At 65.6% G+C, this 57,671-nt stretch carries 48 protein-coding genes (1 of these 48 running past the window's edge); 36 read left to right on the forward strand and 12 right to left on the reverse strand.

Features of this window, described 5'->3' with window-relative positions; all coding sequences use genetic code 11:
- Positions 1-276: 276 nt before the first annotated feature.
- The 4 genes from tig to clpX all read left to right on the forward strand — a co-directional run bounded on the left by tig (position 277) and on the right by clpX (position 4,754).
- Positions 277-1,851, forward strand: coding sequence for a trigger factor (tig, locus tag HMPREF3088_RS00485; protein WP_070757572.1), 1,575 nt, complete (start codon positions 277-279; stop codon positions 1,849-1,851).
- 262 nt (positions 1,852-2,113) lie between these two features.
- Positions 2,114-2,686: an ATP-dependent Clp protease proteolytic subunit gene (locus HMPREF3088_RS00490; protein ID WP_210398556.1), complete on the forward strand. Its 573-nt coding sequence runs from the start codon at positions 2,114-2,116 to the stop codon at positions 2,684-2,686.
- Between the two features lie 3 nt (positions 2,687-2,689).
- Complete coding sequence (locus HMPREF3088_RS00495) at positions 2,690-3,310, forward strand: ATP-dependent Clp protease proteolytic subunit (protein WP_070757576.1); 621 nt, start codon at positions 2,690-2,692, stop codon at positions 3,308-3,310.
- Between the two features lie 169 nt (positions 3,311-3,479).
- Positions 3,480-4,754, forward strand: coding sequence for an ATP-dependent Clp protease ATP-binding subunit ClpX (clpX, locus tag HMPREF3088_RS00500; RefSeq protein WP_070757578.1), 1,275 nt, complete (start codon positions 3,480-3,482; stop codon positions 4,752-4,754).
- Between the two features lie 106 nt (positions 4,755-4,860).
- Here the strand turns inward: clpX and HMPREF3088_RS00505 are convergent, their stop codons facing one another.
- Positions 4,861-5,631 (reverse strand): hypothetical protein, encoded by a 771-nt coding sequence (locus tag HMPREF3088_RS00505; RefSeq protein ID WP_070757580.1) that lies wholly within the window; start codon positions 5,629-5,631, stop codon positions 4,861-4,863.
- 132 nt (positions 5,632-5,763) lie between these two features.
- Between HMPREF3088_RS00505 and HMPREF3088_RS00510 the strand changes: the two genes are divergently transcribed.
- The 4 genes from HMPREF3088_RS00510 to HMPREF3088_RS00525 all read left to right on the forward strand — a co-directional run bounded on the left by HMPREF3088_RS00510 (position 5,764) and on the right by HMPREF3088_RS00525 (position 11,773).
- Entirely contained in the window at positions 5,764-6,768 is a 1,005-nt protein-coding gene (locus HMPREF3088_RS00510; RefSeq protein ID WP_070757582.1) for a malate dehydrogenase, read from the forward strand.
- A 123-nt stretch (positions 6,769-6,891) separates the two neighbouring features.
- Entirely contained in the window at positions 6,892-9,678 is a 2,787-nt protein-coding gene (locus HMPREF3088_RS00515) for a valine--tRNA ligase (RefSeq protein WP_070757583.1), read from the forward strand.
- Positions 9,675-11,312, forward strand: coding sequence for a bifunctional tetrahydrofolate synthase/dihydrofolate synthase (locus tag HMPREF3088_RS00520; protein ID WP_141759408.1), 1,638 nt, complete (start codon positions 9,675-9,677; stop codon positions 11,310-11,312). The genes HMPREF3088_RS00515 and HMPREF3088_RS00520 overlap by 4 nt, the downstream gene beginning before the upstream one ends.
- 32 nt (positions 11,313-11,344) lie before the next feature.
- Positions 11,345-11,773: a DUF4233 domain-containing protein gene (locus HMPREF3088_RS00525; protein ID WP_070757584.1), complete on the forward strand. Its 429-nt coding sequence runs from the start codon at positions 11,345-11,347 to the stop codon at positions 11,771-11,773.
- Between the two features lie 111 nt (positions 11,774-11,884).
- On the opposite strand, the gene HMPREF3088_RS10590 is transcribed toward HMPREF3088_RS00525, so the two are convergent.
- Complete coding sequence (locus tag HMPREF3088_RS10590; RefSeq protein WP_246817960.1) at positions 11,885-12,535, reverse strand: AMP-binding protein; 651 nt, start codon at positions 12,533-12,535, stop codon at positions 11,885-11,887.
- Positions 12,417-13,013 (reverse strand): AMP-binding protein, encoded by a 597-nt coding sequence (locus HMPREF3088_RS10595; protein ID WP_246817961.1) that lies wholly within the window; start codon positions 13,011-13,013, stop codon positions 12,417-12,419. Before HMPREF3088_RS10595 ends, HMPREF3088_RS10590 begins: the two co-directional genes overlap by 119 nt.
- Positions 13,014-13,141: 128 nt before the next feature.
- Between HMPREF3088_RS10595 and ndk the strand changes: the two genes are divergently transcribed.
- Positions 13,142-13,552: a nucleoside-diphosphate kinase gene (gene ndk / locus HMPREF3088_RS00545; RefSeq protein WP_070757592.1), complete on the forward strand. Its 411-nt coding sequence runs from the start codon at positions 13,142-13,144 to the stop codon at positions 13,550-13,552.
- A 79-nt stretch (positions 13,553-13,631) separates the two neighbouring features.
- Here the strand turns inward: ndk and HMPREF3088_RS00550 are convergent, their stop codons facing one another.
- Positions 13,632-14,417 carry a hypothetical protein gene (locus tag HMPREF3088_RS00550; protein WP_070757593.1) on the reverse strand — a complete coding sequence of 262 codons (786 nt, stop codon included), beginning with the start codon at positions 14,415-14,417 and terminating at the stop codon, positions 13,632-13,634.
- A 328-nt stretch (positions 14,418-14,745) separates the two neighbouring features.
- On the opposite strand from HMPREF3088_RS00550, the gene HMPREF3088_RS00555 reads away from it, so the two are divergent.
- From HMPREF3088_RS00555 to holA, 13 genes are all read left to right on the forward strand, one after another.
- Entirely contained in the window at positions 14,746-18,300 is a 3,555-nt protein-coding gene (locus tag HMPREF3088_RS00555) for a translation initiation factor IF-2 N-terminal domain-containing protein (protein ID WP_070757595.1), read from the forward strand.
- Between the two features lie 372 nt (positions 18,301-18,672).
- A complete protein-coding gene (gene rplU, locus HMPREF3088_RS00560) occupies positions 18,673-18,975 on the forward strand; it encodes a 50S ribosomal protein L21 (RefSeq protein WP_012360616.1) in 303 nt (100 codons plus the stop codon).
- A gap of 63 nt (positions 18,976-19,038) precedes the next feature.
- Positions 19,039-19,305: a 50S ribosomal protein L27 gene (gene rpmA / locus HMPREF3088_RS00565; protein WP_012360615.1), complete on the forward strand. Its 267-nt coding sequence runs from the start codon at positions 19,039-19,041 to the stop codon at positions 19,303-19,305.
- Between the two features lie 125 nt (positions 19,306-19,430).
- Positions 19,431-20,945 (forward strand): GTPase ObgE, encoded by a 1,515-nt coding sequence (gene obgE, locus HMPREF3088_RS00570; protein ID WP_070757597.1) that lies wholly within the window; start codon positions 19,431-19,433, stop codon positions 20,943-20,945.
- A 110-nt stretch (positions 20,946-21,055) separates the two neighbouring features.
- On the forward strand, positions 21,056-22,234 hold the full coding sequence (gene proB, locus HMPREF3088_RS00575) for a glutamate 5-kinase (RefSeq protein ID WP_246817976.1): 1,179 nt from the start codon (positions 21,056-21,058) through the stop codon (positions 22,232-22,234).
- 63 nt (positions 22,235-22,297) lie between these two features.
- Positions 22,298-23,587 carry a glutamate-5-semialdehyde dehydrogenase gene (locus HMPREF3088_RS00580; RefSeq protein ID WP_070757806.1) on the forward strand — a complete coding sequence of 430 codons (1,290 nt, stop codon included), beginning with the start codon at positions 22,298-22,300 and terminating at the stop codon, positions 23,585-23,587.
- A gap of 51 nt (positions 23,588-23,638) precedes the next feature.
- Positions 23,639-24,289, forward strand: a complete 651-nt coding sequence (gene nadD / locus HMPREF3088_RS00585) for a nicotinate-nucleotide adenylyltransferase (RefSeq protein ID WP_070757599.1) — start codon at positions 23,639-23,641, stop codon at positions 24,287-24,289.
- Positions 24,290-24,406: 117 nt separating this feature from the next.
- Entirely contained in the window at positions 24,407-24,880 is a 474-nt protein-coding gene (gene rsfS / locus HMPREF3088_RS00590) for a ribosome silencing factor (protein WP_070757601.1), read from the forward strand.
- 39 nt (positions 24,881-24,919) lie between these two features.
- Positions 24,920-25,693 carry a histidine phosphatase family protein gene (locus HMPREF3088_RS00595; RefSeq protein ID WP_070757603.1) on the forward strand — a complete coding sequence of 258 codons (774 nt, stop codon included), beginning with the start codon at positions 24,920-24,922 and terminating at the stop codon, positions 25,691-25,693.
- Positions 25,690-26,664 carry a DegV family protein gene (locus HMPREF3088_RS00600; RefSeq protein WP_070757604.1) on the forward strand — a complete coding sequence of 325 codons (975 nt, stop codon included), beginning with the start codon at positions 25,690-25,692 and terminating at the stop codon, positions 26,662-26,664. The genes HMPREF3088_RS00595 and HMPREF3088_RS00600 overlap by 4 nt, the downstream gene beginning before the upstream one ends.
- A gap of 50 nt (positions 26,665-26,714) precedes the next feature.
- Positions 26,715-27,686, forward strand: coding sequence for a ComEA family DNA-binding protein (locus tag HMPREF3088_RS00605; protein ID WP_246817962.1), 972 nt, complete (start codon positions 26,715-26,717; stop codon positions 27,684-27,686).
- Positions 27,683-29,890 (forward strand): ComEC/Rec2 family competence protein, encoded by a 2,208-nt coding sequence (locus HMPREF3088_RS00610; RefSeq protein WP_070757608.1) that lies wholly within the window; start codon positions 27,683-27,685, stop codon positions 29,888-29,890. The genes HMPREF3088_RS00605 and HMPREF3088_RS00610 overlap by 4 nt, the downstream gene beginning before the upstream one ends.
- A 6-nt stretch (positions 29,891-29,896) precedes the next feature.
- A complete protein-coding gene (gene holA / locus HMPREF3088_RS00615; RefSeq protein ID WP_070757610.1) occupies positions 29,897-30,901 on the forward strand; it encodes a DNA polymerase III subunit delta in 1,005 nt (334 codons plus the stop codon).
- A 93-nt stretch (positions 30,902-30,994) separates the two neighbouring features.
- On the opposite strand, the gene HMPREF3088_RS00620 is transcribed toward holA, so the two are convergent.
- From HMPREF3088_RS00620 to HMPREF3088_RS00630, 3 genes are all read right to left on the reverse strand, one after another.
- A complete protein-coding gene (locus HMPREF3088_RS00620; protein WP_070757612.1) occupies positions 30,995-32,023 on the reverse strand; it encodes an ADP-ribosylglycohydrolase family protein in 1,029 nt (342 codons plus the stop codon).
- A 157-nt stretch (positions 32,024-32,180) separates the two neighbouring features.
- The gene (gene rpsT / locus HMPREF3088_RS00625) at positions 32,181-32,444 is read right to left on the reverse strand and encodes a 30S ribosomal protein S20 (protein ID WP_012360603.1); all 264 of its coding nucleotides are present in this window, start codon (positions 32,442-32,444) and stop codon (positions 32,181-32,183) included.
- A gap of 176 nt (positions 32,445-32,620) precedes the next feature.
- Positions 32,621-33,070, reverse strand: coding sequence for a type II toxin-antitoxin system PemK/MazF family toxin (locus HMPREF3088_RS00630; protein ID WP_246817963.1), 450 nt, complete (start codon positions 33,068-33,070; stop codon positions 32,621-32,623).
- A gap of 272 nt (positions 33,071-33,342) precedes the next feature.
- Between HMPREF3088_RS00630 and lepA the strand changes: the two genes are divergently transcribed.
- Entirely contained in the window at positions 33,343-35,196 is a 1,854-nt protein-coding gene (gene lepA / locus HMPREF3088_RS00635) for a translation elongation factor 4 (RefSeq protein WP_070757616.1), read from the forward strand.
- 327 nt (positions 35,197-35,523) lie between these two features.
- Here the strand turns inward: lepA and HMPREF3088_RS00640 are convergent, their stop codons facing one another.
- On the reverse strand, positions 35,524-36,453 hold the full coding sequence (locus HMPREF3088_RS00640; RefSeq protein WP_246817964.1) for an NADP-dependent oxidoreductase: 930 nt from the start codon (positions 36,451-36,453) through the stop codon (positions 35,524-35,526).
- Between the two features lie 21 nt (positions 36,454-36,474).
- Positions 36,475-37,440 carry a bile acid:sodium symporter family protein gene (locus tag HMPREF3088_RS00645; RefSeq protein WP_070757620.1) on the reverse strand — a complete coding sequence of 322 codons (966 nt, stop codon included), beginning with the start codon at positions 37,438-37,440 and terminating at the stop codon, positions 36,475-36,477.
- Positions 37,441-37,588: 148 nt separating this feature from the next.
- On the opposite strand from HMPREF3088_RS00645, the gene HMPREF3088_RS00650 reads away from it, so the two are divergent.
- The 3 genes from HMPREF3088_RS00650 (at position 37,589) to HMPREF3088_RS00660 (ending at position 40,139) form a co-directional block, all read left to right on the forward strand.
- Positions 37,589-38,218: a phosphoprotein phosphatase gene (locus HMPREF3088_RS00650; protein ID WP_070757621.1), complete on the forward strand. Its 630-nt coding sequence runs from the start codon at positions 37,589-37,591 to the stop codon at positions 38,216-38,218.
- Between the two features lie 152 nt (positions 38,219-38,370).
- Positions 38,371-39,141: a serine hydrolase gene (locus HMPREF3088_RS00655; RefSeq protein ID WP_070757623.1), complete on the forward strand. Its 771-nt coding sequence runs from the start codon at positions 38,371-38,373 to the stop codon at positions 39,139-39,141.
- A gap of 65 nt (positions 39,142-39,206) precedes the next feature.
- A complete protein-coding gene (locus tag HMPREF3088_RS00660) occupies positions 39,207-40,139 on the forward strand; it encodes a hypothetical protein (protein WP_070757625.1) in 933 nt (310 codons plus the stop codon).
- Between the two features lie 78 nt (positions 40,140-40,217).
- Here HMPREF3088_RS00660 and HMPREF3088_RS00665 read toward each other — a convergent pair whose 3' ends face one another.
- Entirely contained in the window at positions 40,218-42,809 is a 2,592-nt protein-coding gene (locus tag HMPREF3088_RS00665; RefSeq protein ID WP_070757808.1) for a DEAD/DEAH box helicase, read from the reverse strand.
- A gap of 148 nt (positions 42,810-42,957) precedes the next feature.
- On the opposite strand from HMPREF3088_RS00665, the gene HMPREF3088_RS00670 reads away from it, so the two are divergent.
- On the forward strand, positions 42,958-43,809 hold the full coding sequence (locus HMPREF3088_RS00670) for a 3-hydroxybutyryl-CoA dehydrogenase (RefSeq protein WP_070757628.1): 852 nt from the start codon (positions 42,958-42,960) through the stop codon (positions 43,807-43,809).
- Between the two features lie 77 nt (positions 43,810-43,886).
- Positions 43,887-44,060 (forward strand): CsbD family protein, encoded by a 174-nt coding sequence (locus tag HMPREF3088_RS10040; protein ID WP_083317280.1) that lies wholly within the window; start codon positions 43,887-43,889, stop codon positions 44,058-44,060.
- A 135-nt stretch (positions 44,061-44,195) separates the two neighbouring features.
- On the opposite strand, the gene HMPREF3088_RS00675 is transcribed toward HMPREF3088_RS10040, so the two are convergent.
- Positions 44,196-46,091, reverse strand: coding sequence for an ABC transporter ATP-binding protein (locus HMPREF3088_RS00675; RefSeq protein ID WP_070757630.1), 1,896 nt, complete (start codon positions 46,089-46,091; stop codon positions 44,196-44,198).
- Between the two features lie 71 nt (positions 46,092-46,162).
- Positions 46,163-47,464 (reverse strand): MalY/PatB family protein, encoded by a 1,302-nt coding sequence (locus tag HMPREF3088_RS00680; RefSeq protein WP_070757632.1) that lies wholly within the window; start codon positions 47,462-47,464, stop codon positions 46,163-46,165.
- A gap of 177 nt (positions 47,465-47,641) precedes the next feature.
- Between HMPREF3088_RS00680 and HMPREF3088_RS00685 the strand changes: the two genes are divergently transcribed.
- The 8 genes from HMPREF3088_RS00685 to dnaJ all read left to right on the forward strand — a co-directional run.
- A complete protein-coding gene (locus tag HMPREF3088_RS00685; protein ID WP_246817965.1) occupies positions 47,642-48,610 on the forward strand; it encodes an ABC transporter substrate-binding protein in 969 nt (322 codons plus the stop codon).
- A 62-nt stretch (positions 48,611-48,672) separates the two neighbouring features.
- On the forward strand, positions 48,673-50,844 hold the full coding sequence (locus tag HMPREF3088_RS00690) for a M3 family metallopeptidase (protein ID WP_070757634.1): 2,172 nt from the start codon (positions 48,673-48,675) through the stop codon (positions 50,842-50,844).
- Positions 50,845-50,879: 35 nt separating this feature from the next.
- The gene (locus HMPREF3088_RS00695; RefSeq protein ID WP_070757636.1) at positions 50,880-51,167 is read left to right on the forward strand and encodes a hypothetical protein; all 288 of its coding nucleotides are present in this window, start codon (positions 50,880-50,882) and stop codon (positions 51,165-51,167) included.
- Between the two features lie 236 nt (positions 51,168-51,403).
- A complete protein-coding gene (locus HMPREF3088_RS00700; protein ID WP_070757812.1) occupies positions 51,404-53,239 on the forward strand; it encodes an AMP-dependent synthetase/ligase in 1,836 nt (611 codons plus the stop codon).
- A gap of 211 nt (positions 53,240-53,450) precedes the next feature.
- Positions 53,451-54,158, forward strand: coding sequence for a hypothetical protein (locus HMPREF3088_RS00705; RefSeq protein ID WP_070757638.1), 708 nt, complete (start codon positions 53,451-53,453; stop codon positions 54,156-54,158).
- 6 nt (positions 54,159-54,164) lie between these two features.
- Positions 54,165-55,430 carry a radical SAM family heme chaperone HemW gene (gene hemW, locus HMPREF3088_RS00710; RefSeq protein ID WP_070757640.1) on the forward strand — a complete coding sequence of 422 codons (1,266 nt, stop codon included), beginning with the start codon at positions 54,165-54,167 and terminating at the stop codon, positions 55,428-55,430.
- Between the two features lie 70 nt (positions 55,431-55,500).
- Positions 55,501-56,553 carry a heat-inducible transcriptional repressor HrcA gene (gene hrcA / locus HMPREF3088_RS00715; protein ID WP_246817966.1) on the forward strand — a complete coding sequence of 351 codons (1,053 nt, stop codon included), beginning with the start codon at positions 55,501-55,503 and terminating at the stop codon, positions 56,551-56,553.
- Between the two features lie 46 nt (positions 56,554-56,599).
- Positions 56,600-57,671, forward strand: partial view of a molecular chaperone DnaJ gene (gene dnaJ / locus HMPREF3088_RS00720; protein ID WP_070757644.1) — the 5' portion only. 71 nt of this gene lie beyond the right edge of the window; 1,072 of the gene's 1,143 nt are visible here — the first part of the coding sequence; the start codon lies at positions 56,600-56,602; its stop codon lies off the right edge, out of view.

Genomic DNA, 57,671 nt, shown 5'->3' on the forward strand with positions numbered 1-57,671 from the left:
CTGAAAATCAGACACACTTTTTGCTACTTAACCCACGAATCTGGCACGACTTGGCGCGGAGGAGAGGGCACCTCATCGCCGCTGCATGATCGGACGGGTGAACCGAAATTGCGTGATTTCCGCTTGGCCGAAACTCGCCTGGTGGGGCGACCTTGGCCAAAACTAGGTGGGGGTGTGGTGACACGGAAAATCAAGACCCTATAAACTTGGTCGATGTCCAACGCTGACTGGCGACACAGGCCGTCAGCAACCATGAATACACAGGAGAGTGCACTCGTGAAGAGCTCTGTTGAAAAGCTCAGCGCTACCCGCACCAAGATCACCGTCGAGGTACCCTTCGACGAGCTCAAGCCGGAGTTCGACAAGGCGTATGCCTCCCTGAGCCAGCAGGTCAGCATCCCCGGCTTCCGCAAGGGCAAGGTCCCGGCGAAGATCATCGAGACCCGTCTCGGCCGCGGCGTGGTCCTCGACCAGGTGATCAACGAAATGCTGCCGTCCCGCTACAGCCAGGCTGTCGAGGAGCACGACGTCAAGGCTCTCGGCCAGCCGGAGATCGACATCACCGAGCTGAAGGACGGCGAGTCCGTCACCTTCACCGCCGAGGTTGACGTCCGTCCGGAGATCGAGGTCCCAGACTTCTCCGACATCTCCGTTGAGGTCGACGCCATCAAGGCCGACGACGAGGCCGTTGAGGGCGAGCTGAAGAACCTGCAGGCTCGCTTCGGCACCCTGAAGTCCGTCGACCGCAAGGTCAAGAAGGGCGACTTCGTCTCCATCGACCTGTCCGCCACCGTTGACGGCGAGACCGTGGACGAGGCCACCACCGAGGGCCTGTCCCACGAGGTCGGCAACGACTCCCTCATCGAGGGCCTGGACGACGCCCTGGTCGGCATGAAGGCCGGCGAGGAGTCCACCTTCACCTCCAAGCTGGTTGCCGGCGAGCACGCCGACGAAGAGGCAGAGGTTACCGTCAAGGTTGATTCCGTCAAGGAGCGCGAGCTGCCGGAGCTGGACGACGACTTCGCACAGCTGGCATCCGAGTTCGACACCCTGGATGAGCTCAAGGACTCCCTGGCGACCCAGGTCGAGGAGCAGCTGAAGAACGGCCAGGCCGGCCAGATCCGCGATAAGGTCCTCGAGGCCGCGCTGGAAAAGGTCGAGGTACCGCTGCCGCAGTCCGTGGTTGACGAGCAGGTGCAGGGCCAGATCCAGCAGCTCATCAGCCAGTTCGGTGGTGACGAGAAGGTCTTCGAGCAGATGCTCGCAGCTCAGGACATCACTCGCGAGAAGTTCGAGGAAGATGCTCGCGAGGCCGCTGAGGGCTCCGTCCGCACCCAGCTGTTCCTGGACGCCCTGGCTGACGTCGAGCAGCCGGAGGTCTCGCAGGAGGAGCTGATGGATCACATCGGCTTCACCGCTGCCCAGTACGGCATGGACCCGAACCAGTTCATCATGCAGCTGCAGCAGGCCGGCCAGATCGGCAGCCTGTTCGCTGACGTCCGCCGCGGCAAGGCTCTGGCGATCAACATCTCCAAGAGCTCCGTGAAGGACTCCGAGGGCAACGAGATTGATCCAAAGCAGTTCTTCGGCACCGAGGAGGAGTCCGAGAAGGCCGAGGAGGCCAAGAAGGACGAGAAGCCGAAGAAGGCCGCTAAGAAGTCTTCCGCGAAGAAGACCACCAAGAAGGCTGCTAAGAAGTCCACGGCGAAGAAGACGACCAAGAAGTCGACCGCCAAGAAGTCCACGGCGAAGAAGACCACCAAGAAGTCGACCGCCAAGAAGACGACCAAGAAGGCCGCAGCGAAGAAGACCCCGAAGAAGGCTGCAGCCAAGAAGAGCGAGGATAAGTAAACCTCGCGCACGCTAGCCACCCGGCCTGCCTCGCCTGACTCGGTTCGGTGAGCGCCGGTGGCGTCGTGACACTAAAGCAACGGCTTTGACCGACCGCTTTGACCCAGCACCCCTGGAGGAATACTCCGGGGGTGCTGTGCGCTTAAAGCGAACAGGGGCTTTTCATCGGGCACGACCCGAGGGTTAGTCGCTACTGTGGAAGCCACAAAGAATAAACCAATGAACGAAAAGGGGCACAATGAGCAGTCTTTCGAGCAGCCTCATGTCCGCCGACACGGCTGGGATGAACCTCAACGACTCGGTCTTCGAGCGTCTGCTGCGCGAGCGCATCATCTTCCTGGGTAGCCAGGTCGACGACGAAATCGCGAACAAGCTCTGCGCTCAGATCCTGCTGCTGGCAGCCGAGGACCCGGAGAAGGACATCTCCCTGTACATCAACTCGCCAGGTGGCTCCGTCACCGCGGGTATGGCCATCTTCGACACCATGCAGTACGCGCCCTGCGACATCGCCACCTACGGCATGGGCCTGGCCGCGTCCATGGGCCAGTTCCTGCTCTCCGCGGGCACGAAGGGCAAGCGCTACGCTCTGCCGCACGCCCGCATCATGATGCACCAGCCTTCCGCCGGCGTGGGCGGCACCGCGGCCGACATCGCCATCCAGGCGGAGCAGTTTGCACACACCAAGCGTGAAATGGCGGAGCTGATCGCTGGCTTCACCGGCCAGACCGTCGAGCAGATTACGAAGGACTCCGACCGCGACCGCTGGTTCACCGCCGAGCAGGCCAAGGACTACGGCTTCGTCGACCACGTCATCAGCTCTGCGAAGGAGAAGTAAAGAATGAAGATGCCAGAATCGCGCTACATCCTGCCATCCTTCGTTGAGCACTCCAGCTACGGGGCGAAGGAATCCAACCCGTACAACAAGCTCTTCGAAGAGCGGATCATCTTCCTGGGCACCCAGGTGGACGACGCCGCGGCCAACGACATCATGGCCCAGCTGCTCGTCCTGGAGGGGCTCGACCCGGACCGCGACATCACGATGTACATCAACTCGCCTGGTGGTTCCTTCACCAGCCTGATGGCCATCTACGACACGATGCAGTACGTCCGCCCGGACGTGCAGACCGTCTGCCTCGGCCAGGCAGCCTCTGCCGCCGCCGTGCTGCTCGCCGCGGGTACCCCGGGCAAGCGCGCCGCGCTCCCGAACGCCCGCGTGCTGATCCACCAGCCGGCCTCCGGCGGCGTGCAGGGCCAGGTCTCCGACCTGGAGATCCAGGCCAACGAGATCGAGCGCATGCGCCAGCTGATGGAGACCACCCTGGCGCGCCACACCGGTAAGTCCGCGGAGCAGATCCGCATCGACACCGACCGCGACAAGATCCTGGACGCCGAGGCCGCTAAGGAATACGGCATCATCGACCAGGTCTTCGAGTACCGGAAGCTCTCCGCTCAGGAGTAGCGGTCGATAGTTTCCGTGGGGCGTGGCCTCACGGTTCCCGCTACCGGGGCTGGTGATCCCAGCCCCTCAAGCCCCGCAGTGTTGCTCAGTCAGCGCAGCGGGGTTTTTGGGTAGTGTTGGATACCCCGCCGTAGCACCACCAATTTCTCAGAAAGACTGGTTCTCACAGATGCAAGAAAGCGCAGAGCTGCTGAAGTGCTCGTTTTGCGGCAAGAGCCAAAAACAAGTCCGCAAACTCATCGCTGGCCCCGGGGTCTACATCTGCGATGAATGCATTGAACTCTGCAATGAGATCATCGAGGAAGAGCTGGTAGCCACCAGCGCGCAGGAGCCACAGGGCAAGCTGCCGACCCCGTCCGAGATTTCCGCTTTCCTGGACAAGTACGTCATTGGCCAGGATGAAGCGAAGCGCACCCTCGCGGTGGCTGTCTACAACCACTACAAGCGCATCCAGGTTGAAGAGGCCAACGCGCTGGCCCGCCGTAATGACGATGAGGTCGAGCTCTCTAAGTCCAATATCCTCATGCTGGGGCCCACCGGCTCCGGTAAGACGTACCTGGCGCAGTCCCTGGCGCGCATGTTGGACGTCCCCTTCGCCATCGCGGACGCGACCTCGCTGACCGAGGCCGGTTACGTGGGCGAGGACGTCGAGAACATCCTGCTGAAGCTGCTGCAGAGCGCCGACTTCGACGTCGAGAAGGCACAGCGCGGCATCATCTACATCGACGAGGTGGACAAGATCGGCCGGAAGTCCGAGAACCCGTCCATCACGCGCGACGTCTCCGGCGAGGGCGTGCAGCAGGCGTTGCTGAAGATCCTGGAGGGCACGGTCGCTGCCGTCCCACCTCAGGGCGGGCGTAAGCACCCGAACCAGGAGTTCATCCAGTTCGACACGAAGAACGTGCTCTTCATCGTCGCGGGTGCGTTCGCGGGCCTGGAGAAGGTCATCGAGGATCGCCGCGGCAAGAAGGGCCTGGGCTTCGGTGCGGAGGTCACCTCCAAGAACGACCAGGTCAAGGACCCCTTCCAGTATGTGGAGCCGGAGGACTTGGTGAAGTTCGGGCTGATCCCGGAGGTCATTGGCCGCCTGCCGGTGGTTACCCACGTCGGACACCTGGACGAGGACGCGCTGGTGCAGGTGCTCACTGAGCCGAAGAACGCCCTGGTGCGCCAGTACCAGCGGCTGTTTGAGATGGATAACGTGCAGCTGGCCTTCGAGGACGGCGCGCTGCGCGAGGTTGCCCGCCAGGCGCTCGCGCGGGAGACCGGCGCGCGCGGGTTGCGCTCCATCATGGAGCGGATCCTGCTGCCGATCATGTACTCCATCCCTGAGGAGGAGGACATTGCCGAGGTGTTGATCACCGAGGCTGCCGCGAAGGGTGAATCCGAGCCGACCCGCCTGACCCACGAGGAGGTCGCCGAGCGGGATAAGCGCTCCGCTTAGGTGGGGCGCAAGGGGCAAGGCGACGAGGGGAGCGCGGTCCACTAGGGGGCAGTGAACCGCGCCCCTCCCTGTGCACCGCGTGGGGCGGGAGGTCGGTTGGCGGAGGTTACTCCTGCCAGAACTCCTCAGAGTCGTAGAGGCTCGCGGCAACCGACTCGCCCACAATCTCGGAGGGGGAGGAGTGGGTATAGGAATTATCCTGTCTGGTCCGCATCGGCGTGGTGAGGAAGGCGACGACGGCGTCGCAGGCAAGTTCGGTGACACCGGACTCGTTGTGCGGCTCGCGGACGTCCATCCCGTAGAGCGCGTAGAACGTGTTGCGGTGCAGGGTGGCGAAACCGGATAGCCCCAGGATGAGGATGTAGACATCCTCTGCGGACACCCCGGTGCGGAAGGCGCCGAGGTCGTGGCCGCGCAGGAGGGCCCGGTCGATCTGGAGAATGACGGGGGACTGTTCCAGCACGTCGATGCGGTTCGGTACGTCCGCCCGGTTGTAGAGGTTCTCCGCGGCGATCAGGCGCATGGAGTCCGGATTGCGCTGCGCCCGGGCGAGCGTTTCGCGCACGAGGCGCCGCACTGCCTGCACCGGGGTGAGGCTGGCGATGTCGTCCTCGAACTTCTTCGGTTCAGCCGGCCAGAGGGTTGCCAGTGCGTAGCGCAGGGCCTCCTCGTAGAGGTCTTGGTTATTGCTCAGCAGGGCGTGCTTGGTGGGGAGGTTACCGGCGCGTTGGATCGCCACCAGCTGGGCCTTCGGGATATCCGTCCCGTATTCCACGGCGATCGGCAGGGCGCACTCCATCGCTCGGGCGTAGTCGACCGGGTCGAGGTCGTACCGGTGCGCCGAGTGAGGAAGATGGCGAGCTGAGTCGTCGGTCATTGTTCCTCTCCAGTCAAAACTTTCTCTCCTCATCGTAATGACTGTTCGCGGGTAGGCTGGGGTCGGAAAGATCAATTGGGGGATATCGCCCCCGGTTGGTGCCCCCGATCCTGATTAAAGGCGGTTTCACTCATGGTTGATAACACTTCGCAGAACACCTCCGATGCCTTGAACGTGGCGGTTACCGGCGCAGCGGGGCAGATCGCGTACTCCCTGCTGTTCCGTCTGGCAGCAGGCGAGATCTGCCCGGGGCGGAAGGTGAACCTCCGCCTCATCGAGATCGAGCCCGCCAAGCGCGCTGCGGAGGGCGTGACCATGGAGCTGAAGGATGCCGCGTTCCCGCTGCTCGGGGACGTCACCGTCCACACCGACGCCCGGGAGGGCTTCCAGGACGCCGACGTCGTCTTCCTGGTCGGTGCGAAGCCGCGCCAGAAGGGGCAGGAGCGCGCGGATCTGCTCGCTGCAAACGGTGCGATCTTCGGCCCGCAGGGTGAGGCGCTGGGTGAGGTCGCCCCGAACGCCCGCGTGCTGGTGGTCGGCAACCCGGCGAACACCAACGCCGCTATCCTCGCCGCCCACGCTAAGGGCATCGCGCCGAACCGTATTACCGCGATGATGCGCCTGGACCACAACCGCGCGCTGTCCCAGGCTGCCGACCGCCTGGACGTCCCGGTCTCCGAGCTCTCGGGCATGGTCGTGTGGGGCAACCACTCGGCATCCCAGTTCCCGGACGCTACCGCCCTGCGTGCGGGCGGCGAGCCGGTCTTCGAGAAGCTGGGCGCAGAGTGGGTCAGCGAGGAGTTCATCCCGCGCGTGGCCAAGCGAGGCGCTGAGATCATCGAGGTCCGTGGCCACTCCTCTGCAGCTTCCGCGGCGTCCGCTGCCATCGACCACATGCGGGATTGGCTGCTCGGCACCGAGGGCGATGAGTGGGTCTCCGTCGCGCTGCCTTCCGATGGCTCCTACGGTGTTCCGGAGGGGCTGGTCTTCGGCTTCCCGTGCCGCAGCGTGAACGGCGAGTGGGAGATCGTCCAGGGCTTGGATCTGGGGGAGGAGCAGAAGCAGCGCATCGCGCGCACCCAGCAGGAGCTGGAGGAGGAGCTGGCTGCGGTGCGCGAAGCCGGCTTCATCGACTAGCCCCACACCGCTGTTCCGGCTGGTGGCTCGGGTTAGCCGACGAGCTGCCAGCCGTGTCCGCCCCGTCTACTACACTGGGATGAGTTCAACAGAATTTGTCCCCGAGTAAGTGATCAGGGTGCGATGACCAGCAATACTCCTGCAACGTCCCAGGGTGTCCAGCGCGGCGAGGATCGTTCGCAGCTGCTGCCCAATCAGTGGAACCCATCCGATGTGGAATCGGAGCTCTACGAAGGCTGGGTTTCGGCCGGCTACTTCAAGGCCGACGCGAAGAGCGATAAGCCGCCGTTCTCCATCGTCCTGCCACCGCCGAACGTCACCGGGCGGCTGCACATGGGCCACGCGCTGGATCACACCCTGATCGACGCGATGTCCCGCCGCCGTCGCATGCAGGGCTACGAGGTCCTGTGGCTGCCGGGCTCCGACCACGCAGGCATCGCCACCCAGACTCGCGTGGAATCCGACCTGAAGAAGCGCGAGTCCAAGGATCGCTTCGATTACGGACGCGAGGAGTTCATCGAGCGCGTCTGGGAATGGAAGGATGAATACGGTGGCCTGATCCAGCAGCAGATGCGCGCCATCGGCGACTCCGTGGACTGGTCCCGCGAGCGCTTCACCCTGGACGAGGGGCTGTCCCGCGCCGTCCAGACGATCTTCAAGGCCCTGTTCGACCAGGGCATGATCTACCAGGCCAACCGGATGGTCAACTGGTCGCCGGTGCTGCAGACCGCTATCTCCGACATCGAGGTCAACTACGAGGACGTCGAGGGCGAGCTGGTCAGCCTCCGTTACGGTTCCCTCAACGACGACGAGCCCCACGTCATCGTCGCGACCACCCGTGTGGAAACGATGCTGGGTGACGTGGCTGTCGCGGTGCACCCGGAGGACGAGCGCTACGCCGACCTCGTCGGCACCACGCTGCCGCACCCGTTCCTGCCGGACCGCGAGATGGTCATCATCGCGGATGACTACGTGGACCCGGAGTTCGGCACCGGTGCGGTGAAGATCACCCCGGCGCACGATCCCAACGACTTCGCGATGGGGCAGCGCCACGACCTGCCGATGCCGGTGGTGCTCGACGAGACCGGCCACGTGTCCGGCACCGGTACGCAGTTCGACGGCATGGATCGCTTCGAGGCCCGCGAGAAGATCCGCCTGGCCCTCGAGGAGCAGGGCCGTGTTGTGGCCCGCAAGCACCCCTACGTGCACTCCGTTGGTCACTCCGAGCGCTCCGGCGAGCCGATCGAGCCGCGGCTGTCCCTGCAGTGGTGGGTGGACGTGAAGAAGCTGGCGAAGATGTCCGGCGACGCCGTCCGCGAGGGGGATACGACCATCTACCCGGCCTCCCAGGAGCCGCGCTGGTTCGACTGGGTGGACAACATGCACGATTGGACCATCTCCCGCCAGCTGTGGTGGGGCCACCGCATCCCGATCTGGTACGGGCCTAACGGCGAGGTCGTGTGCTGCGGCCCGGACGATGAGCCGCCGACGGGTGAGGGCTGGCGCCAGGACGAGGACGTGCTGGACACCTGGTTCAGCTCCGCCCTCTGGCCGTTCTCCACGATGGGCTGGCCGGAGAACACCCCGGACCTGCAGAAGTTCTACCCAACCTCCGTGCTGGTCACCGGTTACGACATTTTGTTCTTCTGGGTCGCCCGCATGATGATGTTCGCCACCTTCGCGGACACGCTCGAGGGCTCCCCGCTGCACGGCAAGGCCAATGGCGAGGACCCGGCTGCCCGCGATGGGCGCCCGCAGGTGCCGTTCAAGGACGTCTTCCTCCACGGTCTCGTTCGCGACGAGCACGGCCGCAAGATGTCCAAGTCCCTGGGCAACGGCATTGATCCGATGGACTGGGTGCGCGACTACGGCGCTGACGCGCTGCGCTTCACCCTGGCTCGTGGTGCCAACCCTGGTGCGGACTTGCCGGTTGGTGAGCACTCCGCGCAGTCCTCCCGTAACTTCGCGACGAAGCTGTACAACGCCACCAAGTTCGCGCTCATGAACGGCGCGCAGATCGGCGAGCTGCCGCCGCGCGAGGAGCTGACCGACTCGGACCGCTGGATCCTCGACCGCCTCGAGGCCACCCGCGCCCTCGTCGACGATGCCCTGGAGCGCTACGAGTTCTCCCTGGCTAACGAGAACCTCTACAAGTTCGCCTGGGGCGAGTTCTGCGACTGGTACCTGGAGATCGCGAAGGTGCAGATCCCGCGCGATTGGGACTCCGCCACCGAGGAGGAATACGCCCGCGGCGTGAATACCCAGGTGGTGCTCGGCCGCGTCCTCGACGCGGTGCTGCGACTGCTGCACCCGGCGATGCCTTTCGTCACGGAGACGCTGTGGACCGCCCTAACCAAGGACGTCGAGGGATACCCGGAGTCCCTGGTCATCGCCGAGTGGCCGGACCAGTCCATGACCAACAACGGTGCCGAGCCGGACGAGCTGGCCGCCCGCCGCATGGCGGACCTGGAGAAGCTCGTCACCGAGCTGCGCCGCTTCCGCGCCGACCAGGGCGTCAAGCCAAAGCAGCGCGTCCCGGGGCGCCTGGACTTCGCCGCCGTGGACCTCGAGGAGGAAGAGGCAGCCATCCGCTCCCTGGCACGCCTCGAGGAGCCGGGAGATGACTGGGAGACCACCGCCTCCATTGAGCTGCGCCTCAGCCAGGCCACGATCACCGTGGAGCTGGACACCTCCGACGCGGTGGATATTGAGGCCGAGCGCAAGCGCCTGGAGAAGGATCTCGCCAACGCCCAGAAGGAGCTGGATAACGCGGCGAAGAAGCTCAGCAATGAGAACTTCCTGAACAAGGCGCCGGAGCACGTCGTGGCGGATATCAAGGAACGCCAGGTCGTGGCCCAGGAGGAGTTCGACCGCATCACCCGCCGTCTGGAGGGCCTGCCAAAGAAATGACCGATTCGACGGATCGTGACTTCAACACCACGTCGGCCGAGGATCGCGGCCACGGCGGGGCAGGGGATGCCGGTGCGGCCGAGCTGACCGGCCAGGAGGCAGCCGCTGCCGCGTCCGACGTCGGTGGCGTGCGCCTCGACGAGCACGGCCTAGCGCTGCCGATCGACGCGGCCGGCGCGAAGCCGGGCGAGGAGGACGGCCAGCTGAGCGGCGACGACGCCCTGCCGCCGCGGCCCATCACCGAGGAGAATCTGGCGGACCTCGCCGCGGTCGAGGCCGAGCTGAATCAGCGCTGGCCGGAGACGAAGATCGACCCCTCCCTGGAACGCATCGAGATGCTCATGGACCTCTTGGGCAACCCGGAGCGCTCCTTTGCCACCATCCAAGTCGCTGGCACTAACGGCAAGACCTCCGTGGTGCGGATGATCGAGTCCCTGCTGCGGGCGTTCCACCGCCGCACTGGTCGCACGACCTCCCCGCACCTGCAGCTGGTCACCGAGCGCATCGCCATCGACGGTGAGCCGATCCACCCGGAGGACTACATCCGCATGTGGCGGGAGATCCAGCCGATGGTGGAGATGGTGGACGCGAAGTCCACGGCCGAGGGTGGCCCGCAGATGAGCAAGTTCGAGGTGCTGGTCGCCCTCGCCTACAGCGCCTTCGCGGACGCCCCGGTGGACGTCGCCGTCATCGAAACCGGCATGGGTGGGACCTGGGATGCGACGAACGTCGTGAACTCCGATGTCTCGGTGATCACGCCCATCGGTATGGACCACACGGACTTCCTCGGCGACACCCTCACCGAGATCGCCGGTGAAAAGGCAGGCATCATCAAGCCCCGCTGGGACCGTGAGGATCTGCTCACGCCACCAGAGAACATCGCGATCATCTCGGAGCAGGAGCCCGAGGCGATGCGCGTGCTGCTAGAGCGGTCCGTCGAGGTCGACGCCGCGGTGGCTCGCGCAGGTGCTGAGTTCGGTGTCGTGGAATCCACCGTCGCGGTGGGTGGTCAGCGCCTGACGATCAAGGGCCTTGCCGGGACCTACGACGACATCTTCCTGCCGCTGTCCGGGGAGCACCAGGCCCGCAATGCCGCGACCGCCTTGGCCGCGGTGGAGGCCTTCTTCGGGGCGGGCGGGGACCGTCAGCTGGACGTCGACAAGGTGCGCGAGGGTTTCGCCACCGTGGCTTCCCCCGGTCGGCTGGAGCGCGTGCGCGCCACCCCGAGCGTGTTCATCGACGCCTCCCACAACCCACACGGCGCGGCCGCTTTGGCTAAGGCCGTGGACCGGGACTTCGATTTCCGCCGCCTCATCGGCGTGGTCGGGGTGCTGGGGGACAAGGATGCCCGTGGCATCCTCGCCGCGCTCGAGCCGGTCCTCGACGACGTCGTCGTCACGGAGGTGCAGTCCCCGCGCGCCCTGCCGGTGGATGTGCTCGCCGAGTACGCCCGGGATGCCTTCGGGGAGGAGCGGGTCCACGTCGCCGAACAGCTGCCGACCGCGGTGGAGACTGCGATCCAGTTGGCTGAGGACGATAGCGATGGCATGCTGGCCGGGGCCGGGGTGCTGATCACCGGCTCTGTGGTGACCGCAGGTGAGGCGCGAACGCTGTTCGCCAAGAAGCCCGAGTAAAACGCTCGAGTACACAGGAGGATTGGAAGCAGATGGCGCGCAAGCCGGCTGAAGAACTGGAGATGGGGCCACTCGGCCCAGGACACGCCCCAGCCAATGACCCGATGAAGGGCATCCGCGGGGTCATGGCGGGCACCCTGATCCTGGAGGGGATCGTCATGCTGCTGGGGCTGACCGTGGTCGGCCGCGTGGATTCGGGGCTGGGCCCGGTCTGGCTGCAGTTCGGCTACGTCCTGGCCGTGGCGGTGCTGATGTTCGCGGCGGCCTTCATGCAGAAGGCTGACTCTGCGGACAAGATCAACTGGGGCCTGCAGATCCTGGCCCTGATCGGGGTATTCGCCAACCTGGTGATCGGCGTGATGGCCCTGATCTTCATCGGCGTGTGGTGGTACATCTACCACCTGCGCAAGGTGGTCCAGGAGCGCATGAAGCGCGGCCTGCTGCCGAGCCAGCACGTCTAGCGAACCACGCCTCCTCTACAGCGCTAGCGAGCGAAAAGCCTCCCCACCAGCCCAACTTGAGGGCGGGTCGGGGAGGCTGAGGCTTTTAGGGCTTCTCGCGGTGCGGGGCTGCTAGCCCTCGAAGGGCACCTTCGCCAGCTCGCGGCGCAGGATCTTGCCGGTGGCGTTCTTTGGGATGGCATCAACGAACTCCACCGCGCGAACCTTCTTGTACGGCGTCACGCGGTCGGCGACCCAGCCCATGAGCTCCTGTGCCCCCAGCTCCGAGCCCTCACGCTTGACGACGAACGCGCGCGGGATCTCCAGGCCGTCGCGCTCCGCGCCGACGACGCCGACGTCTGCGATGTCTGGGTGGGAGAGCAGCAGGCTCTCCAATTCGGCCGGTGCGACTTGATAGCCCTTGTACTTAATGACTTCCTTGGCGCGGTCCACGATGCGCAGCCCGCCATCCTCACCGAAGTGGGCGATGTCGCCGGTACGCAGCCAACCGCCCTCGATGAGCGTTTCGGCGTTGGCCTCGTCGTTGTTCAGGTAGCCCCTCATGACCTGCGGGCCACGCACGAGAACTTCACCGGCCTCGCCCTCGGGAACATCTTCCAGGGTGTCGATATCAACGAGGCGGATTTCCGTGTCTGCCACCGGCTTACCGACGCTGGAATGATCGGCGTCGCCATGGAGGTTCAGGGCGACCAGCGGTGAGGCCTCCGTCATGCCCCATCCCTGCACGACCTTTGTGTCGAGGCGTTCTTCGACCGCGCGCATAATTGGAGCGTCGATCGGTGCTGCGGAGGAAACCATGAGCTTCGAAGCCGGAGCGCTCAATCATCTCCCGTACCTGCATCAAGTTGCTGGTGAGATTGCGGTGAGTCAGCTGCACGCCCTTCGGCAATCCGGTGGTGCCGGAAGAGAAGGGGACAGCGGCAACCGAGTCAGGGTCGATATCGACCTCTGGAGCGGGTTTCGGATTGCCCTGTAGGGAAGCCAGTTCCATGGAGAAAATCTGTGGGAGTTGCTCCATATTGGTCGGGCCGATGAACAACTTGGCTCCGGCAGCTTCTACGATGTGCTCCACGTCTGCCTGGTTCATGAGCATGCCGATCGGGTTGACGATGGCCCCGGCTCGCAGGATACCGAGCAGGCTGGCGGCGAAGTTAATGGAATTGGGTACCTGGAGGGTGACCACGTCGCCCTCGCCGATGCCTCGAGATGCCAGTTCAGTGTTGTGTGATCTATGTCTCATAAATAATAGTGTCTGTTATAAAAATTATTTCGCTATTTCCATTACGTCAGCGAAGAGACCAGAACACATGGGGGCAAAGGGGAAGCCCAAGGGGCGAGGGCTTTAAGAATTCGCTATCCTTAGGAACCATGACTGAACGCACTCTCATCCTCATTAAGCCGGACGGTGTCGCTAATGGCCACGTCGGCGAGATCATCTCCCGCATCGAGCGCAAGGGCCTGAAGCTCGTCGAGATGGATCTGCGCACCGCAGACCGCGCAACCGCAGAGAAGCACTACGAGGAGCACAAGGATAAGCCGTTCTTCGGCGAGCTCGTGGACTTCATCACCTCCGCACCGCTGGTCGCGGGCATCGTCGAGGGCGAGTCCGCCATCGCTGCCTGGCGTCAGCTGGCCGGTGGCACCCACCCGGTCGAGGCAGCCACCCCGGGCACCATCCGCGGCGACTTCGCACTGACCGTCGGCGAGAACGTCGTTCACGGCTCCGACTCCCCGGAGTCCGCTGAGCGCGAGATCGCTATCTGGTTCCCGAACCTCTAAAACACTTTCACAGCATAACGTCCCGGCAAGCCCACATGGGCTCGCCGGGACGTTTTCTTATGCTGCGGGGGCGGTGCCGTTACTTGCTTGCTAGACCACGGGTAGCGCGGAGGCTGTCCTGATATTCCTTGCTGGCTTCCTCGGTCAGCGTCAGCCATTGCTCGGTGCTACCGCGGTGTCGCATTTCGCGGATCCGCACCACCTTCCCGTGCGCATCGGCTTCGTTGAGCGCCGCTTTGACCTCGTGCTCGACAGCCCCGTCCGAGACCAGCTCCGCCACGAGCTCGCTTTCCAAGCGCTGATAAATTCCGGGCACGAGCTCATCAGCATGCATGAAGGCCACGATGGCATCCGGGCCCTCGAACACCTGGCCAGTCCCACGTGGCGCGGAATCATTGCCCGCGTCGCCGAAGAGCTGTGGTGGCGCCGCATAATGCGTTGGGTGGTGCGCCCCGGAGGTGAAGTACCACGCCATCCCCAGGCCGGTGGCGATCGCTGCCGGAATGACGACCAGCCACGGCGCCGCGGACTGCGCGAGGTTCAGCGCCACATAGGCCGCGGAGTAGGGGACAACGAAGCGCAGCACCTCGCGCCAGTTGAACTCGGTCCGCTGCAGCTTCACATCCGGCTTGAGCGGATCGTAGTCGTTCATGCGGTAGCCATGCCGGTTGAAGAACTTCATATAGCCGAAGACCATCAGCCCCAGCAGAAAAGCAATCGCCACGAAACCCATCCACACTTCTGGCAGGGCCGAACAGGCGATGACGACGAGCGTCCACGCAACGCCGAGGCTCCAACCGAGCACCGTGGAAGGTTGATGCTTCGCGTAGTGGCCTTGAAGCTGCTTTTCGCTGATCTGGAACATTCCATCAGGTTAGCAACCGGTGCAGACACGATCTCTCGGGACGCTGGCTACCTCCCGGCGGGGGAAGTTATGACAAGATGGGGGACAGGATTTTCCTTATACCCGTACCCACAACGACGATGCGGTTCGGCAGGGGTAATCCAGCACACTTAAACATCGTTTGCGAACACACCTCCATCGCCAGGCCTCCTTTTAAGGCGCCCGGCCCCGGTGTCGCTCTGGCGCCTGGCTGGCGCGGCGGCCGTCGTTTCTGCAGGTCCGCTGCTGTTCTCGATCTTTTTCTTTAGGACGCCGCCAGCTAGCGCGAGAAAATCTTTCAAGGAGAAACGTGGCTTTTACGCCGGAACCAGCGCTGATTGAATCGGCCGGAAGAATTAATACTGAAAGCTTCGGTCGCAGGGTGCGCGTGCACTCGGTGGCCAAGGAACTGGGGATCACCAGCAAGGAGTTCATCGCCGTGCTGGGGGAGTTCGGGATCACCGGCAAGGTGCCTTCCTCGACGCTGTCGAACGAGGAGGCCACCGACGTGGTCTCTCGTCTGGCTGGTGGGGGAGGGCTAACCCAGTCTGGGCAGCCAGCGGCGAAGGACGAGGCGGACACCGCCGAGCCCGCTGCCGACAAGGCCGGGGCAAGGGAGACCGCGGCCAAGAAGGCGGGAGCCAGGAAGACCGCTGCCAAGAAGAGCGTGAAGAAGTCCACGGCCAAGAAGGCTGCGGCTAAGAAGAGCGCCAAGAAGGCCACGGCCAAGGAGGCGCCGTCCGAGCAGGAATCCCTGGAGCAGGACGTCGCACCAGAAGCGACTGAGCAGCAGGAACAGCAGAAGCAGGCTGAGCCCAAGAAGTCTTCCCGCAAGAGTGCTCAAAAGAGTGCCCAAAAGAGTGCGCAGAAGGCTACCAAGAAGGCCGCCGCGAAGAAGACAACCAAGCGCACCGCCAGCAAGAAGGCGGAAGCCAAGAACACCGAGGCGGAGAACGCACAGCAGCATCAGTCCGCCGAGGCGTCGCAGGCTCAGGCTGAGGAAGCGGGGTCCACGACCCCGGAGCAGCGGGCTGCGAACAATGAGGAGGCTCCGCAGCCCGCTCGCCGCCGCGTGCGCCGAATCGTGCGCCGCGTGGGCAGCCGCGCCATCCAGCAAGACACGGCAGCGGCGACAGCCGAATCGGCGGAGGAAGGGTCCACGCAGCAGACAGTCTCGAAGAAGTCCGAGACTAAGAAACCGGAGCCCAAGAAGAAGGAACAGAAGGCCGAGCAGCGCCCCGCCGAGCCGCAGCCCGCGGCCGAGGAGGAGACCCCGGCCGATCAGCTGCACCCGGGCGAGCGCGAGGAAGCGGACATCGTCGACGAGCCGGTGCGCCTGAAGGGCTCCACCCGCCTGGAATCCAAGCGCCGCTGGCGTGAGGAAAACCGTGAGCGCGGCCGCCACAAGGCCATCAGCCGTTCCGAGTTCCTCGCGCGCCGGGAGTCCGTGCACCGCCAGATGATGGTGCGCGACGCCGAGCGCCACGACCACACCGGTCTGACGACCCAGGTGGGCGTCGTTGAGGATGGCCAGCTGGTGGAGCACTTCGTCACCAGCGACACCCAGCAGTCGATGATCGGCAATATCTACCTGGGCCGGGTGCAGAACGTCCTGGCCTCCATGGAGGCGGCTTTCATTGACATCGGCACCGGCCGCAATGCCGTGCTCTACGCCAGCGAGGTCAACTGGCACTCCCCGCACCTGCACTCCAAGTCCCGCCGCATCGACCAGGCGCTGCGCTCGGGCGACCAGGTGATGGTCCAGGTCATCAAGGACCCGGTCGGGCACAAGGGCGCCCGTCTGACCAACCGCATCAGCTTCGCGGGTCGCTACCTCGTGTACTTCCCGGGCGGCACCACTGCGGGGATTTCCCGCAAGCTGCCGGAGGCCGAGCGCAAGCGCCTGAAGGAGATCTTGCAGCGCGTCGTGCCGGGCCAGGGTGGGGCGATCATCCGCACCGCCGCGGAAAACGTCGCCGAGGAGCTCATCGAGGAGGACGTCAATCGCCTCCACAAGCAGTGGCTGAACATCGAGAAGACCGAGGCTAAGGAGCGCAAGTCCAAGGGCGCGAAGCCGGTGACGCTCTACGAAGAGCCGAACATGCTGATCACGGTCATCCGCGACCTGTTCAACGAGGACTTCTCCGAGCTGCTCGTCGAGGGCGATAAGTCCTGGCGCATGGTCCGCGACTACATGGGCCGCATGGCCCCGGAGCTGATGGACCGGGTGCACAAGTGGCACCCCGAGCAGCACGCCGACGAGGACGTCTTCGCCGCGCACCGCCTCGACGACCAGCTCGCCAAGGCGCTGAGCAGGAAGGTCTGGCTGCCCTCCGGCGGTCACCTGGTCATCGACCACACCGAGGCGATGACCGTCATCGACGTCAACACCGGCTCCTTCGTGGGCTCCGGTGGCAACCTCGAGGAGACGGTCACCGAGAACAACCTCGAGGCGGCCGAGGAAATTGTGCGCCAGATGCGGCTGCGCGACATCGGCGGCATGATCGTCGTCGACTTCATCGACATGGTGCTGGAGGAGAACCAGGACCTGGTGCTGCGCCGCCTCATCGAGTACTTGGGCCGCGACCGCACCCACCACAAGGTCAGCGAGGTCACCTCGCTGGGCCTGGTTCAGATCACCCGCAAGCGCCTGGGCGCCGGCCTGCTGGAGACCTTCTCCACCACCTGTGAGTGCTGCGACGGCCGTGGCGTGATCGTGCACCCGGACCCAGTCGAGCAGGACTTCAACGAGGAGCCGGAGCGCCGCCGCCGTTCCTCCCGCGGCAATGGTCGCGGCCGTGACGAACAAGGCTCGAAGGAGCAGCGCAACAGCCAGGGCGCGCAGCAGCGTCAGGACGGACGCGGAGGCCAGGGGTCCAAGAACCACGGCCGTGACGAGCAGGGCGACCAGCGCCGTGAGAATGTGAAGCGCCACGCGGACAAGGGCTCCAAGTCCAAGGCCTCCCACGGCAAGGGGCGCGGGGACTCCCAGGACCACCGTAACTCCGAGGGGCAGGAACGCCGCTCCGGTTCTGAGTCCGCTGCAGAGCGTGGCGGGGAGCAGAAGCAGGAGACGAGGACGTCGCGCCGGGGCGGTCGCCGTTCCGTTCAGCGTCGCTCCAATTCTTCCGTCAAGGACGCCACCGCCCGCACCGAGCAGGGGTCCGCGGAGAAGGAACGGTCTGCCGAACGATCGGGCGAGGCCTCCCAGGTCGACCAGAAGCGCGCTCCGCGTCGGGTGGTTCGTCGCCGCATCGTGCGGCGCACGGCACCTAGCCAGCAGCGTGATGGCTCTGGCCAGCGCAAGTCTGCGGCGAATGCGGATGCCCCGGAGCTGAAGATCTCCTCCCGCGAGGACCGTGGCTCTGAGCAGCGGGATGATCAGAAGAAGTCCGAGCGGGGCTCCCAGGGGGCGCGACGCCGGGGCCGCCGGGTGGTGCGCTCGACGCCGCGTGCTCGCCAGTCGGGTGCGGGTCAGGCTGGTTCGCCCAAGTCCCACGGGGAGCAGGGCGAGCAGCAGCGTTCCGGGCAGAAGCGAGGCTCCGAAGGCGATCGCCGCAACGCCGGGGCGCGACGCTCTGGGACCCGGGGTGCTGGGAAATACGGTGCCAACACCTACGAGGAGGCGGTAACAGAGTTCGAGAACTCGCCACGCCGTCGCCGCCGCACCCGCGGCAATTCCGTGTCGGATCGCCGTCCGCAGCCGGAGGACTTCGGCCAGAAAGCCGAGGCCGGCCAGGCCAAGGACGAACCCAAGCGGGAGGGCCGGGACGCCGGGAGGTCCGAGCAGTCGGCGAAGGGTGGATCCCAGGGCAGGGCGCGGGGCCGTCGCCGCCGGGTGGTGCGCAGCAACCCGCGGCGCTAGCCCCAGGGCAGCGCTCTCCCTTCACGGGTGGGCGCTCAGCCCGCGGTCATGCCTGAGCCACCGTTGCGTGTTCGGCCGCGGGCAGGGAAGGGAGGGGAGCGATCCTGTTTCGCCACATCAGCCCCACCCTTCACGGCCTGGCGGTTTCGCCGGGCGCTACCTGCGATGGGCTGGAAAAAGATTTTGGTTTTCCAGCCCCTGCTGGGTAGTATTGAGCAGTCGCTGTTCATTGCCCCTAACCGGGCCCGGCTTGTTATGCCGAAATGAACACACTTAATTTTGCATATTGTCCAGTCAGGATGCTCGCGTCGCACGTGGGATCGTCGTCGAGAGCTGCCTGAGTCGAAGAGATTTATAAGGGGTAGCCCTACCATGTACGCGATCGTCAAGACCGGCGGCAAGCAGTACAAGGTTGCCGAAGGTGACCTCGTCAAGGTCGAGAAGATCGAGGGTGAGCCAGGTTCCGCCGTGGCTCTCACCCCGGTTCTCGTCGTCGATGGCGCGGATCTGACCTCCGGCGACAAGCTGGAAAACGTCGCCGTGAACGCAGAGATCGTCGAGCACGTTCGTGGCCCGAAGATCCGCGGAATGCACTACAAGAACAAGACCGGTTACAAGCGCCGCTGGGGCCACCGTCAGGCCCTGACCGTGCTGAAGATCACCGGCATCAAGTAATAACCGAGACGCGTCCGTGCTGAGTGCGCGGGTGCTCTTACTTCTTCCCGAGGAGGGAGACTCATGGCAACTAAGAAGGGTGCTTCTAGCTCCAGTAACGGTCGCGACTCCGAGGCAAAGCGTCTCGGTGTTAAGCGCTTCGGCGGCCAGCAGGTCAAGGCGGGCGAGATCCTCATCCGTCAGCGCGGTACCAAGTTCCACCCAGGTGTGAACGTTGGTCGCGGCGGCGATGACACGCTGTTCGCACTGAAGGCTGGCGCCGTCCAGTTCTCCACCAAGCGCAACCGCCGCCTGGTGAACATCGTGGAGGACGAAGCCGTCGAGGCTTAAGGCCCGCGGTTTTCAAACCCACGAGCACGAAGCTCCCGCACGTTTCGCCCCACCGGGGCGAGGGCGGGAGCTTCTTTGCATTATTCGCTAAAATTTGAATCCGATCGAAGGAAGGACTTACATCCATGTCGCAATTCGTTGACCGGGTCGTTCTGCACCTCAAAGCCGGCGATGGCGGCAATGGCTGTAACTCCGTGCGCCGCGAGAAGTTCATGCCCCTGGGAGGGCCGGACGGCGGCAACGGCGGTCACGGCGGGGACATCATCCTCGAGGTCGACCCCCAGGTACACACCCTGCTGGACTTCCGCTTCTCCCCGCACGTGCGTGCCGAGCGCGGCAACAACGGCGCCGGTGACGACCGTCACGGCGCTCGTGGCAAGGACCTGACCCTCCACGTCCCGCAGGGAACCGTCGTCATCGACGAAGATGGCGAGGTCCTCGCCGACCTCGTCAGCCCCGGGCAGAAGGTCATCGTCGCCCAGGGCGGTTTCGGTGGGTTGGGCAACGCCTCCCTGGCCTCCAAGACGCGCAAGGCTCCGGGCTTCGCGCTGCTCGGTGAGCCCGGCGAGCAGAAGGACGTCACCCTCGAGCTGAAGTCCATGGCCGACGTCGGCCTCGTAGGCTTCCCCTCGGCGGGTAAGTCCTCCCTGATTTCCGTGCTTTCCGCGGCCAAGCCCAAGATCGCGGACTACCCCTTCACCACGCTCGCACCGAACCTCGGCGTGGTCAGCGTGGATCACGATACCTTCACTATCGCCGACGTCCCGGGCCTCATCCCCGGCGCCAGCGAGGGCCGCGGCCTCGGCCTGGACTTCCTCCGCCACATCGAGCGCACCGCCGTCCTAGCGCATGTCGTGGACGCAGCCGCGCTGGAATCCGAGCGCAACCCGCTGGACGATATCCGCGCCCTCGAGCACGAGCTGGACAGCTACCAGAGTGAGCTCAGCGCCGATGCGGGCCTGGGCGACCTCCGGGAACGTCCCCGCGTCATCATCCTGAACAAGATGGACGTCCCGGACGCCGAAGACATGGCGGACCTGCAGGAAGAGGAGCTGAAGAAGTTCGGCTGGCCGATCTTCCGCATCTCCACGGTCGCGCGCACCGGGCTCAACGAGCTGCGGTTTGCCCTGATGGACATCGTCCGGGAGCACCGCAAGAAGGTCGAGGACACCCCAGCGCCACAGCAGGTCATCCGCCCGCAGTCGGTGGGGCCGAAGCGCAAGGGCCGCTTCGCGGACTTCGAGGTCCACGAGGATAAGCAGAACCCGGGCGCGTTCATCGTCACCGGGCACAAGATCGACCGCTGGATCCTGCAGACCGACTTCGAGAACGACGAGGCCATCGGCTTCCTCGCCGATCGCCTGGCCAAGGCCGGTGTCGAGGAAGCCCTGTGGCAGGCCGGTGCTGTGGACGGTTCCGAGGTCACCATCGGTGGGATCACCTTCGAGTGGGATCCGCAGACCGTGGCGGGCGTGGACCAGACCCCAGCGTACGGCCGCGGCAAGGACCGCCGACTGGAGCAGACGGACCGCGTGACCGCAGAGCAGCGTAAGCGTGCCTCCCAGGCACGACGCGGCCTGATCGACGAATATGATTACGGCGACGGCGAGGTCGCGGACACCGAGCGCTGGCAGGGTTAGCGCGACGTTGAGTAGCGAATTAGATAACGTTTAGATAACTCAAAAGCCTCAGAATTCATAAGTAATTTGGCATACTGGTGGGCATGTCTGCAGCGAGCAACGAAAATTCAATGCCCACACAGCAGCTAGATGCCACCACGATGCCGGAACCCGGCACCGTGCGTCACCGCATCGCCAATGCCAAGCGGCTGGTGGTGAAAATCGGATCCTCGTCCCTCACCGACGAGTCCGGCCGCGTGGACCCCGCCCGCATCGACACCATCGCCGATGCTCTGGAAGCCCGCATGTCGGATGACACGGACCTCATCGTCGTCTCCTCCGGTGCAGTGGCCTCGGGCATGGACCCGCTGGGCCTGCGCCAGCGCCCCAGCGACCTGGCCACCAAGCAGGCGGCCGCCTCGGTGGGCCAGGTGCTGCTCGCCCAGGAGTGGGGGAGGAGCTTCGCCCGCTATGGCCGCACCATCGGCCAGGTGCTTCTGACCGCCGCCGACGCCGGCCGCCGCGACCGCGCCCGCAACGCGCAGCGCACTATCGACCGCCTGCGCCAGCTCTCCGCCGTACCGATCGTCAACGAAAACGATACGGTCGCGACCTCCGAGATGCGCTTCGGCGATAACGACCGCCTCGCCGCCATCGTCTCCCACCTCGTCTTCGCGGACGCCCTCGTCCTGCTCTCCGACGTGGATGGTCTCTACGACCGCAACCCGAACGAGCCGGATGCACAGTTCGTCTCCGAGGTGCGCAGCAGCAACGACCTCTCGGGCGTCGCAGCGGGCGACGGCGGTCGCCTCGGCACCGGCGGCATGGCCGCGAAGGTCACCGCTGCTCGCCTGGCCTCCCGAGCGGGCGTTCCGGTGCTGCTGACCTCCACCGAGAACATCGCCCCAGCCCTGGAAAGCGCGTCCGTGGGCACCTGCTTCTGGCCCGAGGAAGATCGCCTGTCCGCGTGGAAGTTCTGGGTGCTCTACGCCGCCGAGTCCCGCGGCGCACTGCAGCTCGACGATGGAGCGAAGGAGGCCGTGGTCGACGGCAACAAGTCCCTCCTCGCAGTTGGCGTCACCCAGGTCATGGGTGACTTCAACCGCGGCGACATCGTGGACCTCGTGGGCAGCGACGGAAAGATCTTCGGCCGCGGCGAGGTGAACTACGACGCCACCGACCTGGTCCCGATGCTGGGACGCCACACATCGGAGCTTCCGGGCGACGCGCAGCGCCCTGTGATCCACACCGATTACCTCTCTTATTACGCCAACCGGCAGCCGCCCCGCCGCCAGCAGCTGCTTAGTTAGGCACAAGATTTCCGAGCCCCACCAGGGGCAATCCTAAATTTTCCCAGCGATGAAAGAGGCATGATGAGCGAAAAGAACGATAACCTTTCCCCACAGCGTCAAGCCGAGCGCGAAGAAGTGCTCGCCAAGGCCGCCAAGGCGAAGCAGGCTAGCCGGGTCGTGCTCACCACCCAGCAGAAGAATGACCTACTGCTCGCCGCCGCCGACGCGCTGATCTCCAACACCGACGCGATCCTCGAGGCCAATGCCAAGGACGTCGCCGCGGGCCGCGAAGCTGGCTTCGACGAGGCTCTGATCGACCGTCTCGCCCTGGACGCCGACCGCATCGAAGGTATCGCCGGCGGGCTGCGCCAGATCGTCGGCCTGCCGGACCCGGTGGGAGAGGTCGTCCGCGGCCACACCCGCCCGAACGGCATCGACCTCAAGCAGGTCCGCACTCCGCTCGGCGTGATGGGCATGGTCTACGAGGCCCGCCCGAACGTCACCGTCGACGCCTTCGGCCTGGCCATCAAGTCCGGCAACGTACCGCTGCTGCGCGGCTCCCGCTCCGCCCGCCAGACCAACGAGAAGCTGGTGGAGCTGCTGCAGGACGTCGCCGCCGAGCAGGGCCTTACCCGCGACATCGTCCAGCTGCTGCCGTGCGATAGCCACGACTCTGTCCAGGACCTGGTCACTGCCCGCGGCCTGGTCGACGTCGTCATCCCGCGCGGTGGGGCGCGACTGATCGAGGCGGTTGTTCTGAACGCGACCGTGCCCGCGATCGAGACGGGCACGGGCAAGTGCCACTTCTACATCGACGCCTCCGCCGACCTGGACGAGGCGATCCAGCTACTGCTCAACGGCAAGACCCGCCGCTGCTCGGTGTGCAATGCGACCGAGGCCGTCCTGCTGGATGCGGCCCTTTCTGAAGACGCCAAGAAGCGAGTCTTCGCCGAACTGGCTGCTGCCGGCGTGCGCGTCCACGGCGTGAAGGCCGAGCTCGATAGCCTGGCCGAGGACGTGGTGGAGGCCACCGAGGAGGACTGGACCGACGAGTACCTGAGCTTCGATATCGCCGCCGCGATCGTGGACGGGGTGCGTGGCGCGGTGGAGCACATCACCACCTACAGCTCCGGTCACACCGAGGGGATCTCCGCGCGCGACTACGAGGTGCTGCGCTACTTCGAGAAGCACGTGGACGCCGCCGCGCTCTCCCTGAACACTTCCACCGCCTGGACAGACGGCGAGGAGTTCGGCTTCGGCGCGGAGATCGGCATCTCCACCCAGAAGCTGCACGCCCGCGGGCCGATGGGCCTTCCGGAGCTCACGAGCACCAAGTGGGTGCTCACTGGTGAAGGCCAGACCCGCCCCTAGGCGACACAGCGCGCACCGGCCCCGCGACCCCGGTGCGCTAGCCTAAGCAGCATGACTAACACCCCGTCCCCGGCCACGGAGGCTCCCGCGAATCCCGACTCGCCGCGCCGCGTCGGCGTCATGGGTGGGACCTTCGACCCCATCCACAATGGCCACCTGGTCGCCGCGAGTGAGGTTGCGGACCGTTTCGACCTGGACGTCGTCGTCTTCGTCCCCACCGGGCAACCCTGGCAAAAGAAGGGTAAGCGGGTCTCCCCGGCGGAAGACCGCTACCTGATGACCGTCATTGCGACCGCCGCGAACCCGAGTTTCCGGGTCTCCCGGGTGGACATCGACCGTGGGGGAAACACTTACACGGTCGACACGCTGGCGGATATGCGCAAGATCTACCCGGACGCGGAGCTGTTCTTCATCACCGGCGCGGACGCGTTGAACCAGATCATCACCTGGCGGGACTGGGAATCCATGTTCGACTTGGCAAACTTCGTCGGGGTGACCCGGCCTGGTTACGAGCTCTCGATGCTGGACTCCCCGTTGGCCCGGGAAGTGGAAGCCGGGAGGTTGAGCCTGGTGGAGATCCCCGCGATGGCGATCTCCTCCACGGACTGCCGGGAGCGCGCGATGAGCGGCCGGCCAGTCTGGTACCTCGTCCCCGACGGGGTGGTGCAGTACATCGCCAAGCACCGCATGTACGCCGATTAGGCGACATTCAGCAACCTACGGCGCCCCGCACTGCCCGACGCGCCGGGAACACGCGGAGCCCTCGCGGATGCCCAGCTATCATGGGGGCCAGAGCATACTTCTTTAGAAAGGTTTCGCTTGACCGCACAACCAGAATCCATCGCCCTCGCCAGTCTCGCTGCCCAGGCGGCAGATGAGAAGAAGGGCGAAGACATCCTCGTCATCGACGTCTCCAACCGCCTGGCCATCATCGACTGCTTCGTGATCGTCACCGGCGATAACGAGCGCCACGTGCAGTCCATCGTTGACGAAGTCGAGGATCACCTGGCCGAAAATGGCACGAAGCCCCTGCGTCGCGAGGGTCGCGGCGAGGGACTGTGGGTGCTGCTGGACTACGGCGACGTCGTCGTCCACGTGCAGCGCCGCGCGGAGCGCGAGTACTACGCGCTGGATCGTCTCTTCCTCGACGCCCCGCAGATTGAGGTCGAGGGCGTGGAGCAGGTCGATCGCGGCGCCAACTGGGATCCGGATGCTGAGGTGGATGTCCTCGACGTCCAGACCATCGACGATCTGCCGTTGGCTGGCCCAGAGCCCGACGTCGACGAGCTCTAAAACCCGGCCACGATCAAAACGACCGAGAAGAACACCGCCATGACTGCTAACGCGAGCCAGCGCAGGCTCATCCTGATGCGCCACGGAGAGACGGAGTACAACTCCGCAGGGCGCATGCAGGGCCAGCTGGACACCCCGCTATCGGAGGTTGGCCGGCAGCAAGCCCGCGACGTCGCCGCGGTGGCCCGCGACTGGAACGTCACCAAGGTGGTCGCCTCCGACCTGGAGCGCGCGGTGGAGACGGCGAGTATCGTCGCCGAGGCCTGGGAGCTGGACGTCGAGGTCGACCCCCGGTTCCGGGAAACGCACCTGGGGGACTGGCAGGGCGGGTCCCACACCGAGATCGACGAGCAATACCCCGGCCAGCGGGCGTATTGGCGCCACGATCCGCGCTGGTCACCGCCTCGTGGGGAGACCCGGCTGGATGTGGCTGAACGCACCGCGGCCGGGATCGCGGACCTCATGGCCTCCGATGTCTTCGATGGCACCGTGCTGGTGGTGGCGCATGGTGGGTCGATTGCGGCGCTGACCTCGCGCTTGCTGGATGTCCCGGCGGAGCACTACCCGGTATTCGCCCGGCTCGGCAACGCGCGCTGGGCCGAGCTGGTGGCGCGCCCGCACTTCCCGGTGTCTGGGCAGGGGGACGGGCCGCAGACCGCGCCCGCGGTGGACGGTTCGACCGTCCCTGAGGTGCCGGAGGCCGCGGCCGAGTGGTGGCTGAGCCCGCGCTGGTACCTGGAGGGCTGGAACGTCGGAGTAGAGGTTCCGGGCCAGCAGCTGGACAACCCGGATGAAGGGGGAGCAGCACGGTGACCGTTCATGTGATCACGGATTCCTCCAGCTGCCTGCCCCGCGAGCTCGCCGACGCTGCGGGCGTGACGGTGGTGGACCTCTACACCTCCGGGCAGGGGGCAGAGAAGACCACCGCCGGGCTGGGGGCGCTGGAGCTGACCGCGAATTATGCCCGCCTGCTGGAACGCAGTGGGGACGATGGCGTGGTCGCACTGCATCTATCCAAGGAGCTGTCCTCCACCTGGTCCAACGCGGTGACCGCAGCCGGGGTGTTGGAGGGCAAAGTGCGCGTCGTGGACACGAACACGGCGGGCATGACGCTCGGTTACGCCGCGCTGGAGGCCGCCCGGGTGGCTCGCGCCGGGGGCAGCCTCGACGAGGTGGCCGACGCCGCGGACCGGGTGCTGAGCACCGCGACCCTGTGGCTGTATGTGCACAAGATCGATAGCCTGCGCCGGGGTGGGCGCCTGTCCACCGCGCGCACGCTGCTGACTACCGCTCTGGCGATCAAGCCGATCCTCAAGCTTGCGGACGGGGAGCTGCAGCTGGCGGCGAAGACCCGCACCCAGGCCAAGGCGATGGCGAAGCTGGTGGAGATGGCCAGCGAGGTCGTCGTCGCCGAGGCTGATGCCGCGGCCGAGGAGGGGCGCAAGCCCCGGCGCATGAAGATCGGGATTATGCAGTCGGAGGCGGTGGAGCCCGCCAAGCACCTGAAGCAGATGCTCGAGGAACAGTTGGCTGAGCTCCCAGCGCAGCTGGTGGAACGGGCCCTGAAGCCGGAAAAGTCGAAGAAGTCCGAGAAGGCTGATAAAGCCGACAAGGCGGCGAAGGCTGCGCAGGATGCCGCGGCGGAGACTGCCGCTGGGGGTGCTTCGGCTGAGCCGACGCCGCCGACTCTGCCCGAGGTCGACGTCGAGCTCTACGAGGTCTCCGAAGGAATCGCGGTTCACACGGGTCCGGGTGCGATCGGTATGGCCGTGGTCTGCGACTAACCTGCCCCATCCACAGGTCGGGGTTGTCCACAGGCCCCAGGGTTTTTGGCGTGGGGTTACCTTCTGCTTCGGTGGGACTGCCCGGCAACCGTGATTCGCTGGGCGGCATGGGAGGCAGTTTTCAACGCAAGCAGGATCACAGCGCGCTCCAGGAACGGATCGCCGCGCTGACCCAGCCGATGCCGGGGCACGAGACAGCGCTTGTGGACTTCGAGAAGCGCTCCTGGTTGAGTGCTGCGTCGGCGAAAGTGCTGGTGGGGATCGTCGCCGCTGTGGTGATCGCGGTGGGTGGCATCGGATTGCTCACCCGGACAGGTGACGAGGCAGAGGACGTCATCAACCCGGCGGGCAGGAACGTTCATAGCGAAGATGCCGAGAGGGTGCTTTCGGCGGGTGGGGACGGGGCTGGCGGTGCGGCGGCGAAGGACGGTGCTGCCGGTGACGGGGACGCTGGAGCCGACGCCACCAGCCAGGGCGGTGGCTCCGGTGCGGCGGCGGGTGACGGCAAGCAGGACGACGCCGCGGCGGTCGTCGTATCTGTGCAGGGCAAGGTGCGCACCCCGGGGCTGCTGGAGATGACCGGAAAGCAGCGGCTGGGCGATGCCATCAATAAGGCTGGCGGGGCGTTACCCGGCGCGAATCTCAATAACGTGAACTTGGCAGAGAAGGTTTCCGACGGCCTGCAGATCGTTGTGGACCAGCACGGTTCCTATGTGCTGCGGCCAGGAGAGGCCGGGCCGGCTGGTGCTGGTGGCTCGTCGGGCGGTACTGCTGGTGGTACGTCGGCTGGCGGGGCTGGTGGTAGCGAGGCCAGGGGAGGTGCAGCTGGCGGGAAGGTCAACATCAACTCCGCGGATGCCACGCAGCTGGAGACGCTGGACGGGGTGGGGCCTGCGACGGCCAAGGCGATCGTCGAATGGCGGGAGGCCAACGGGCCATTCCGCTCCGTGGAGCAGCTCATGGAGGTCCGCGGCATCGGGCCGGGCAAACTCGCGGCGATGAAGGACGGGGTCAGCTTGTGAGCGTGCGGCAGCACCCGGGTGAGCAGACCCAACCCGTGGACTCGGTGGCGGGCCGCAGGCCCCCGGAGGCGGCTCGAGATCCGCGCTCACCCGATGCGCAGCGCGCCCGCCGTGGACCGGACCTCAGGCTGCTGCTTCCCGCCGCGGCCGCGTGGGCCGCAACGGCAATGACGATCCTGCTGCGGGGCCCGTGGGTGGCAGTCGCTGCGGTGGGCCTTGCGGTCGTTGCGGCCGCGGTGCTGGTCTCATCACGGGTGCGCAGCTACCTGCGCTGGCGTGGGGCGCTTCAAACGGTCGGGTGGAACCTTGTGGTCGCGGCGGCGATCGCCAGCCTGGCCGCAGCGGGCACAGCCCTGCAGGTTCACCGGGTGGACAGTCACCCGATCATGCGCGAACTCAGCTCCAGCGAATCGACAGGCCAGCAAGGTGAGAAAAACGAGGAGGGGGCGCGGGGCCACTACCGGGGAGAGGTCACCATCGCCGGTGGGGCACGGGTGCTCAACGGTGGCAGCCTGAAGATCCCGGTACGGATCACTGGGCTGGGCGAGCTGCCGCTGTTTGTGAACGACCGCCACCGCAGCCCGGAGCTGCTTTCTGCTCAGCCCGGCACCACCCTCGAACTCGCGGCGACCGTGCGGGCCGATGAGCGCCCTGGGCTGGTGCCCGCCAGGCTCTCCGCGACCAGGCAGCCCAGCATCACGGCAGAGCCACGGGGCGTTATGGGGATCTCCGCACGGCTGCGCCGGAACATCAACGAGCTGGCCAGCACCGGGCCGATGGCTGCGTTGGCCAACCAGGCCTGGTTTTCCGGTGCGGAGGCGCTGATCCCGGGCATGCTCATCGGGGATATCTCACAGATGCCCCAGGACATTCGGCAGCACTACATCGTCAGCGGGCTTTCCCACCTGACCGCCGTCTCCGGGCTGCATGTCGCCGTGCTCATCAGCGCGGTAACCATCGCCGCCACCGCGTGCGGGGTGTCCCGGCGGGGTAGGTGGATCATCGTGATGGGTACCCTCGTGGCTTTCACGATGGTGGTGGGGCCGCTGCCGAGCATCCTGCGCGCCGGGTTTATGGGGCTCGTCGGGGCGGTGGCGGTGTTGAGCTCCCGGTGGAGCGACTCGCTGGCAGCCCTTGGTGGGGCGGTTCTGGCCCTGGTGCTGATCCGGCCTGGCATGGCAGTGGAGTACGGCCTGCTGCTCTCGGTGCTGGCGACCGTGGCGATCGTGACCGCCGGCCCCCGGATTGGCCGCTGGCTCATCCTGGTCTGGGGCCGGTTCACCCAGCGCCGCTGGGCTCGCGAGCCACGGGTGGTCGAAGGGATGCTCCTGCGCGCTCTCGCGGTCTCCTTCGTCGCCGATGTGGCGACCCAGCCGGCGATCGTCATGATGACGGGCATCGTCTCGCCCGCGGCCGTGCCCGCCAACCTCGCGGTGGGATGGGCGGTCGCCCCGCTGATGGTGCTGGCGCTTGTTGCCTGCCTCGTCGGCAGCGCTGCCTTGCTCGTCGGTATGCCTGCGGGCCTCGCCGCCTGGCTTCTCGTTCCTGCAGCCCCCGCGGCATGGTGGATCCACACCGTGGCCGAGCGTTGCTCCCGCACCTGGGTGCTGCACACCCCTGGCGGTCCCTGGTGGGCGCTGGCCTGGGCAGCGATGCTCGGGGCGATGATCCTGGCAGCAATGGGGGTGCTGTGGTGGCAGACCATCCCCGCGCTCATCGCCTGCGCGATGCTCCTCGTACGCATCGGCACCTGGCAGCTTGGGCCCTACGAGGCAGCGGCACCCGCGCCGGGCTGGGGCAGCGACCTCGGTGCTGAGCCACACTGGGCCGTCGCGGTCTGCGGTGCGGGAGACGGGACAAGCGGTTGGCGCCTTCGCTATCCCACCGGCACGCGCCAGCCCTGCCAGACGCCGCGGGGGAAGCTCACACTGCAAGCGGGCGGCGTCGTCGACAAGGAAGGGGAACAGGCAGATGCCGGAGAGCCGACGGTGGTGACGGTGAACAGCGACGCGCAGGCCTTAAGCGTCCGGGAGGCAGCGCTGATCGTCGTGCTGGACTGCGAAGGACCCGCTGAGAACAAGGGGAGGCGCAGTCACGGGCGGCCGAGCCAGAGCCCCGGTGGGGTTCCCGTGCACTATCCCTGCGCCGATGGGGCGGGGCTGCTCACGCCGAAGGGGCTAGTTGTTTCCGGTGGCCCGCGATGATCTGGCATGATTTTGGGCATGGCACGTGGCGAACAGGCGAGCAAGAAACCCCCGGCGATCTCCGCGGTCAACATGATCGTGGGAGCGGAGGAATTCCTCGCCGAGCGGCAACGCTTCGCCATCGTCCACGCGGCTCGCAAGAAAGCGGGCAATCCAGACCTACCCGTGGAGCTGCACAAGGCCACCAACCTGAGCGAGCCGCAGCTCATCGAGCTGCTGAGCCCCTCGCTGTTCGCAGAGGACCGGATCGTGGTGATCTCCGGGGTCGCGGACTGCGGGAAGGAGACGGTGGCGCTGCTGAAGTCCGCCATCGAAACCCCGGCTGCTGGCGTGGTGCTGATCCTGCTGCACAGCGGGAAGGGCCGCAATAAGCGGCTGGTCAACGAGTGGCAGAAGCTCGGGGTACGGATCTTCCCAGCGGAGCCACTCCGGCCCCGGGAGCGGCGATCCTTCGTGGAGCAGGAGTTCCGCTCCTATGGGGTGAGCGTAGGAGCGGAGGTCGTGGACCGCATGCTCGACTCGGTGGGCTCCGATCTGCGCGAGCTGGCGAGTGCGGTGAGCCAGCTGGTCGCCGACACCGATGCGAACGTCACCCCGGATGCTGTGCAGCGCTACTACCAGGGGCAGGCGGAGGTCACCGGCTTCGATATCGCGGACCTGGTGCTGGCCGGCCGCCAGGGGGAGGCCGTGGCCGCGGCGCGCCGGGCGATCCAGCTGGGCGTGCCACTGGTTCTCATCGCCTCGGCGCTGTCCACCGCGATGCGAGACGTAGCGCGCGTGGCCGGTGCCGGACGGATCGACCCACGCAGGGACGCGTCGGCCTTCGGGATGGCGCCCTGGAAGCTGGAGAAGACGCTGCGGGTGGCCAGGCAGTGGCCCCCGGCGGCGGTGTCCCGGGGCGTGCAGCTGGTCGCGCAGCTGGATGCCGGGGTGAAGGGGCAGCTGCCCGCCCCGGAGTATGCGGTGGAGGACACGGTGCGACAGCTCGCGGGGCTCATCGCCCGCCGTTAGTGCCCTGGGCCTAGCCCCCGCCCAACCCCACCCCGCGACCCATGGTGTGTCGCTCGCTCCCCCGGGGAGCGAGCAGCCCGCGACGCGGGGAAACTAGACGCCGAAGCCGGCCCAGACCCCGGAGTGGATCGCCTGGTCGTAGCGGGATCCGAAGTCGTAATCGCGGGTCGCCTCCCAGCGGGTATCCCCCAGGTGCGCGCCGATCAGCGCGCCCGTCAGCGCGGCGCGGGAGTTGCGGTTGCCCTCCCAGCTCACGGCGACGTGCAGGAAGTCCTGCGGGGCGTAGCGCTCGGCGTTGTCCAGGTAAAGCTGCGCCAGGAGCAGCGCGGAGGCCGTCGCGGAGCCCGCGCCCCAGCCGCGCCCCAGGATCTTCAGGAACTTGTGGGCATCGCGGTAGAGCTCCTCGAAGTCGCCGTTGGCCAGCATGGGGCTGATCACCTTGCGTACCTCGATCACGCGGTTGACCAGCTCGATGAGCGGCACATCCGGGCCCGGCAGGTCCGTGATGAGCGCGTTCTCCAGGTCCTCGATGATGTCCGACTTCTCCTGGTCGGTGAGGATCGTGTCCTCATCGAAATGCCGGTCGCCCGCCAGCCCGGAGGCCACGTCGAGCAGATCCGAACCCGGGTCCGCGAGCAGCGCACAGGCCACGACCGCTGCCGCCGCACGTGCCGGGCAGGAGTCGTGGGTCAGCGTGGTCTGCAGCACGCTCCAACCCACGCCGGTGCCGCCCTGGCCGAGGAACGCGGAGGCCGAGGAACGCAGCACCGCGCCCGAACCAGGGGAGTGGGTGGATACCTTGTCCCACTCCTTGGGGCCGTGTTCCAGCAGACGGTCCAGGGACTCGGTGTTCGACGCGCCCGGGTAGCGCTGGTAGTCCGGGTCCCGGCGGTACGCGATGAACTGGCTGGCGATGGTCTCCATGCCCTCGTCGCGGTCCATGTCGCCCTCGTCGATCGCCCGCATCGCGGCGGTCAGCGCCAGCGTCATCTGCGTGTCGTCGCTGATCTTCAGCTGATCCGGCAGCGGGGTGCTGTCCGACTGGGGCTCGGCGTTATAAGGAAAGCCCCATGCGTCCCCCAACGCGGTGCCGAACAGTGCCGAACGGAAGCGTTCCTTCATAGAACTTGTGGCTCCTTGGATTCTCAAAAAGAGGAGTGCGAAATTGCGGTTTCGCAGGAAAGCAAAAAGGGACCGGAGAACCGATCCCTTCGTACTCTAGTGGAACCCCGCGGCGGAGAAACCCCCGCGCTGCGCGGTCCCCCTGAAACGGCGTACTTTACTTCATGCCGTTCAGGTGTGCGGCCATGCGGGACTTCTTGTTCGCCGCGTTGTTGCGGTGCAGAACGCCCTTGGTGACGGCCTTGTCGTACAGACGAGCAGCAACGCGCATCTGCTTCTCGGCTGCATCCTTGTCGCCGGCCTCCACGAGTGCGTGGAACTTGCGGGACTCGGTGCGCAGACGGGAGCGGACTGCCTTGTTGCGCTGACGTGCGATCTCGTTGGTGAGAACGCGCTTCTTAGTCTGCTTGATGTTTGCCATGTGCTGGCTACCTCTTCCTTAAAAATCAGTGTTCGTGAAAACCATGGTGGCCGAGTGTGTCCAACGACGTTCTCTCACACGATGCCCAAGGTCCTGCGCCGTGCGGCCGGTGGCCCGAATCCGCCATGGGGAACTCGAGGGATTTTAGCAGCTGGTTGGCGTAGAACCTAACCGGCCTAGTGCCAGCCGTAGTCCTCGCGGAGCCGCTGGGCAATGCGGTCGTAACGCCGTTCCGGCATGTGCAGCCCGCGCCGCAGGATCTGTGACTCCGGAATCTCGAGGATCTTGTCGAGGCGCACCCAGCTTTCGCTGCGGTTCATGTCCCACGCGCCCGGCCCGATCGCGGTCCAGTTGTCGTGGTTGCGGTGCTCTTCGTTCGACGAGATCAGCAGGGTCAGCAACGTGTGGTGGTTGCGTCCGACGATGAGGACGGCGCGTCGTTGGATCTCGGCCCCACGGTTGGGGCGGATGTCTGCCCACACCACCTCACCGGGGTCCGCCTGACCGTCCATGTCCGGCGCATAGATCGTGGCGCGCGCATGCACGTGCGTGGGTGTCTTCACGGTGGGCTCGGGCGGCACGTAGCGCACGCTCGCGGATTCCGTGAGCCCCAGCTCGGAGTTCAATAGCTCGAGCCCTTCGGCCAGATTTCCGTAGTGCCGGAAGTGCCGGTTGAGCAGCCGGGTGATCCGGCCGGGCCGGTCCTGCTGCTTCGGTTGCGGTGGCGTCCTGTCGAAAAGGGGCATAGCGCTGATCTTATCGCGCCCGGTAGGCGGGGCGTGCGGAACGAGGCGCGACGATAGTGCACAATCCGCGGAACATAGTAGGGTTTGGATAGCGATTTACCCCCGCACGGTGCTGGGGAGAAGTGGCTTGAAGGAGAGTCGAGGAGTACGGCATGAGCGCCAAGCAGAAGAACTACGCCATCGAGACGTTTACGGAGCCCGAGCGGATCCGAAACTTCTGCATCATCGCGCACATCGACCACGGGAAGTCGACGCTGGCGGACCGCATCCTCGACCTCTCCGGCGTCATCGAGCACCGCGATATGCGCGACCGCTACCTGGACAATATGGAGCTGGAGCGGGAGCGCGGCATCACCATTAAGGCGCAGAACGTGCGCATCCCGTGGGTGCCGAAGTCCGGTGAGCACGAGGGCGAGCAGCTGGTCCTCCAGCTCATCGATACCCCGGGCCACGTGGACTTCACTTACGAGGTCTCCCGCGCCCTCGAGGCCTGTGAGGGCGCGATCCTGTTGGTCGATGCGGCCCAGGGTATTGAGGCCCAGACCCTGGCGAACCTCTACCTCGCGATGGATAAGGACTTGGAGATCATCCCGGTCCTGAACAAGATCGACCTCCCGGCGGCCGACCCGGAGAAGTACTCCCAGGAGCTGGCGAACATCATCGGCTGCGAGCCGGAGGAGGTCCTGCGCGTCTCGGGCAAGACGGGCGAGGGCGTGCCGGAGCTGCTGGACCGGGTCTGCGAGCTCGTCCCGCACCCGGTGGGCGACCCGGATGCGCCGGCACGCGCGCTGATCTTCGACTCGGTCTACGACACCTACCGCGGCGTGGTGACCTACGTCCGCATGATGGACGGTCGCCTGAACGACCGCGAGAAGAACAAGATGATGTCCACCGGCACGGAGCACGACACCCTCGAGATCGGCGTCGTCTCCCCGGGACCGACGAAGACCAAGGGCCTCAGCGTGGGCGAGGTGGGCTATCTCATCACCGGTGTGAAGGACGTCCGCCAGTCCAAGGTCGGCGATACCGTCACCCTCGCGCACAACGGCGCGACCGAGCCGCTGCAGGGCTACGCGGAGCCGAAGCCGATGGTTTACTCGGGTCTGTTCCCGATCTCCGCCGACCAGTACCCGGAGCTGCGCGAGGCCATCGAGAAGCTGCAGCTGAACGACGCCTCCCTGAGCTTCGAGCCGGAGACTTCCGTCGCCCTGGGCTTCGGTTTCCGCTGCGGCTTCCTGGGTCTGCTGCACATGGAGATCACCCGCACCCGCCTGGAGCGGGAGTTCGGCCTGGATCTGATCTCCACCGCCCCGTCCGTGGTCTACCGCGTGATCCAGGAGGACGGCACCGAGACCTTCGTGCGCAACCCGTCCGACTGGCCGGGCGGCAAGATGCAGGCGGTCTACGAGCCGATGGTGGATATGACGATCATCGTGCCGGAGACCTTCCTGGGCGGGACCATGGAGCTGTGCCAGTCCAAGCGCGGCCAGATGAAGAACATGGACTTCCTCTCGCAGGACCGCGTGGAGCTGCGCTACCGCATCCCGCTGGGCGAGATCATCTTCGACTTCTTCGATTCCCTGAAGTCCCGCACCAAGGGCTATGCCTCCCTGAACTACGAGGAGGCCGGCGAGGAGCAGGCGGACCTGGTGAAGGTGGATATCCTGCTGCAGGGTGAGCCGGTGGATGCGTTCAGCGCGATCGTGCACCGCGAGAATGCTCACTACTACGGCAACAAGATGGCCGTGAAGCTCAAGGATCTGATTCCGCGCCAGCAGTTCGAGGTGCCGATTCAGGCCGCCATCGGCTCGAAGATCATCGCGCGTGAGAACATCCGCGCGCTTCGCAAGGACGTCCTCGCGAAGTGCTACGGCGGTGACATCTCGCGTAAGCGCAAGCTGCTGGAGAAGCAGAAGGAAGGTAAGAAGCGCATGAAGAACATCGGTACCGTCTCGGTGCCGCAGGAGGCCTTCGTCGCCGCCCTGTCCACCGGGGGTGAGGACTAACTTCCTTCCTTTATGACGACGACCCGGCCGCCAAATTTGGCGTCGCCGGGTCGTTGTGTATTTCAGCTGCTCTGGGTTGTGCGCATGAACCCGTGGGCTCACGCGCCGGGAGGGCAAGCGGGCTTTGTGATCCTTAGCTGCCGAATCCTGCTGTGCAGAGGCGTTGGCGGCACTGCCTGAGTCGGCGGCATCGTTGGAATCTTCAGATCCGCAGGCGCTTAATCCCATCGCGGCGACGGTGAGTAGGACTAGGGCAGGCATGCGCTTCATGAAAATGCCCTTAAGCAAAGCAAAGATTCGTATTAATGGAGAAGCCTAGCGCTTCCGCTAGTCATTCACAGTGAGAACAACCTTTCCCAGCGCGTGGCCCGACTCGACCTCCTGGTAGCCCTCGGCGGCGGCGCTGAAAGGTAGCTCTCTGCCGATCACCGGGCGCATCGCGCCGTCCGCGACCAAGCGGGCGAGCTCCGCGAAACGCTCTTGGGTGCGGATTCGAGTGATGCCACTGCCACCCAGGCGGGCGGCCAGCTGCTTGTCTGCGGCGCTGCGGATCGCGCCCTCTGGTGCAAGGTGCGCCAGCCCCTCCAAGACCTCGCCGCCGACTAGATCCAGGATGCCGTCCACTGGTGGAACGGTGACGTGGGAACCGGTCTTGCCTAGCTCCGCGGTGTCCATAAACCGCGCCCCCAGGCGCTCTACCAGCGCCTTCTTGCGAGCACTGGCAATGCCGATGACCTCAATGTCGAAATGCCGCGCTAACTGCAGGGCATGCGTGCCCACACCGCCACCTGCGCCGATCACCAGCAGACGGGCGCCCTCATCCGGCCAAGTCTCCAGGTCGTGCAGTTCTGCCAAAGCGTCGTAGGCGGTCCCGGCAGCCGCGGGGAGGCAGGTGGCATCCGTGGCCTCTACACCGCTGGGGATAGCTGCGGTCGAGGTGGCGTCCAAAAGAACAAGAGCATCGCTCGCAGCACCAGTGCCGGAGAAAGCCGAGCCGAAGACGCGATCACCTGGTGAGAAACCGGTAGAAGGGTCGGCCTGCACGACGGTGCCGGCGGCCTCGCGGCCCATGGCCATGGGGAAAGAGACCGGGAAGGAACCCTGGCGCTGGCCATTCCGCACTTTAATGTCGCCGGGGTTCAAGCTGATCGCCGTGGGGCGGATCAGCACGCTGCCGGGCTGCCAGGTGAGGTCGGCGACGTCAAGGAAGCGGGTGACATCGGGGCCGCCGAAGGATTCAAAGCCGAAGATGCGCATGAACCCCATGGTAGGGGTCCGCTAGTTCTTGGCGAAGCGGCGCATGGGGAAAGCGAACAGAGCCCCGGAGATGTTGTGCCAGACCGCGGCGATCGCGCCCGGGATAGCAGCCTCGGGGCTCCAGTACTTGCCCGACATCGCGGAGGACAGGCCTGCGGACTGGGTGGCGACCTCGATGGAGGTGGTGCGGGCGACGGCCTGTGGGTAACCGAAGACCTTGGCTGCCAGGAAGCCCAGGCCGTAGCCGATGGCGTTGTGCAGGATCACCGCGATGAGGGTGAGCAGGCCGACCTGGGCGAGGGTGTCGGAGGACTTCGCGACAGCGGGGAAGACCACTCCACCGATGGCGATGATGGACAGCCACGGCAGGATCGGCAGCAGCGCGGTGACGAAGCGGTCGAAGATCACGCGGATGACCAGGCCGCCGACGACGGGCAGCAGCACCGTCTGGACCAGGGACCAGGCCATGTTCGCGCCGTCGACCGGGGTCTCCTCACCGGCGAGCAGCAGCATGATGATCGGGGTGGCGATGGGGGACAGGATCGTCGACACGGAAGTCATGGCGACGGAGAGGGCGACGTCGCCCTTCGCGAGGTAGGCGACCACGTTGGAGGTGGTGCCGCCGGGGACGGAGCCCAGCATCAGCAGGCCGATGGCGAGCATCGGGTTGAGCCCCAGCAGCTTGGCGACCGCGACCGCGCCCAGCGGCATGATGATGAACTGGGCGACGACGCCGATGAAGATCGGCCAGGGGCGGCGCAGGATCTCCTTGAAGTCCGGCAGGGTCAGCGTGAGCCCCATGCACAGCATGATGATGGCGATCATCGTGGAGACGTGCGGGGCCAGCGGGGTGAAGGTGCCCGGGGAGAAGAAGGCCAGGGCAGAGCCAGCCAAGATGAACGCCGGGAAAGCGAAGACGGCGATACGTGCCGAGCGCTCTTCGGCGTCCACGGTGGTGGTGTTCGTGGGGTTGTCGTGCTGTGTCATAAACCCACTATATGGGATTAAGTTCCCAAAGTGTGAAACGGGGCGGTTTTGTGCTGAGTATGGCTAAGCTGGAGCGAAAGTGTTCAACAGAGCGCGGCCGTCAGCCCGGCGGGCGCAGCGCGCGTGAGGATTAAGGGAGGTGTGCGCGATGTTGACCGGCGGAGAAGGATCCACGACCTGGTTCACGAGCGATCTGCATCTTGGGCACCCCTTGGTGTCCGGCATTAGGGGTTTCGGCGAGGACGAGGCCGGGGTCGCCCGGCACGACGCCACGCTGCTAGGCAACCTTCGCGAAGCCCTGCAAGAGGGGGATCACCTGTGGATCCTCGGAGATATCTCCAGCGGCTGGGAACCGCAAGAAGAGGCAGCACTCGACAAGATCCAGGCGGCACTGAAGGCGGATGACATGCCGCGGGTCTACCTCCACCTGGTGAGCGGAAACCACGACTCGACCCATCCGCTGCACACGCACGCCTACTTGCGCCAGCCCCGCTTCCTGGAGGTCTTCGACTCCGTGCAGTCGATGCAAAACCTCCTCTGGGAGGGGCACACGGTGTGGCTCAACCACTTCCCGCGCCCCGGCCAGGACCATATCCCGGGTGGTTCCCGCCACGACGAGCTGCGCCTGGATGTGCCCTGGATGCTGCACGGCCACCTTCACTCGCCGACCCCCATCACCGGGGTCGGCCAGGTCGACGTCGGCGTCGATCCTTGGGGGTTCAAGCCGGTGGTCAAGGAGGAGCTCATGGAAACCCTCATGGCCTCCGGGAGGGCCTAAGTGCCGAGATTTCCAATCCCTGTGCTGAACAAAATTGGCTGGGCTGCGTTGCTCTGAGAGGGCTCTAAGGTAGGGTTAATCCGAAAACCTCGTGCCCTCAGCTGCATTTCTCCTGCTTCGGGCACCCCTGGACGTTGAAAGGTGGGAAGACAGTGAAGTTCAATATCCGCACTGCCGCGACACCGGCACGCTCGCTCGCTGCCGTACTCCTCGGTGCGGGCCTTGCTGTCTCCGCCGTCGCTGGACCGGTTGGCGCAACGAACGCGGCGAAGCAGGAAGCGCTCGCCGCGTGGCCCGCGACGTCCGAAGACCTGGGCAAGTACATCACCAACGTGCCCGCCGAGACCACGATGGCCGTCGTCACCCCGAAGGGGATCGCGAAGACCGGCAACGCCGACGAACCGCGCCCCGGGCTGTCCGTGATGAAGATGTATATCGCGGACTACGTCCTGAAGTCCGGGGATAAGTCCGGCCGCGATTGGTACCTCACCCAGAAGATGCTGCGCATCTCCGACGACGACGCCGCCAACCAGCTCTATAAGAAGTACCCGGAGGCGATCACCAAGACCGCCCAGCGCTATGGCCTGTGGAGCACCGTGGCGGGGGATAAGTGGGGCACCTCGCTGACGAGCGCGACGGATGCCGCGGTCTTCCTCGATAACCTGCGCAAGCACACCCCCAACTCCCCGGTCCTGTTCTGGATGGGCACGGCGGCCCCCGTGGCCAGCGACGGCACCCGCCAGAACTGGGGCACCGCGCAGCTACCGGGCGCCGAAGGCACCAAGTGGGGCTGGTCCGATTACGGCCAGACCGCGGTGAGCTCCGCCAGCTACGGCGCGAATTACACCGCCGCTGCCTTCACCTGGGGTGGGCCAGCTAAGCAGACGGCGGATGTGAAATCCGCCCGCCCGCACTCCTGGTAGTCGCCTAAATCACCTAGACTGGTTCCCCAAGAAAAGGGTTCTTCCCTTGAAGGAGGAAACAGACCGTGAGCAACAATCGCGACAACGGCACCGGCCGTCCGAACTGGAACTATGAGGACGACGAGGCAGAGACCTCAATCTTCCCCCGCGCCGAAAGTAACGACACCAACGGCGCAACCGGCGGGGACTCTGGCGGGGCCGAAGACGAGACGCGCATCATTCACCCGGGGCAGGGTCCGGCTCACAGGGCCGATGACGCTGTCGCCGATCAATTCGACACCCAATACCTGCCGGACGGGGTCGCCGGCAGCGCAGGTTACGGGGCCGAGCAGTATCCGCCGCATGGGGCGGCTGGTCAACCGGACTACCAGAACGGGCAGCCTCCCCAGTATCGCCACGGTCAGCCCCAGTACCAGCAGGGGCCACCCCAGTACCAGCAGGGCCCACCACCGGGCTACGGTGCCGGCTACCCCGGACCGCAAGGGCCAGGCCCACAGCAGGGCTATCAGCAGCCGCCGAATGGCTACCCGCCGCGCCAGCCACAGCAGCACGGCAACCCCCAGTTCAGCGGCGGAGCCCAAGGGCAGAATGGCCAGGGCAAGCGGCGCACCCCAGTGGGGCCCATCCTGGGAATCCTGCTGGTCATCGCCCTGCTGATCGGCGGGTTCATGTGGTGGAATAACCGCTCCGACGAGTCGGCGGACGACAAGACCTCGAGCTCGACGACCACAACCACCACCGTCACCACCGAGCCGAGCACCGAAGCGCCGGAGACGCAGGAGCCGAGTCGCGGCCCCAGCCTGGATGATCTGCGCAATCGCCTCGGCGGCCGCGACAACCAGGACTCGGGTACGCAGCAGCCGGGCGGGGATCCTAACCCAGCACCGGAGGGGAATAACCCAGGCAATGGCACTGGCGGCATTCAGCTGCCCGACACAAGCCAGCTCGAACAGGACCTGCGCAATCGCGCCGACGAGCTGATCAACCAGCTGGGCTAACACCCAGCGCCAGCCCGCGGGCTGTTGCTGTGCGCCCGCCGACGCAGGCTTGAGAAGTTGAACCAGGCCTAGGGCGACCTAGAGGGTCGGGGTTTCACCCCGGAGTTCCTTGATCCGCTCCTTCTCGGCGGCGAGCACCTCGCTCATGACCTGCTGGTCAGTGATATCCATGGCCTCCGGATTCTGCTGGGCGGCCACCGAGTCCCGGGCATAGGAATCGAACAGTTCCCGCTTAGTTGCCAGCAGCAGATGCAGTTGCTCCTCCACGGAATCCGGAGTGAGCAGCCGGTGTACCTCCACGGGGTTGATCTGGCCCATGCGGTGGGCGCGTGCGATGGCCTGCGCCTCGACCGCCGGATTGAGCTGCGGCTCGATGAGAACCACGTGGTTCGCCGCCTGGATATTGAGCCCTTCGCTGGCGGCATTGATCTGAGCGACGAGCACCGCGCCAGGCTCAGCTGCCGTGAAATCATCCACTGCCTGCTGGCGTTCCTGGTGGCTCACCCCGCCCGCGATCGGGCCGAATGCCCGGTCGCCGAGGCTACCCATGAGGTGATCGAGCACGCCGCGGAAGTACGTGAACACGATCGTCTTATCGTCGTCCAGACCATCGGTGAGCAGCTCGGCGAAGCGTTCCATCTTCGCCGACCCCGGCCCGCTGAAGCTCTGCCGCATCTGCATGAAGTTGCCCGCTTCGACGGCCTCGTTGTACTTCTCGCGGTCTGACTCCCGCGCCTCGATCCATTCCTCCGTTTCGGTCAGCGGGGGCAGCTCGGCGAGGACGTCGCTCTGGTTGCGGCGCAGGTAGCGGCGCGCGACGACCTTGCGGAACTCACGAGCGCTCCTGCGTGCCTTTTCGAGCTTGGGCTCGAGCTCTGGGTCGAGGTAGCCCAGCAGCGTCTCCATCTCCGACACCCGGTTCTCCAGCGGGGTGCCGGAAAGGTAGGTAACGACGTCCGTCCGTGCGGTGAGTTGCTGCACTCCCTGGGCTTGCTTGGACTTGGGGTTCTTTGCCCGGTGCGCCTCGTCGACGACGAGCGCGCCGAATTTAAGGTCACCGGTCATGATTGTGGAGTCCCCGCGCACCTCGGGGAACCCCACGATGGCGACCCCGCCCCGGTTGCTGAAGGTCTCGTAGGCGGCATCTTTGTAAGGCCCGGCGATGAGGTGGGGTTCAAGATCCGTGAACTTTTTGATCTCTCGTTCCCAGTTGATGCGCAGGCTGGGTGGGCAGATCACCACAAAGTGCTTCTCGCCGCGGGTGGCGAGGTGGGCGAATACCGCGAGGGCTTGCATGGTTTTACCCAGGCCCATTTCATCTCCGATCAGGACCTTGCGCTGGGCAAGCGCATACCTTGCCCCGAAGTCCTGGTAGCCACGCAAGCTCGCGTGCAGCACGCCACGGAGAGTGATCTCCTCGATGGATTTGGCGATGTCCTCCGGCACGGCGGTGGCGGACTTGTCATCGCCGAAGGCGTGAAATTCGGCCGCGCGGATGGCGTAGAGATTCCACGCCTGCTCTGCAGACAGCGGGGTGCCTCTGGCCGGAATCCTCGTCAGCTCCGCCTGCGTGATCAGACGCGGACCATCGGCCGGGCGGGCCAGCGCGTAGTCGCTGACACCTTGCGCGGAGGCGTCGATGCCCTCCGGCAGCGCCAGGAACGGGCCCGCGAGATTCGCCTCGCGTCGCTGCTCGCGGAACTGGAGCAGCTCAGCCAGTGCCCGGACGTAGGCGGTGGAGGGGCCCTTATCCCGGTAGTCGATCACCGCGGGCTGGTCCGCACGCATTTCGGCGGCGTAGCGCTTCGCCGCGGCGATGGCCTGCCGAGCGGTCTGTTCCCCCACGCCGTCGTATCGGGTGAGGTCACTGACGGTGGCGGCCTCGATGTCCAGGAGATTCAGGTGTTGCAGGGGGCCTAAGCGCAGGGACGTCGATGGCGTGAGTTGGTCGAGGATCTGGATGTCGGTCTGCCTTAGCTCCGCGTCCGCGAGCTTGGTCTTCAGGGATCGCTGCTGGCTCTCGACTTCGGCCAACAGTGATTTCTCGGTGGCTTCGACTTCCGCCAGCCGCGCGAGTGCTTGCCGGTGGACATCGATCTCCTCGGGCTGGTGCCAGTGCACCTCCCATCCGGTGAGCTTTTCCAGTTCGGAGGTGATCGCCGGGCGCATTGTCGCGAGATCGATACCCAAGAACTGGCCGCGATCCGTGGAACCCAGGGCAGCATCCACACCGGTTAGCACGGAGTGAACAGTGGCGCTGTCGATGGCAGCGTACATGTGGTACGTGTCGATCTGAGCCTGCGGACGGGAACGGAACAGGCGGCGCAGGCCCCGGTACTCGGCGAGCTTCTTCAGCTCAGGACGCTGCGCTTCAAGCTCGTCGCGGCTCGGGATCGCGCCGACGGTCTGCAGCGAGGAGTTGAGCTCGTTCCAGGGAATGCTCGGGGCTTGGCCTGGTGCGAGGGTTCGCAGGAAGGCGGCCGTGCTGAGATTCTGGCCAAAGCCGAAGAGGCGGGCGGAGTTCTCGGAACAAAGAGTGGGGGCGGGGCCGCCCTCGCGGAGCCGGTTGACCCGCTCGGTGGTGGCCTCCCAGTGGAAACGCACGTCGATGAGCCCGTCAATGAGCGAATCGATGCGTTGGACCGTGACTTCTTGGCCGCCGATATTCACGCCGAACATCCTATCAACGCCCGTGTCGGCAGACCGGGCGAAATGAGGCGAGGGGAGTGGCGACGGAGAGGGGAAAATGACGGCGAAATGTAGCCTGCGTCACTATGCTGGAAAATATAACTATCTACCGACAAAACGGAGGTTTCACATGGTGCAGCGAGTAGGCATCGTCGGAGCAGGACTCATGGGAGCTGGAATCGCAGAGGTTGCTGCGAAGTCTGGCGCGGACGTCCTCGTCTGGGAGCTGAAGCAGGAGGCCGTCGACGCCGGCCAGGCGCGAATCGAGAAGTCCCTGGATAAGGCGGTGGAGCGCGGGAAGCTCTCCGCAGAGGACCGGGACGCCACCCTGTCCCGTCTGAGCTACACCACCAACCTGGAGGACTTCGCGGACCGCGAGATGGTCATGGAGGCCATCGTCGAGAACGAGAAGATCAAGAAGGACGTCTTCGCGCAGCTCGACGAGATCGTCGAAGACAAGACCGCGCCGCTGTGCTCCAACACCTCGTCGCTGCCGATCCAAACCATCGCCTCGGCGACGAAGAACCCGGAGCGCGTGCTCGGCCTGCACTTCTTCAACCCGGTTCCGGTTCTGCCTCTCGTGGAGGTCATCCCGGCGCTGACCACCTCTGAGGAAGCCGTGGAGAAGGCGCAGACCTTCGCGACCGAGAAGATGGGCAAGACCGCCATCCGTGCGAAGGACCGTTCCGGCTTCATCGTGAACTTCCTGCTGGTGCCGTACATGCTCTCCGCGATCCGCATGGTGGAGCAGGGCGTGGCCACCGCAGAAGACATCGACACCGGCATGAAGCTGGGCGCCGCGCACCCGATGGGCCCGCTGACCCTGGCCGACATGGTTGGTCTCGACACTTGTGCCTTCATCGCGGACGTCATGTTCGAGGAGTTCGGCGACCCGACCTACTCCTGCCCGCCGCTGCTGCGCCGCATGGTGCAGGCCGGCCACTTCGGCCGCAAGTCCGGCAAGGGCTTCTACGAGTACTAAAAACTATCTCCGCCGCCCGCGGTTTTTCTGTATCGTGGGAGGGGCAACGGAACATTCCAACTTCTAGGAGGAAGCACATGTCTATCGACGACATCAAGGGCAAGGCAAAGGAAGCTTTCGGCGACGCAACGGGCGACGAGTCCACCAAGGCTGAGGGCAAGATCGATCAGGCTAAGTCCGATCTGCAGGACAAGGCTAACGAGGTCAAGGACAAGGCTGCTGAGGCCTTCAACGACGCGACCGACAAGTAAAGAATTTTCCCTCGTTTAAGCCCCTGGGCGTGAGCCCCGGCGCTTAAGCCGAAAATTTTTGAGGCTCCCAACCGGTTTTCCGGTGGGAGCCTTTCTTGTCGTCGCGTCGCCTGGGCCCGGGGCGAGCCCGGGTTCTTAGCCTTCCGTGGGCTCCTCCTCCGGATCGCCCTCCCAGAAGCCGAAGCGCTTCAACCGCTCGCGGTCGGCCGCCGAGGTCGAGCCCGTGAGCTTCAGCAGTTCGGAATAGATGCCCCCGGAGGTCGCCAGCTCCGCGGGGGAGCCAACCTCGTCGACGCGGCCCTCGTCCAGGGTGACGATGGTGTCCACGTTTGCGATCGTGGATAGCCGGTGGGCGATGACCAGCGTGGTGCGTCCCTCCATCAGCTGCTCCAGGCCTGCCTGGACCACGCGCTCGGCCTTGGTATCCAGTGCGGAGGTGGCCTCATCCAGTACCAGTACGGGTGCGTCCTTCAACATCGCGCGGGCCACCGCGATGCGCTGTTTCTGGCCACCGGAAAGCCGCAGGCCCCGCTCGCCGATGACCGTGTCGTAGCCATCGGTGAAGCCCATGATGAACTCGTGCGCATTTGCGCGCTTGGCGGCGTCCTCGATCTCCGCCTGGCTGGCATCCGGGGTGGCGTAGGCGATGTTCTCCCGGATCGTGCCGGAGAATAGCGCCGGCTCCTGGAAGACCACGCCCACCGAGGATCGTAGTTCCGCGCTGGTCAACGTCGAGACGTCCTTACCGCAGACGGTGAGCGTCCCAGCAGTGGGCTGGTACAGGCCCAGCAGGAGGTTCACCAGGGTGGACTTCCCGCCGCCGGACTCGCCGACCAGCGCCACCGTCTGGCCCCGCTGGGCGCTGAAGCTCACATCGTGGATGACAGGCTCGCCGGGCAGGTACTCGAAGTCCACGTCCCGGAACTCGAACACCGGCCCGGACTCCGGGGCGGAGAGCTGCGGGACGAGCGCGGCGTCCACGGTCTCCTGGTCGACGAGCATGCTGCCTCCCGGCCGGGAAGCGTCCCGCAGGGCGGGGGCCGTCGTCGGCTCCTCCAGTTCCTCCATTGCCTCGAAGTACTCGCGGGAACCGGCGGCGGCGCGCTGGGCGGTGTCCACCAGCCAGCTCATCATGCTGGCCGGCTGGCGGGCCATGACTACCAGCTGCAGCAGCAGAACCATATCGCCGAGCGTGAAGCGCCCGTTGATCGTCTGCCAGAACAGGGTGAGGTAGATGGCGAAGAAGATGATGTTCATCCCGCCCATGCGGAAGATGTCCATCATGTGCCAGTAGCGGGACTGCACGCGGGTGATCTGCACGGTGTCGTCGAAGTGCTTCTGGAAGATACGCAGCTCGCGCAGCTCCGTGACGAAGGACTTGACCACCTTCACCTGCCCGATGACCTCAGCGAACCGGCCCTGGGCGGTATCGATGTGTTCGTTTTTCTCCTTCTCCCAGACGATCCACTTCCGGCTCGTCAGCGCGGTGAGCCACAGGTACATCGGGAAGATGATGGCCAGTAGCAGGGCCAGTGGCCAGTAGTAGATCGCGGTGATGACCAGGATCATCGCCACCGTCAGCAGCATCGAGAAGAAGTTATTGGCGAAGGACTGCAGGAACTGGGTCAGCCCCAGGATCGAGCGGTCCAGCCGCGAGATGATGGTGCCCGTGACCTGCTTGTCGTAGTAGCTCTGCGGCAAGCTGAGCAGCTTCGCGAAGTAGCGGTTGGAGAGGATCTGCCGCATTCGGGTGGCCATCACGTCACCGAACCAGCCGCCGATGTTGCGCACCAGGTTATTGGCCAGCTCCACCCCGAGCAGGGCCACCGCCAGCCAGATCACGGTCTGCAGCGCGGTGTCGCGGGAGAGCTCGCCCTGTACCGAGGCCACGATCGTGTCGGTGGCGTTCTTCACCAGGAATGGTGCGGCCAGAGCCAGGCCGGCGGTGAGGATGCTCGAGATCATCACGATCACGTAGAAGGGCATGAGCTCCTTCGTGGACCGCAGGATCCTGCCGAAAGCGGCAATCATGTACTCGGGTGCTCCTTCGTTGGGCTTGAGGTCTAACAACCAAGAAGCCTAGCTAAGAGGGCAGACAAGTCTTAAGCGCTCTCTCCGAAGCTCGCCGCAGCGATCCGATCCAACGCCTGAGTGAGAATCTCCCGCGAGGTCGCGAAGTTGATCCGCAGGTGTCCGGCCCCACCGGCGCCGTAGATGGCACCCGTGTTAAAGGCCACCTTCGCCCGCTGAAGGATCTGCTCCGCTGGATCTGTTGGTCCCGCCGGATCCGTCGACGTTTCGCTGTCCGCGCCCGTGGTCGCACCCAGCCCCGGGACGTCGCGGACATCCACCCACAGCAGGTAGGTCCCCTCCGGGCGATGGAATGTCGCGCCGGGCAGGATCTCGGGCAGGCGGCGTTCGAGCAGGTCGAGGTTGCCGCTGAGGTAGTCGATCTGTTCCTCCAGCCAGCCGGACTCGTCGCGGTAGGCGGCGGTCGCGGCGGCGATCCCGATGGTGGATGCCTCCCCGGTGCGCAGCTTGTGCACTCCGGCCATGATCTCGCGGTCGCGCGGGGAGCTCAGGATCATTTGGGCGCACCGGAGGCCGGCGGTGTTCCACCCCTTCGACGTGGCGGTGACCGTGATGGTGTTCTCTGCCGCGATCTCGCTGACCGAGGCGGCCGGGGTGTGCTGGTGTCCCGGATAGACGATGGGGGCGTGGATCTCGTCGGAGATGACCCGCACGTCGTACTTCGCCGCCAGCTCCACGACGTCGCGCAGTTCCTCCTTGCTGAACACCCGGCCGAGCGGGTTATAAGGATTACACAGGATCAGCGCCCCGGCCGGCGCAGTTGAGTTTTCCTCTTCCGCTTGCCTGTTGTTTCCCGCCCCCTTTTCGACGACGACGCGCCCGCGGGTGGTTGCGGTGCCGGATGCGAAGGCCTCCTCCAGGGCTGCGAGGTCGAAGCGGCCCTCCGGAGTCATGGCGACCTCGATTGCAGGCCGACCGGTGACGCCGGGAATCTCGAAGAAGGGGTTATAGGCGGGCACGGGCAGCACGATCGCGGAGCCAGCGGGGGTGAGTTCCTCGACGGCGATTTTCACGCCCGTGACCACGTCGGGGACAGAGCGAACCCAGTCGGGGGAGAAGCTCCAGCCGAAGCGGCGCTCGTAGAAGCCGGCGAGCGCTTCCCGCAGCTCCACGTCGTCAGCGGAGTAGCCGAAGTATTCGCGGTCCACGCAGTCCTGGATGGCGTGGGCAACGGCGGGGCAGGTGTGGAAGTCAGACTCCGCGACCCACATGGGGATGACGTCATCCGGGTAGCCGCGCCACTTCTTCGTTCCGCGGCGGCGCAGTTCCGCCAGTGTGGGCAGTTCGAGTGTGCTGGAGTTGTGGCTAGTCATGGGCAACAGTGTACGCACCTGGTTGGGGGGTATAGACAACTCTGTCTATGTTCCGGGCGTGGGTGGTTAGCTAGGATGAGTTTCTATTGAACGCCAGATTGAGAGGTGGGTAGGGAAGCGACCTGCCTGTCGTGGCCCGGTGACTATCCCTCCCGTGACTGATGAAGGAAGGTCAATATGAAGAATAAAACTCTGCGGATCGGCGCAGGCATCGTCGGCGTGACCCTGGCGGCAGGCCTTGTCGCGTGCTCGGAGGAGGATACCGCTGCCCAGGGTGGGCGCACGATCGACAACTGCGGCATGGAGATCTCGATCGAGGAAAAGCCGGAGCGCATCGTCACCCTGCGCCAGGCCACCACCGAAAATCTCTTCGAGCTGGGCCAGAAGGACAAGATGGTCGGCACCAGCTCCCTGCGCGACAAGGTCCAGCCGAAGTGGCAGGAGGCCTATGACAGCATTCCGGTGCTGAACAAGACCGTCGCGACCGCGGAACAGGTGCTTGACGTGGACCCGGACTTCATCGTCGCCACCCAGCGCGGCAGCTTCGTCGAAAGCCTCACCGGCACCCGCGAGTTCTGGGCAGATAACGGGGTGCGCACCTTCGTCTCGAATACCGACTGCCCGGCGGATGGTACGACCGGCTTCGAGAACCTCCAGAAGGACTACGAGCAGCTGGGCCAGATCCTCGGCGCAGAAGACGAGGCTAAGAAGCTGATCGACCAGACACAGGAGGCCGTCGATAAGGCGGATGTGAACTCCGGCAAGTCCCTCGCCTTCCTCTTCAACATCAACGACGCCGCCCCGTGGGTCGACGGCCGCTATGGCATCTCCAACGACATCGCGAAGCTTACCGGCTCGACCAACGTCTTCGAGGACCTCAAGGAGGCCCGCAACGAGGTCAGTTGGGAGGCTTTCGCGGAGAAAGACCCGGACTACATCGTCGTCGCTGACCTCTCCGGCCGTGGCCTGCCGATGGATACCGCGCAGGAGAAGATTGACGAGCTCAAGCGCGAGCCTGCGACCAAGAACATGAAGGCGGTGCGCGAGAACAAGTTCATCGTCGTCCCGGGCGTTGGCCTGGACCCGTCCGTGCGCTCCATCGAGCCGCTGGAGATCATCGCCAAGGAAGTCTCCAAGGACGACTAGCTCCTAGGCGCCCGCCCACCGGCCCCACGGTCGTGTCTGGGCGGGTCGCTACACTGGAGCGCATGTTAGATTTCGACACGCCTTCCAGCCTTCCCTACGAGCTGCCGGACTTCGCCAACGTCGAGGTCAGCGAACTCGTTCCGGCCTTCTTCACCGCTGTGGATGATCACGCCGCAGAGATTGCCGCCATCGCGGGGAACCCCGAGGAGCCGACCTGGGAGAACACCCTGGAGGCGCTCGAGACCTCCGGGCGGATGCTCGACCGCGTGCTCGCGGTGATCTTCAACTATGCCGGCACGATGGCCACCCCGGAGATTCGTGACGTTGAGGAGGCGGTCTCCCCGCCACTGGCGAAGCACTTCTCTGAGCTCTACCTCAATGAGGCCCTGTGGGAGCGCATCAAGCGGGTCGACGAGAACACTCAGATTGAGGAGGGGAGCGAGGAGGCTGCGCTCATGGCCTACTGGCGCCGCAAGTTCCGCCGGGGTGGGGCGGAACTCGCCCCGGAGCAGCGGGATGAGCTCAAGCAGATCGACGAGAGCCTCGCCGAGCTATCCACTCGCTTCGGCCGCGTCCTGCAGGAGCAGACCGAGGCCTCCGCCGTGTTGATTACCGAGGAGTCGGAGCTCGCCGGCCTCAGTGAGGCCACCCGCGAGGTGCTGGCCGCTGATGCGAAGGAGGCCGGCAAGGAAGGCTGGCTTATCCGGCTCGGCCTGCCCAGCGTGCAGCCCATCCTGGAGTCCCTCGAGAATCCGGAGGTCCGCCGCCGGGTTTACGAGGCCTCCTTGCAGCGGGCTGCCGCAGCCAACGATGAGACCCTCAAGGAGATCGCCCGCCTCCGCGCCCGCCGCGCAGCGCTCCTGGGCTACGCCTCCCACGCGGACTTCGTGGCGGAGGAGGAAACCGCCGGTTCCGTCGATGCCGTCAAGGGGCTTTTGAACCAGGTGATTCCCGCCGCGGTGAGCAACGCCCACGGCGAGTACAAGCGACTGCTGGACAAGCAGGCTGTCTCCGCCGGTGCTGCCGGCGAGGAGAACCCGGAGCTGACGGGCGCGGACTGGGCCTACTGGTCCGCCCAGCTGAAGCAGGAGGAGCTCTCGGTCGACGAGGAGGAGCTGCGCAGCTACTTCCCACTGGACCAGGTCCTCATCGACGGCGCCTTCTACGCCGCCCAGCGCCTCTATGGCATCGAGGTTGTCCGCCGCGCAGACCTCGAGGGCTACCACCCGGAGGCCCTGGTCTGGGAGGTCCGCGAAGGTGCGGACAGCAGCTACCCGGGAGCGACCCCCGGGGAGGGCATCGGCCTGATCATCACGGACATGTACGCCCGCCCGACCAAGCGGGGAGGCGCGTGGATGAGCAGCTTCGTGGATCAGTCCGACCTGCTGGGAACCAAGCCGGTCGTCGTCAATGTCCTCAATGTGGCTAAGCCGGCCGAACTCGCGCCGGGCGAGGTGGGGCGGGCGCTGCTCAGCCTCGACGAGGTGGCCACCGTCTTCCACGAGTTCGGCCACGCCCTGCACGGGTTGCTCTCCGAGGTTCGCTACCCGAGCCTGTCCGGCACCTCCGTGCCGCGCGACTTCGTGGAGTTCCCCTCCCAGATCAACGAGAACTGGGCCCTCCAGCCGGAGATTCTGGCCAATTACGCCAAGCACGTGGATACCGGCGAGGTGTTGCCCGCCGAGCTGGCCGCCGCCGTCCAGAAGCAGGCGCAGTGGGGCGAGGGATTCGCCACCACCGAGTACGTCGCCGCCTGCGTGGTGGACCTGGCCTGGCACCAGCTCACCGAAGACGAGGCTGCCCAGGTCACGGACATCGCCGCCTTCGAGCGCCGCGCGCTCGAGGAGGCTGGCATTGATATCGCGGATAAGATCGCCCCGCGCTACCGCTCCGCCTACTTCAATCACATCTTCGCCGGCGGCTACTCGGCGGACTACTGGTCTTACCTCTGGGCGGAGGTGCTGGACGCCGATGGTTTCCAGGCCTTCGTCGACACCGGGGCCGCCCGGGAGGCTGCGTTGGACGCTGACGATGGGGCGACGACCAGCGGTGCAGATGCTGACGAGATCGATCCGGACGACGTCCGCTTCGCTGGGGAACGCTTCCGCCGCATGATCCTCTCGCGCGGTGCGACTATCGACTACGAGGATGCATTCTGGATGTTCCGTGGCCGCCAGCGCAGCGTCGAACCACTGCTGCGCCGCCGCGGTCTGGCCGGTGCGGTTAACGGCTAAGCGTCCGCAACGAGTAGATTCTCGGTAGAGAGAACATGAATTGGCTGATCAACGCCTCGGTATGGATCCAGGCTCCGGTGGTGGTGGCATTCCTGCTTGCCTTCGCCGGGGGCACCTCCTGGCTGCTCAACAAAGTGCTGTGGGGGATCATCCCGCGCAGCGCTGAGGAAGCCGAGGTCCTGGGGCCGGAGAGCGTGAAGCTGCTGGCAGCGCAGGTTGAAAAATCTGCGACCCCGGGGCATGCCCAGCAATCCTCGGGTGCTCAGCCAGAGGGTGGCGCCAGCGCCGAGGATGGGCGCGGCGGTGAACAGGAGAGTGTGTAGGAAACCATGAAGCACCATTCGAAGGTTCGGCAGGCCCTTGCCCTGCTGCTCGTGCTCCTTCTCGTGGCGTGGCTCGCGACTAACGTCCTCTAAGGTCCTCACCCCTCGGCGGTGGGGGAGGCCCGCAAAGATGCGCTACTCGGGAAAATCGGCGTTTTAGTGATCTACACCACTTATGTGTGTTTTTATAGCTGTAGCGAAATCTATTACTGAGCTACGGTCCACAAAGGAGAATGATGAGGACGGAATACACCTCAGAACCGCTGTATACCATCGGCGAGAACGAGACGATTCTGACCGCGCTGCGTGACCTGCAGAAAGATCACCCAAGCGTGGTTTCCTTCAGTCGCCCCAAGAACTTCGACTGGGAGGATGTCACCACCACCCAGTTCCTCGACGAGGTTTACGCCGTCGCCCGCGGTCTCATCGCCAATGGGGTGAAGGCCAAGGACCGCGTCGTCATCATGTCGGAAACCCGCTACGAGTGGTCGCTGCTCGACCTGGCGATCCAGGCGGCTGGCGCGATCTCCGTGCCGATCTACCCCTCCTCCTCGACCTCCCAGTGCGCTTGGATCGTGCAGGACTCCGGCGCCAGCTTTGCCGTCGGTGAGACCCAGGAGCACTGCGAGCGCCTCGAGAACTTCATCCCTGAGGACGGCACCCCCACCGAGAAGGAACCACTGACCCGGGTGCTGGGCTTCAACCGCGGCGCCGTCGACATCCTCATCAACGACGGCCGCGATAAGAAGATCTCCCAGGACGAGGTCGAGGCCCGCATCGCTGACGTGCGGACCAGCGATGTCTGCTCCATCGTCTACACCTCCGGTACCACCGGCCGGCCCAAGGGCTGCATGGTGCTGCACTCCAACTGGCTCAGCGAGGCCCGCGGTCTGGAAACCCACCCGATCGGCCGGCTGGGCATGCCGGGCAAGAGCGCGGTGACCTTCCTGCCACTGGCCCACGTGCTCTCCCGCGCGGTGTCCTACCTGCTGCTCATCACCGGCTGCACCCAGACCCACTGGTCGGATTTCGGCACCCTGGTCACTGAGTTCCAGCGCTCCAACCCGAACCTGATCCTGGGCGTGCCGCGTGTCTTCGAGAAGGTTCACGCGGGGATGCGCGCCAAGGCCTCCGATGGATCCAAGGTCGGCGAGAAGCTCTTCGAACGCGCCGAGAAGATCGCCGTGGAGTACTCCAAGGCGCTGGACACCCCGCAGGGGCCGAGCTTTGCCCTGAAGACCAGCCACGCCATCTTCGACAAGCTGATCTACTCCAAGGTTCGCGAGGCTATGGGCGGGGAGCTGGAGTACGCCATCTCTGGCGGCTCGGCACTCAACACGGAGCTCATGCACTTCTTCCGCGGCGTCGGCGTGTACATCTACGAGGGCTACGGACTGACCGAGTCCACCGCCGCCATCACCGTGAACTTCGAGCCGGATAACATCATCGGCACCGTGGGCCGCCCCGTCGGTGGCAACACCGTCCGCATCGCCGACGATGGCGAGATCCTGCTCAAGGGCGACGTCGTCTTCGGTGGCTACTGGAATAACGAGGAGGCCACCAAGGAGGCCTTCGACGAGGACGGCTTCTATGCCACCGGCGACCTGGGTGCCCTGCTGCCGACCGGCCACCTGCGCATCACCGGCCGAAAGAAGGAAATCCTCGTCACCGCTGGCGGCAAGAACGTCTCCCCGGGTCCGCTGGAGGACATCCTGCGCTCCGCCCCGCTGATCTCCCAGGCCATGGTCGTGGGCGATGACCAGAAGTTCATCGGCGCGCTGATCTCCCTGGATGAGGATGCGGTGGAGGGGTGGAAGGCCCGCCACGGTATCTCCGCTGGCACCTCTATTCGCGAGCTGGCGAAGAATGCGAACCTGCGTGGCGAGGTTCAGGACGCGATCAACGAGGCCAACCAGTCGGTCTCCCACGCGGAAGGGATCAAGAAGTTCCGCATCGTTCACCGCGATTTCGAGGAGGAGCGCGGCGAGGTCACTCCGTCGATGAAGCTCAAGCGCTTCATGGTGGAGAAGAACTTCGCCGACGACATCGCCTGGATCTACTCCGAGAAGTAGCTGCCCGGCTCTCCATCGCCGCCCCGCCGGGTGGCGCCGGGAGCCGAAAGCTCACATAAATCCCGGGACACGGCCAAGCCTCCCGGACGTACCCGCATCACTCACATAATGTGATGCGGGTACAGCCTTTTATGCGCCGCCCTACAGGGAAACGGAAGCTAGAAGGCGAAGTGCCGGTTGTCGTGGACGAAGCGAAAAAAAGGGAGGTCACGTGCACTACGATGCGTCGCTGCGCGTGCGCGACCTCACCCAGAACATCTACGACATCGGCGATGAAATCGCCGAACATATCGAGCACATTGCCCAGGCCATCGCGGACTGGGATGGCGAGCTCGTTGAGGACTGCCTGCTCGAATTCACCTCCGTCGTGCGCCAGGGGCGCAAGGAGGTTCGGCCGGGGCTCGCGGAGCTCAACGGCCTGCGCCAGGCCTTCGTCTCCGGCGTGCGCAGCGGCGAGATGTCCAATACTTTCCACCACCCCGGGCGCACCCTGTCCTTCCTGCGCAAGGGTGCACCCACACCACCGTCCGCGGATGCTGGGGCTGGAGCCGGGGCGACGTCCTCATCGCGGGACGCTGACGACGGAGCCCGGCCACAGATGGCGACGACCGTCGGCTGGCGGCTGTGGCTGCGCGAGCGCAATGAGGAACTCATCGGGGAGTTGGAGAAGCTCGCCGAGTGGGTTGTTCAGCAGACCGACCTGGCCATCAACGCGCAAGCCGTGCTGTTGCCACAGGTCTTCAACGAGGCGGAGAAGCGCACCCGCCAGATCGTGGCGCACTGGCAGGAGGGCGTGGCCAAGCAGCCCGCCGTGGCACAAGCCATGCGCGGGGAAGCCCCGCCGCAGTTCCTCGCCGAGCGGGCTCGTATTGAGCAGCTCATCGCAAAACTGACGAAGCGCCGCGGCCGGGTAGTGTAGCTGGGCATGACCAGCGGGCTGTATATCCACGTGCCGTTCTGCGCCTCGCGCTGCGGCTATTGCGACTTCAACACCTATACCCCCGCAGAGCTGGCCGCCGACCCTGCCAGCATGGGCTCTGCCCAGGGGCGCACTCCGGCGGGCTACCTCGACGCGCTTGAGATCGAACTCGAGTTGGCAGCAGGGGCCTGGGACCGGCGGGGACTCTACGAGGGGGATTCGGACCCCGGGGTGAGCACCGTGTTCTTCGGCGGCGGCACCCCCTCCATGCTGGGCGCCGATGGGCTCGTGCGCGCCCTCAACGCGGTGCGTCGCACTGTCGGCCTGGCCCCGGGGGCGGAGGTCACCACGGAGGCTAACCCGGAGTCCACGAGCCCGGAATTTTTCGCGCGCCTCCGGGAGGCGGGATTCACCCGGATCTCCCTTGGCATGCAGTCGGCGGCGGGGCACGTGCTGAAGGTCCTGGAGCGCCAGCACACGCCCGGCCGCCCGGAGCAGGCGGTGGCGGAGGCCAAGGCCGCGGGCTTCGAGCACGTGAACCTGGACCTGATCTATGGCACTCCCACCGAGCGCGACGAGGACCTGGCCCGCAGCGTGGACGCTGTCATCGAGGCGGATGTGGACCACGTCTCCGCGTACTCCCTCATCGTCGAGGACGGCACCGCGATGGCCCGCAAGGTCCGCCGCGGGGAGCTGCCCGCTCCGGACGAGGACGTCTACGCCGACCGCTACCGCATGATCGATGAACGCCTCGTCGAAGCTGGTTTCCAGTGGTACGAGGTTTCCAACTGGGCCAAGCCGGGCGGGGAGTGCGAGCACAACCTCATTTACTGGCGAGACGGTCAGTGGTGGGGTGCGGGCCCGGGAGCCCACGGTTGCGTGCGGTTACAAGAGGACGCGGCGGCGCAGTACCTGCCTGCCGAGGCTGCGGAGCGCGTGGGAGCGGAATACTTCTCTGGCATCACCCGCCTGGTCAACGCCAAGTACCCCGCCCGCTACTGGGAGGCCCTCATTCAGCGCCACGCCCTGCCCGCGGTGACCTTCGAGCCGCTGAGCCGAGCCGACCTGGCCACCGAGCACCTGATGCTGGGGCTGCGACTGCGAGAGGGAGTCGCGCTCGCCGGGCTGGCGGGAGCCGAGGCGGAAATCGAGCGTTACCAGCGCCTGGGGCTGCTCGCGGTTGACGCGAACGCGCAGCGTCTGCGGGTCACGGAGCAGGGCCGCTACCTGGTCGACGGCATCGTCACCGATCTGCTGCTCGCCATGGAGTGATCATGGAGTGAATCCAGCCTTTCGCCTAGGCTGGGGGAGAAACAGAATAGATGGTGGTGAGCAATTTTCCGTGACTAATCGCGTGCCAAAGAACCGCGCGTCGCTGTCGACCCAGCAACGCCGCAGCGAGGTGCTGCGCGCCATTGTGTCGGACTACATCTCCCTGCAGGAGCCCGTGGGTTCCAAGATGCTCCTCGACCGGCACCAGCTGGGGGTGTCCTCCGCGACGATCCGCAACGACATGGCCGCCCTCGAGAAGGATGGCTACATCACCCAACAGCACACCAGCTCCGGGCGCATCCCCACTGCGAAGGGTTACCGCCACTTCGTGGACGGCATCCACGCGGTTAAGCCGATGAGCATGCCGGAGCGGCGAGCGATCCTGGACTTTCTGGAGCACGGGGTGGACCTCGAGGACGTCCTGCGCCGCAGCGTTCAGTTGCTGGCTCAGCTGACCCGCCAGGTGGCGGTCGTCCAGCTGCCGGATATGCGCATCGGCCGGGTGAAGCACTGCGAGCTCGTGCACCTTTCCACCCACCGCCTGCTCGTCGTCCTCATCACAGACACCGGGCGGGTCGACCAGCGCAACGTCGACCTCGCGGAACCGCTCGCCGAGTCCGACCTGCCGCGCGTCCGCGACTTGGTGAACCACAGCGTCGTCGGGCTGACCCTGGAGGAGGCCTGCGCGAAGATCGCCTCCCTAGCCCAGGAGGCCCGGTCGAAGACGGTGCCCGCGGAGCTGCGGCCGGCCCTGATCGCGGTGGCGACCGTGCTGATGGAGACCATGGTGGAGCGCCCCAACGACCGGCTCATCCTCGCTGGGACCCCGAATATCGCCCGGGTGGGGGAATTAACCCCGGTGCTCGAAGCGTTGGAAGAACAGGTCGTCGTTCTCAAACTCCTCTCTGGGGTCCGCGACATGGGTATCCAGGTCAGCATCGGCGAGGAAAACGAGGACGAAGAGCTGCGCAGCGCCTCGGTGATCTCCACCGGTTACGGCGCGGAAAACGCGGTCATGGGCGGGCTCGGTGTGCTGGGCCCAACCCACTTGGACTACCCCGGCACGATGTCTAAGGTGACCGCAGTGGCGCACTATGTATCCCGGATTCTGGCCGGGGAGTAGACTGCAAGTTTGGTTTCGATAGCGAGCAAAGGGGATAAAACTCACCGTGGCCCGTGACTATTACGGCATTCTTGGCGTGGACCATAACGCCACCGATTCGGAGATCAAGAAGGCTTATCGCAAGGTCGCCCGCAAGTACCACCCGGACGTCAACCCGTCCGAGGACGCGGCGGAGAAGTTTCGGGAGGCAACCCTTGCCCAAGAGGTTCTCCTTGACCCGCAGAAGCGCCAGATTGTGGACGCCGGTGGCGACCCAGAGGAGCCGGGCTTCGGCCAGCCGGGCGGCGGCGGTGGATTCGGCACCGGCGGACTGGGCGATATCTTCGACGCCTTCTTCGGCGGTGGCGGCGGGGGAGCGGGCCAGCGCGTCCCCCGTGTGCGCCGCGGCAACGATGCGCTGCTGCGCATCTCGCTGAGCCTGGAGGAGATCTACTCCGGCATCAAGCACGAGGTCACCGTGGACACCGCGGTGCTGTGCGAGCCTTGCGAGGGGACGGGGTCGCAGTCCAAGTCTGAGCCGGTAGGCTGCCCCACCTGTCACGGGCAGGGCCAGGTCATGGAGGTTCAGAACTCCATCCTGGGCCGCGTGCAGGTCGCCCGCCCGTGCCACCGCTGCGGCGGCACCGGCGAGATTATTGAGGATCCGTGCGAGAACTGCCAGGGCGATGGCCGGGTGCGCGCTCGCCGGGACATCGCGGTGAATATCCCGGCCGGTATTTCCGACGGCATGCGCATCCGCATGACCGGTGAGGGCGAGGTCGGCCCGGGCGGCGGCCCGGCCGGTGACCTCTACATCGAGGTCCAGGCCGAGGAGCACCCGATGTTTATCCGCGAGGGCGATAACCTGCACGTCACCATCTCCGTCCCGGCAGTGGACGCCGCGCTGGGGACGAAGACCTCGCTGGAGCTGCTGGATGGCAGCAATGAGTCGGTGGAGATCCCGGCCGGCACTCAGCCGGACGAGCAGATCCGCCTGTCTGGCCAGGGCATGCCGCACCTGCGCCGCGAGGGCCACGGCAACCTGATCGTCCACGTGGACGTCACCGTGCCGACCAACCTGAGCCACAAGCAGCGGGAACTGCTGGAGCAGCTGCGCGACCACTCCAAGGAGGACGTGG

It is taken from the genome of Corynebacterium sp. HMSC22B11, assembly GCF_001815965.1.
Classification (GTDB): domain Bacteria; phylum Actinomycetota; class Actinomycetes; order Mycobacteriales; family Mycobacteriaceae; genus Corynebacterium.

Coding starts and splice junctions, on each gene's coding strand:
- HMPREF3088_RS00490 (WP_210398556.1), top strand. CDS start 2,114: ATGTCCGCCGACACGGCTGGGATGAACCTCAACGACTCGGTCTTCGAG.
- HMPREF3088_RS00495 (WP_070757576.1), top strand. CDS start 2,690: ATGAAGATGCCAGAATCGCGCTACATCCTGCCATCCTTCGTTGAGCAC.
- clpX (WP_070757578.1), top strand. CDS start 3,480: ATGCAAGAAAGCGCAGAGCTGCTGAAGTGCTCGTTTTGCGGCAAGAGC.
- HMPREF3088_RS00505 (WP_070757580.1), bottom strand. CDS start 5,631: ATGACCGACGACTCAGCTCGCCATCTTCCTCACTCGGCGCACCGGTAC.
- HMPREF3088_RS00510 (WP_070757582.1), top strand. CDS start 5,764: ATGGTTGATAACACTTCGCAGAACACCTCCGATGCCTTGAACGTGGCG.
- HMPREF3088_RS00515 (WP_070757583.1), top strand. CDS start 6,892: ATGACCAGCAATACTCCTGCAACGTCCCAGGGTGTCCAGCGCGGCGAG.
- HMPREF3088_RS00520 (WP_141759408.1), top strand. CDS start 9,675: ATGACCGATTCGACGGATCGTGACTTCAACACCACGTCGGCCGAGGAT.
- HMPREF3088_RS00525 (WP_070757584.1), top strand. CDS start 11,345: ATGGCGCGCAAGCCGGCTGAAGAACTGGAGATGGGGCCACTCGGCCCA.
- HMPREF3088_RS10590 (WP_246817960.1), bottom strand. CDS start 12,535: ATGCGCGCGGTCGAAGAACGCCTCGACACAAAGGTCGTGCAGGGATGG.
- HMPREF3088_RS10595 (WP_246817961.1), bottom strand. CDS start 13,013: ATGAGACATAGATCACACAACACTGAACTGGCATCTCGAGGCATCGGC.
- ndk (WP_070757592.1), top strand. CDS start 13,142: ATGACTGAACGCACTCTCATCCTCATTAAGCCGGACGGTGTCGCTAAT.
- HMPREF3088_RS00550 (WP_070757593.1), bottom strand. CDS start 14,417: ATGTTCCAGATCAGCGAAAAGCAGCTTCAAGGCCACTACGCGAAGCAT.
- rplU (WP_012360616.1), top strand. CDS start 18,673: ATGTACGCGATCGTCAAGACCGGCGGCAAGCAGTACAAGGTTGCCGAA.
- rpmA (WP_012360615.1), top strand. CDS start 19,039: ATGGCAACTAAGAAGGGTGCTTCTAGCTCCAGTAACGGTCGCGACTCC.
- obgE (WP_070757597.1), top strand. CDS start 19,431: ATGTCGCAATTCGTTGACCGGGTCGTTCTGCACCTCAAAGCCGGCGAT.
- proB (WP_246817976.1), top strand. CDS start 21,056: ATGCCCACACAGCAGCTAGATGCCACCACGATGCCGGAACCCGGCACC.
- HMPREF3088_RS00580 (WP_070757806.1), top strand. CDS start 22,298: ATGAGCGAAAAGAACGATAACCTTTCCCCACAGCGTCAAGCCGAGCGC.
- nadD (WP_070757599.1), top strand. CDS start 23,639: ATGACTAACACCCCGTCCCCGGCCACGGAGGCTCCCGCGAATCCCGAC.
- HMPREF3088_RS00595 (WP_070757603.1), top strand. CDS start 24,920: ATGACTGCTAACGCGAGCCAGCGCAGGCTCATCCTGATGCGCCACGGA.
- holA (WP_070757610.1), top strand. CDS start 29,897: ATGATTTTGGGCATGGCACGTGGCGAACAGGCGAGCAAGAAACCCCCG.
- HMPREF3088_RS00620 (WP_070757612.1), bottom strand. CDS start 32,023: ATGAAGGAACGCTTCCGTTCGGCACTGTTCGGCACCGCGTTGGGGGAC.
- rpsT (WP_012360603.1), bottom strand. CDS start 32,444: ATGGCAAACATCAAGCAGACTAAGAAGCGCGTTCTCACCAACGAGATC.
- lepA (WP_070757616.1), top strand. CDS start 33,343: ATGAGCGCCAAGCAGAAGAACTACGCCATCGAGACGTTTACGGAGCCC.
- HMPREF3088_RS00640 (WP_246817964.1), bottom strand. CDS start 36,453: ATGCGCATCTTCGGCTTTGAATCCTTCGGCGGCCCCGATGTCACCCGC.
- HMPREF3088_RS00645 (WP_070757620.1), bottom strand. CDS start 37,440: ATGACACAGCACGACAACCCCACGAACACCACCACCGTGGACGCCGAA.
- HMPREF3088_RS00650 (WP_070757621.1), top strand. CDS start 37,589: ATGTTGACCGGCGGAGAAGGATCCACGACCTGGTTCACGAGCGATCTG.
- HMPREF3088_RS00670 (WP_070757628.1), top strand. CDS start 42,958: ATGGTGCAGCGAGTAGGCATCGTCGGAGCAGGACTCATGGGAGCTGGA.
- HMPREF3088_RS10040 (WP_083317280.1), top strand. CDS start 43,887: ATGTCTATCGACGACATCAAGGGCAAGGCAAAGGAAGCTTTCGGCGAC.
- HMPREF3088_RS00675 (WP_070757630.1), bottom strand. CDS start 46,091: ATGATTGCCGCTTTCGGCAGGATCCTGCGGTCCACGAAGGAGCTCATG.
- HMPREF3088_RS00680 (WP_070757632.1), bottom strand. CDS start 47,464: ATGACTAGCCACAACTCCAGCACACTCGAACTGCCCACACTGGCGGAA.
- HMPREF3088_RS00685 (WP_246817965.1), top strand. CDS start 47,642: ATGAAGAATAAAACTCTGCGGATCGGCGCAGGCATCGTCGGCGTGACC.
- HMPREF3088_RS00690 (WP_070757634.1), top strand. CDS start 48,673: ATGTTAGATTTCGACACGCCTTCCAGCCTTCCCTACGAGCTGCCGGAC.
- HMPREF3088_RS00695 (WP_070757636.1), top strand. CDS start 50,880: ATGAATTGGCTGATCAACGCCTCGGTATGGATCCAGGCTCCGGTGGTG.
- HMPREF3088_RS00700 (WP_070757812.1), top strand. CDS start 51,404: ATGAGGACGGAATACACCTCAGAACCGCTGTATACCATCGGCGAGAAC.
- hemW (WP_070757640.1), top strand. CDS start 54,165: ATGACCAGCGGGCTGTATATCCACGTGCCGTTCTGCGCCTCGCGCTGC.